The sequence below is a fragment of the uncultured Chloroflexus sp. genome (assembly GCF_937129525.1).
In the GTDB taxonomy this organism is placed as follows: Bacteria; Chloroflexota; Chloroflexia; order Chloroflexales; family Chloroflexaceae; genus Chloroflexus.
This window is the reverse complement of record NZ_CAKZNK010000015.1, coordinates 1-57,671: the sequence shown is the minus strand read 5'-3', so window position 1 is coordinate 57,671 and position 57,671 is coordinate 1. Positions and strand designations below refer to the sequence as shown.

Sequence of the window (57,671 nt, the reverse complement as noted above, 5' to 3'; positions counted from 1 at the left end):
GCAATACCTCGGCCAGGCGGGCAAAGGCTGCTTCTCCGCCCAATTCGGGATTGAGTTGAGAATGATCGGTAATATCGTAACCATGCCGGCTACCGGCGCGAGGGGTCAGGATCGGCGAGAAGTAGAGATCGCTGATCCCGAGATCGGCGAAGTAGGGAACCAGGGTGGCTACATCGGTGAAGGTCAGGTCGGCATTTAATTGCAACCGATAGGTTGCGCGAGGAATGCGAGGTTCAGGGTCAATCATGGCTCTCCTGCTGGCAGACGAAAGCGCAATTTCGCGCCGAGCGCGCGGAAGAGCCGCATCCAGGCATAGGCGTCGGCGAATCCCGCATCGGCTTCGGCTTTCATCTGCGGATAAACCGTCTGCAACAACTCGTAGTAGACGTTTTGGGCGTGCCAGACATCAACTTCAAACGGCAGATTGCGCGCTAAACCCACTGCTGCATCAAGCTGGGTTAGCAGCGCGCGATCCTCCGGCGTGAGATGAAAAGTTTGGCTAATGCGCCGAATGGTGCCGCTCAACGCATAACTCAGCCCGTCAGCATCGAGCGTTACCCCTGAACGCTGCGCTTCGCGCAAGAGACTGTTGATCCGGTCGAAATCGAGCGGCTCGTGTTCGAACAGGCGACGCAATTCGGTATTGATGGCAAATTCAGCAGCGATCTGAAACTCGCGCGGAACCGGCATACCCATACTAGCCAGGAACCGCATCAGTGGAGCATGATTCTCATAGATCTGACGGTACGCCGCTTCAGCATCGGCAAGACTGGAGGTAAGAATACGGTTGAGGATCTGGCGTTGCTCATCACCAAAGAGGAGTTTGAGCGAATACTGCTCCTGACCGAAGTTGCGGTCAACCATGCGAATAACACCGGGAATATCGGCGCGCAGGAAGAGTTCACTCAGCTCGTCGATCAATTTTTGATACGGTTGCTCACCTTGATATTCACGAACACCACCGGAAATATTGTGATCACCGAGATGCAGCACTCCGAAACTCAGCCGGGTTGATTCGCCGGTGATGTTCGACTGAATCCGAATTCGCCCCAACGCTAGCCGCGCTTTACCGGCCAGCAACAGATGATAATCCTCTCGATCAACCGTGTAGGCATAGATCTGCTCACGCTCGCCGACGCCGTTGAAGAGCGAGGTCATGGCGTAATGCGCGCCAACCTTGCGCAGATCAACCATCGCCGGACGAACGTGGCGCTCATATAGATCACGCCCATTACCCCGAATCGGTACATTGCTGCGCGCCTGCGCAAGCCGGTCGAGGAATTCACTCTCAAAATCGTCACCAAACAGATCATGCGCCAGTTGAATGGCTCGTCCGGCATACATCATCACCTGGATGGTCTCGATTCCACCCAGATCGTCAAAAAACCAGCCGCACGAGGTATACATCAGCATCAGATGGCGCTGCAACTCCATGAGCTTCAGCACCGCGATGCGTTGACCATCATCGAGGCGGCTGCGACCATGCCGCCCGATGAACGCAGCAACGTTTTCCGGTGAGCGATCAAGGATCACACTGATGTAGTCGTTGCGCGCCGCCCATGGATCAACCAGTAAACGGCGGGCATACCCTTCAAAGCGTGGGGCAATCGTATCGCGCAGCCAGTCAAGCGCCGCGCGCAAGGGTGCCCGCCAGGTCTGGTTCCAGCCGGGGTTACCGCCGGTGTTGCAGCCACAGTCCATTGACCAGCGCCCGACTCCGTGCGCGCAGCTCCACGAGGTGCGCTCGATAATCTGCACTTCGTGAGTTGGACGGTATCGCTGCAAATATGCTGCATAGTTCGTCAATCGGGCCAGGCCGGTCTCTTCGATGTAGTGCAAAGCATACGCCAGTGCCATATCGCCGTAACGATGATGATGACCGTAGGTTTCGCCATCGGTCGCAATATGGGCCAGTTGTGGCCAGGGACGCTGATCGTTAAAAATGCTGGCCAGGCGGTTGGCAAAACCGATGCCACTACTCAAGAGACGTTCAAACGCTACCGCTCGCGAGACCGGGCCATCGTAAAAGAAAACAGTGATCGATCTCCCACCCGGTAATTTCACCAGATACGGCTGAGTTGGATCAATCCGACCACCACTTACATCATGCCAGATCATTTCACCGATCTTGCGCGTGTGGCTGGCCTGAGTTGGCGCAAGAACAGTGAAGAGAATTCCGTGCTCAGCCATTATGTCGAGCGTTTCGAGATCGACCGCCGTTTCGGGTAGCCACATTCCTTCAGGTTTGCGACCGAAGCGATGGACGAAATCCTGGATACCCCAGATCACCTGCGTCTCTTTGTCGCGTCGCGCCGCCAGCGGCATAATGATATGGTTGTAACACTGCGCCATCGCCGAACCGGCGCCAAAATAGCGCTGGCTCTCCTGATCGGCGGTGAGAATGGCCTGATAGACCTGTGGCGCATGAGCAGCCAGCCAGGTCAACAGGGTGGGGCCAAAGTTAAAGCTGATCCGACTATAGTTATTGACAATGCGGACAATCTGATTCTTGCTGTCGAGGATGCGCGAGGCAGCATTCGCTTCGTAACATTCGGCAGTGATGCGTTCATTCCAGTCGTGATATGGATAAGCCGAGTCTTGTTGTTCAACTGCCTCCAGCCACGGATTTTCGCGCGGCGGTTGGTAAAAGTGGCCGTGAATACAGATCAGCCGCTCGGCCATAATGACAACTCCAATTACAGTTCAAGCCGGTCGCAAGCGACGCATAGGTCATCGCCAGAGCGTGCATCGTTATCTCGCGCCGCATGATGTTAACCTGGCTGGTCTACCGTCAGTAGCACGGCACTATGTCCGCCACACGTCAGACTGGCGCCGCGCACCATCGCCATTGGCGGATCAGCGCTATCCAGTTGTATCTGCCATGGCTTCTCAGGTAGCGTAACCTGAGCCGGATCGGCGCCAAAGTTGAGCACTAACCGAATTGCCGGCCATTCGACAATGATCGTTTTCCCCTGCACCCGTGTGCGCGGTCGTTGTCGCAACCCGGGCAATTCGCGCCGTAGCCGTAACAAATCCTGGTAGAAAGCCTGATGCGCCGCGTGCCGCCCCACCGCGCGCAACGAGTGATTGAGCTTCGAGCGCTGGAAAGTCGCCGGGTCTTGCGGGTCGGGCACCTCTTGACCGGGTTGGAGGAAGTAAGCAAATTCGCGCTTTCGCCCCTCGCGCACACCGGTAATCAATGCCGGATCGCTGTGATCGGTAAAGTACTGAAACGGCGCCGGCTCATTGTACTCTTCACCCATAAAGATCAACGGTGTATACGGACTGAGTAGCACGGTTGCGGCGGCCAGGCGCAATTGAGCCTCGATCAGCGTGGCACCCAGCCGATCACCAACTGCGCGGTTGCCAACCTGATCGTGATTTTGGGCGAAGACAACAAACTGCTCAACCGCCAGATCAGCCGGATCGCGGCCAAACCGGCGGCGGGCGTGGGGCGAATACTCCCCGGCGAAGACAAAACTTCGCTCAATCGCCGTCGCCATCTGTTCGATGCTGCCAAACCCTTCGTAATACCCATTGCGCTCACCGGTCAGCAACGAGTGCAGCGCGTGGTGAAAGTCATCCGACCAGATCCCGCTTAGGCCGTATCCACCCAATGCTTTCACACGGGCAAAGCGCGGGTCATTGAGCGGATGCTCGGCGAAGAGGTAAGCGGGTCGGCCCAAACGCACTGCCTGCTCTCGCACCCGGTCGGCCAGTTCTTCCAGGACATGGTACGGCGACGCGTCAAAAATCGCTTGGGTGGCATCGAGACGCAGTCCGTCGATGTGATATTCGCGCAACCATTCGAGGGCATTTTCGATGATTAGCCAGCGCACCAGGTCGCTCTCAGGACCATCGTAATTGATCGCTGCGCCCCAAGGCGTCCGATAGCGATCGGTAAACGCTGGCGGCGCGATCTCCCACAGATAGTTTCCTTCGGGGCCGAAATGGTTGTAGACGACATCGAGCAATACCGCCAGACCGTGGGCATGGGCTGCATCAACCAGGCGCTTCAACCCATTCACACCGCCATAAGCAGAATGTGGCGCATAGAGGTAGACTCCATCGTAACCCCAGTTGCGCGTGCCAGGAAAATGCGCTACCGGCATCAATTCGATAGCGGTAATGCCCAGCTCACAGAGCATGGGCAGATAGGGGATGATCGCTTCGAAAGTGCCTTGCGGGGTGAATGTGCCAACGTGCAGCTCGTAAATCACCAGATCAGAAAGAGGTATTCCACGCCAGGATGCATCACTCCAGTCAAAGCGATGATCGATGACGGCTGACGGGCCGTGAACACCGGCAGGCTGACAACGCGACGCCGGATCGGGTCGTTCGCGAGTGCCGTCAAGCCGATAACGATAGCGAGCGCCGGGAGGGGCAGTAGTCACCGCGTGCCAGCAACCGTAACCAATCGGCTTCATTGCTACCGCATGCGGCGTCGGATCGAGCACAATTAACTCGACTGTCATTGCTGCCGGCGCCCACAGGGTAAACTCTGTCATTCCATCTGTGCGATACACTGCGCCAGGTCGAGGAAGATTGAACATAAGCTTTTCAGGTTGGTAGGGAGGGCAAGACAGCGAGCCGGTTCCCCTGGGCTCCTCCCTATCCGCTATGCTTGAAGTACAATGCACCCAGTGGTGGCAATCGCAACCGCAATGAGAACGGACGGCCATGCAATGGCATCTCTTCGGCCATCACCCCACCAGCATTGCCTTGTCCGCTCCCCCAATAGTATTCCGAGTCGCTGTTGAGCAACTCGCGCCACCACCCGCCCGCCGGCACACCGATCCGGTAATCCTCCCGCACGACCGGCGTGGCATTCAGCACCACCAAAATCGTCTCACCATTCCGGCTCTTGCGCAGGAAGCTATACACGCTTGCATCGGCATCATTTGCATCTACCCACTCAAACCCGCGCGGGTCGCAATCGGAGTCGTGCAAGGCCGGTTCGTCACGATACAGTCGATTAAGATCGCCGATCAAACGCATTACTCCCTGATGCGATGGGAACATGAGCAAATGCCAGTCGAGACTGGTATCGTGCGACCATTCACGCCACTGACCAAACTCGCCTCCCATGAAGAGCAACTTCTTGCCGGGTTGCGCGAACATGTAACTGTAAAGCAGGCGCAGATTGGCAAACTTCTGCCAGACATCACCGGCCATCTTGTCGAGCAATGAACCTTTACCGTGTACCACTTCATCGTGGGAAAGCGGTAACACGTAGTTCTCGGTGAACATGTATAGACCGCGAAAGGTTAGCTCGTTGTGATGGAAGCGGCGATAGATGGGATCGCGGCGGAAATATTGCAACGTATCGTGCATCCAGCCCATATCCCACTTGAAACCGAACCCCAACCCGCCGACGTAAACCGGACGCGAGACCATTGGCCAGGCCGTGCTCTCTTCAGCGATAGTCTGCACATCGGGATAGTACTTATAGATCTGCGTATTCAACTCGCGCAAGAAGCTAATCGCCTCCAGATTCTCGTTACCGCCATACTGATTGGGGATCCACTCACCGGGCCGGCGCGAGTAGTCGAGGTAGAGCATGCTCGCCACCGCATCAACGCGCAGCCCATCGATATGGAACTTGTCGAGCCAGCAGAGCGCCGAGCTGATTAGGAAACTGCGCACTTCATTGCGACCGTAATTGTAGATGTAGCTTCCCCAATCGGGATGGTAGCCCTTGCGCGGATCAGCATGTTCATAGAGATGTGTGCCATCGAAATATGCCAGCCCATGACCGTCGGTCGGGAAGTGGCTCGGCACCCAATCGAGAATGACGCCGATGTTGTGCTGATGCAGATAATCAACGAAGTACATGAAATCTTGCGGCGTGCCGTAACGGCTGGTCGGCGCAAACATACCGGTTGATTGATAGCCCCAAGAACCATAGAAGGGGTGTTCGGTCACCGGCAGTAGCTCAACGTGGGTGAAGCCGCACTCTTTCACATGCTCAACCAGCTCGTGAGCCAGCTCGCGATAATTCAGGGGCCGGTTATCTTCCTCCGGCTTGCGTCGCCACGAACCGAGATGAACTTCATAAATTGAGATTGGCGCATCAACCCGATGACGCTGCCCCCGCTCGGCCATCCACTGCTGATCTGACCAGGTATATTCGCGATCCCACACAATGGCTGCCGTTTGCGGTGCGACTTCAAAGTAGCTGCCGAAGGGATCGGTCTTATCTTCACGATAGCCGTAGTAGCGCGAGGCGATATGAAACTTGTAGCGCATACCCTTGCCGACGTGGGGGATGAAACCCTCCCACACCCCGGAAAAACCGCGCTGACGCAACGGGTTGGCGCCGGCATCCCAGTTATTCCAGTCGCCGATCACAGCCACATATTCAGCATTTGGCGCCCAGACGGCAAAATAGGTACCGGGAACTCCTTCAATCGTCACCGGTTGCGCGCCAAATTTGTCGTATAGGCGATAGTGGGTGCCCTGATTGAAGAGATAAATATCATCTTCGCTCAAGATGCTGGTCATCATCGCTTTGGTTGCGGCTGAAGGCTCCTCTGTCACCGCCGTTGGCGTCTCGGTAGCAGGTGTAATCATCGGCGCAGTCGGCTCTTCGACCGCGGTCTCCTTCTTGCGCCGGGTACGGCGTGGTTTGTCGGTATCACTCATAGCGATTTCCTCTAAATAGGCGGCTGCGGCAACCACGCGCCACAGCGATGTCGATCACAACTGGCCCTAAGCACGGCGGCCATGTCAGCGAGCATGCCTGTCTGACCTCGATCATTTGCCCGCTTCCGAATCGAGCTGGCGCAAAATACCATTGATCGGTATCGGCAACCAGTCGGGACGATTATTCATCTCGTAGTTTAGCTCATATACCGCCTTCTCGATGAAAAATGTTTCGAGCAACGACTCGAGATCGGCGCGATTGACCGGCACAAATGGTTCATTGCGCGCCGTGTTCAGATAGCCGTGCAGGAATGAAACACTGACCCAGAAGTTCCAAAAGTCGGCCCACTGCCGGAGACGTTCGAATTCATCGGAACTGCTGGCGGTATTATCACGAGTAAAGAGCGCAGCATAGGCCGCATACTGATATGAGCGTAACATGCCGGCCACATCGCGCAACGGTGAACGTTTGATCCGTCGTTCGCTGATCGGGCGTAACGGTTCGCCCTCGAAGTCAATGATCATGTAGTCTTTGCCGGTGAAGAGCACCTGCTCAAGGTGGTAGTCGCCGTGAATGCGGATGCGCACCGTCTCAATTTTATCGCCGGTAATACGGCGTAGCCGATCCAGCAATGTCGTCTCGCTCTGAGCTACCCTTTCCGCGAGCGGACGCACTGTCGCAGGCAGCGAAGGCAACAACTTCCGTAAATCCTGCATGGTCTGCCCGATCAGGCTGCGAATGCTCTGGTAAATCGAGCGCTGATACAGCGTCGAGAAGGGTTCTGGCGCCAGCGCCGGCCCACTACCCTTCGCCAGGGCTTGATGCATCTCAGCAGTGCGCTGGCCAAGCAAACGCGCCGCTTCAAGGTAGCCACCGATCAACTCTTCGGCCAGCGCCAGCGGCGGCTGATCAACAGCATCCAATAGCTCGCGAATGCTACCATTCGCCTGCGGCGGAGTCAGGTCAACCCGCGTCAACACCGTATCGTAATACCGGCGCGCCACATCCAGCGCATAATCGAACGCATCACCCTCATTCTGAACATACCCCTGCACAATTGCCAGCGTCAACGGCTCTTCCTTGCCCCGAGCGTATTCCAGATACCCGGCTACCGGCGGAGTATGGGGAAAACCAACCTCTTCCGTCAAGTACCGTCCCAACTCGAGATCGGGGTTGCGGCCCGCATCGATCTTGCGGAACAGCTTCATAATCAATCGACTGCCGAAATTGATTGACGAGTTGCTCTGTTCGCCGCGCATCAAACTCGGCTCAAGTCCATCGCTACCGCCGAGTAGCCGGCGCAAAGCGCGCGTGGTGCCGCCGAGCAATTCGCCGCCAGCTTCACCACGCAGCCGCCGGCGACCGATAATCATTTCGAGCAAGACCGATGCAAATCGACGTTCTCCGATCGGATCGTAGAGAATGCCCGCTTCAGGCCGGCGACCGACCCGCAGACGGGCAATGACTACATGACGCTGATCGGCCAGAATCTGATCGGCCCGTTCACCCTCAGCATACGCCATTGGGAGCAGATACGTTTCTGGACTGCCTTCGACATACTGCACATTGAGCAGCGTCAGGTATGCCGGCCCACCCCCGTAATCGAGACGGGCAAAATCGCCGATTGTGACCTGCTTGATCTTGCGCGTCTTGGCGCCAAACCAGCGTCGGTAGCGTAGATATTCGGGCAACACTCGTTCGAGGCGAGCCTGGCGTCCATCGTAAAAGATGGCATCCCACTCGATGGCATCAACCGGAATCTCCTCGAGTTCAGCGCCGGGTTGCGGCAACAATACACGCACCCCTTCCACCCGCTGTGGCACCAGCGTAAACCAGTAGAAACTGTGTGGCCCCAGAGTCAGGAAATAGGGATGATCACCGATGGGCGGAAACTCAACCTGACCAAACAACTCAACCGGCATCAGACCGCGGTAAGGAGAGAGATCTAATTCAACACCCTGCACAAACCGCGAGAGATTGAAGACGGCGAGCAGAATCTGATCTTCGGTCTTGCGCAAGAAACAGAGCACCTTACGGTTTTCAGGGTAGAGAAACTCGAGCGTGCCACGACCAAATGCTGTATAGCGCTTGCGCAAGGCAATCAGGCGCTTCGTCCACCAAAGCAGCGAATGCTGATTGGCGCTCTGCGTCTCAACGTTCACCGTCTCGTAGTGGTATTCGGGATCGGTAATCACCGGTAGATAGAGCTGCTGCGGATTAGCCCGCGAAAAACCGGCGTTGCGGTCACCGCTCCACTGCATCGGTGTGCGCACGCCATTGCGGTCGCCGAGATAGATATTGTCACCCATGCCGATCTCGTCGCCATAATAGATGACCGGCGTGCCCGGCAACGAAAAGAGCAGGCCGTTCATCAGCTCGATCTTGCGTCGGTGATTACCGAGCAAGGGCGCGAGGCGACGGCGAATGCCAAGGTTGATGCGGGCTTGCGGATCGCGAGCGTACACCCGGTACATATAATCCCGCTCTTCATCGGTCACCATCTCGAGCGTCAGCTCGTCATGATTGCGTAAAAAGATCGCCCACTGACAGTTATCGGGAATGGGAGGGGTTTGGCGCATAATATCGATGATCGGATAGCGATCTTCCAGATGCACCGACATGAAGAGGCGCGGCATCACCGGAAAGTGGAAGGCCATGTGACATTCGTCACCATCACCAAAGTAGGCTACGGCGTCTTCCGGCCACTGATTGGCCTCGGCAAGAAACATCCGACCATGATACTTCTCATCCATATGCCGGCGCAAGCGTTTGAGAAAAGCATGGGTTTCGGGCAGATTCTCGCAATTGGTACCCTCAGCTTCGTAGAGATACGGAATGGCGTCTAATCGCATGCCATCAACACCAAGGTCAAGCCAGAATTCCATTGCCTTGAACACTGCCCGCTGCACGGCAGGATTCTCAAAGTTGAGATCAGGCTGATGGCTGTAGAAACGATGCCAGTAATAGGCTTGCGCCACCGGATCCCACGTCCAGTTACTGGTCTCAAAATCTTTGAAGATGATGCGAGCATCTTTATAGCGGTCAGGCGTATCCGACCAGACGTAAAAATTGCGCGCTGATGAGCCAGGTTTGGCGCGCCGGGCACGCTGAAACCATGGATGCTGATCGGATGTATGATTACAAACCAGCTCGGTGATCACGCGCAAGCCGCGCCGATGCGCTTCCCGAATGAAGACTTTGAAATCGGTCAGTGTGCCGTAGTTCGGGTGAATGTTGGTGTAGTCAGCAATGTCGTAGCCATCATCCCGCAGCGGCGAGGGATAGAAGGGAAGCAGCCAGATCGCCGTTACTCCCAGATCCTGCAAATAATCAAGCTTGCTGGTCAAACCGGGAAAATCCCCTATCCCGTCACCATTGCTATCACAGAAGGCTCGCACGTGCAGCTCGTAGATGACCGCATCTTTGTACCAGAGCGGATCATCGGCCAGAATCGTCGGCGACTTGGCCGGGCGGGTACGGATCATGGCGCTTCCTCATCGTTCGTTTCAGTCGATCACCAGAGGCGACGTTGTCGGCAAGACTGAGTGGCTGCCAGATACTGCGATCCCGGCAACACCGCCCCTTTTGCTCCACAGCCTCTTTGCGCAATCATTACGCGAAATACTCAAATCCGCGCTCGTCACGCCGCAGGCGACGAATGCAAAAGATGTGAACCGGCGCCTGCGGGTGAAGTTCGACATAATTAAACTCTCCCGACCAGGTATAGCGGGCATCGGTCAACAGATCATGGGCCTGGTAGACACCATTGAGTTGCCAATCTGCTACCGGCACCTGAACCCAACCGCTATGTGACCGATCGGGATCGAGATTCACCACCACCAGGATAATATCCTGCCCATCAAGCGAAGTTTTGCTATAGGCCAGCAACCACTCGTGCTCGCGGAAATCGATATCAACCCGATGGAAACGCAGAGTATCGTTGCGATGCAGCGCTGGATGCGCGCGCCGGATGCGGTTAAGTTGGGCAATAAAGTTGCGCAGACTATGCGGCGCGTCGAGGTTCCAGCACCGAATCTCGTATTTCTCGTTGTCGATATATTCTTCTCGCCCCGGCACCGGCGTATGTTCCATCAACTCGTAAGCCGGCCCGTACATTCCCCAGCTTGCCGTCAGCGTCGCTGCCATAGCGGCTCGCGTAATAAAGACCGAACGCTGCCCGCCGTAAAACTGCGGAGTAAGAATGTCTGGTGTATTGGGCCAGAAGTTAGGAATAAAGAGATCACTCACCGGCGGCGTGGTTAGCTCGCGCAGATATTGCGTCAGCTCATGCTTTGTCGTGCGCCACGTGTAGTAGGTGTAGCTCTGAGTGAAGCCGATCTTGGCCAGATGATACATCACCTTTGGCCGAGTAAAAGCTTCAGAGAGAAAGATCAGATCAGGATACGTCGCTTTCAGCGAATTAAGGCACCAATCCCAAAACCGAAAGCTCTTGGTATGGGGATTATCGACCCGAAATACACGCACTCCCTGCTCAATCCAGAACAAGAAGATCTGGCGCAATTCACGCCATAACCCCTGCCAATCCTCCGACTCAAAGTCGAATGGATAGATATCCTGATACTTCTTCGGCGGATTTTCGGCATACTGGATCGTCCCATCTGGACGCGCACGAAACCATTGCGGATGCTCGCGCACATACGGATGATCGGGCGAGCATTGGAACGCAATATCAAGCGCAACCTCGATCCCATAGTTCCGCGCTTCGGCAACCAGCGCGCGAAAATCGTCGAGCGTGCCCAGTTCGGGATGAATGCTCATGTGGCCGCCATCGGCATTGCCAATGGCCCAGGGGCTACCAGGATCATTCGGGCCGGCAGTCAGACTGTTGTTTTTCCCTTTGCGGAATGTATAGCCGATAGGATGGATCGGCGGCAGGTAGAGAATATCAAATCCCAGTTCGGCCACATATGGCAACCGCTTTATCACATCACGGAAAGTGCCGTGGCGTCCCGGCTCATCGGCGGTCGAACGGGGAAAGAGTTCGTACCATGCCGAAAAGCGCGCTCGCTCACGCTCGACCGTCACCGGGTAGATCTCAGATTCGGTCGCAAAACGGCGTGGCAAATGAGCTACCATCAGCGTGTAAATTTCGCTGGCGAAGGCCGTATCAACATCGCCGGCGATCAAAGCGGCCTCAGCCACGTGCAACACCGCCGCATCCGCGCCACTGGCATTGCGCGCCGCTTCACCGACCAGCGCCGCGCCGATCTGTAAATCAACCCGCACGTCTTGCCCGGCAGCCAGCCGCTTCTCGAGCTGATGAACCCAGGTGGCAAAGCGATCGATCCAGGCCACGATCTGAAACTCGTGGCGACCAATACTGTTGAGGGTAAACTGCCCTTCCCACCGATCGTTGACGAGTGGACGCAACGGCGCTTCGTGCCATTGTCGCGCCCCTACCGGACGATGTCGCACCACTGCGGCTATTTCGTCGTGACCATCGGCAAACAGATCGCAGCGAACAATGAGTGGATCGCCGACAATCCGCTTGACCGGATACCGCCCGCCATCAATAATCGGTTCAACCGCCTCGATAATAACCCGCCGCCGCCCCTCACCAACTGCTGCCAGATCGGGAGCGACTGCCGCTGCGCGGCGAGAGCGTGGCGCCTTGACGGTCATGGAGCCTCCTCAACACAACAATGGCTGGTCTTTGATCTTGAAATGTTGACACACTCAATCTCGTCCATTGCGCTACTCGCCCGGTTGGGGTTAACACGGATGAGATTGAACGTCACAGGCGATGCGAGCTACATCTTGGGGAGACGAAAGCATCACCCCTACGATTGTACGTTGCCAATCAGGATGTGTCAAACTGGTTGCATGCGGTACCGATTACACGGCTATTGCCAGAACGACAAGGTTAGACCTGCGCTCTCTAGCGCAGGTTTGCCGGGTAATGGCAGCTATACCCCGCATGGTCTGGCATTTCAGATACAGATCACCGGATCCTGTTTGAACACCACTTACAATCTCGTTACCGACGTATCTGGTGACCAATCGAACAGCATCCCGACTACGATGTATGACGCACCAGCGTATAATATCCGTAGAATCGATCAACCCGGGCAAAATCGACCGCAACGTAGCCAGCAGCAAACGCCGCTTCGGCACAGGCGCGGAAATGGTAACGCCATTCCTTGGCAGTGGCAGGATCCTGTTGCTGCATAGCCTCAAAATCAAGCGGAATACGCAGGCGCGCGACCGGTTCGGCGGGGATCACCGGCGGCACGTCGAGCGCCGGATTGATAAGCGGAGCCTCGGTCACCTGATCGGCTGGTGGACGAGCCACCGGTGATTGCACCAGCCACCACTCGACCTGAAAGCGATCGGTCGGTAACTTACCATCGCGCAGCTCCGGTTCTGGGCCGTACACATTTCGCATATAAGTGCGACAGATCGCACCTAGCTTGCGCAGATTGAGATGCGCATTGCGGGCCAACAAGGGGTCATACGTCCAGGTCATCAATTCAAGGTCTTGCGCCAGCGCAAATTCGCGTTGCGCCCGCTTCAGCCGCTCACCAATACGCGCATCGCGCAAATCAGGTCGCACTGCCGCCATATGCGAGGCATGTTTCAACCGTCCATCAGAAGTACGGGCCAGAAACCCGAAGACGAAGCCAACCAGTTCGTCACCGTCAAACGCGCCGAGCACGAGGCCGCCATTACGTTGCGCGGTCACAAGCAAGTTGACCGGCACTGCAAACTCCGCGCCCCATACCAATTGCTGAAGCTGATAGCATGCCTGATATTCGGCATACGTAGCGACTGGTCGGATGGTGATCTGCATGGTATCCTCATGTGTGCGTAAACTGGAAATCAATTGCGGTGAATAAGTGCTGCTAGAGGTCTATTATACGTGGTAGCGCCTCGCTCTGCGACAACGCTGGCCGATCTGATTGACGATTTTCTGGCCGAATATACCGCAGCGCATCCGGCGCAAGCGGCTGCCCTGGGATTGCCACCGCCAGCATCAATTGGCGAACACAGCCCGGCGGCGCTGATTGCGCGCCTGGCGCGTTATCGGGCACTTGCTGCAGCATTACACCATATCACGCCCCAGACAATCGACGAGCAACTCGACTGTGAATTGTTGCGCTGGCAGCTTGAATGGGCAATCTGGCAACTAGGCCAATGGCAGCCACAACGACACGATCCTCGTTATTACGTCGGACTGGTATTTCTCGATCCACGCCGCGCGCGGAGTACTGACGCTGTTGAACAGGAGGCAGTGCTGGCCGAGTTACGCGCTATTCCCGGCCTGTTGGAAACGGCTCGCGCCAATTTACGCCGACCATTGAGCCGGCTGGACATTGAAGAAGCCCTGATCGCATTACAGCTTAATGCAACAACCCTCAGCCACGAACACCTGCCCACGCGCGAACTCCGATCTGCCGCGCGCGCAGCGTTGACCAGTCTCGCGGCATTCAGTCACTTTTTGCAGGTCGAACATCTGCCTGCCGCAGTTGACGAAGTTGGTCTCGGTCGCGAACACTTCATCGGCTGGTTACGTTTCGCCGAGCAGATCAACCTCGCGCCGGAACGGCTGCGCGCATTGGGTGAAGCCGAGATTCGCCGGCAACAAGACCTCCTCACTGCGCTGGCGCCAAACCGTGATTATCGTCACCTCCTCCGCGCGCTGGCAGCCGATCATCCACCGTCAGAACAGATCCTTGATGAATTACGCGCAGCAATTGCGCATGCGCGCAACCTTGTCGCCCGCCATGCCTTGGTGAGTCTGATCGATGCCGAATTACCGCTGGCTACGGTCGCGCCACCATTTGCGCGCTGGGCGACTTTGAGCCTGATTCCGCCCGGTCGAACCGGTCGAGCAGAAATAGCGGTGAGCCTGCCCGATCCGACCTGGCCAACCGGTGAGCAGGCAGCCTGGTTACGCGGATTTGGACGGACAGCCTTGACTATCGCTGCCTTCCACGAAGCCTACCCCGGACACTACCTTCATCTGACCTATATCGCCCACGCGCCGGGGCGATTAGCCCGTCACTTCTGGAGCAGTTGCCACCTGGAAGGATGGGCGCACTACAGTGAGCAGATTGCGCTCGCTGCCGAATTCGGTGAACGCAATCCACACCTGCTGGCAGCAGTTGCCGGCGAAGCACTATTACGCGCATGCCGGCTGGTTGTAGGGGTTGAGCTGCATACCGGCGCAATCGATCTTGCTACCGCCACCGAACGATTTCGCGATGAAGCCGGTCTTGATCCGCTGCTGGCACAACGGGAAGCGCGGCGATCGGCGCTCGATCCGGCGGTGATCTGCTATACGTTGGGCCGACTGACTATCGAACGACTGGGTGAGCGGATGCGGCAACGATGGAAAGAAACTTTTTCGTTACAACGCTTCCACGATACCTTGTTATCGTTTGGTGCGCCGCCGCTGCCTGTGCTTAACCGTCTGTTAAAGACAGTCGATATGCTATAATGCGGAGCTACAATCGCGTCTGCGGGACAGGTACGTCTAGCGTGCCTGCCGGGGGGTTGTGTGTGCCTGCGCGTCCGTTTCTAAAGTGGGCTGGCGGCAAAAGTCAGCTTTTGCCAGAGCTATCACAGCGAATTCCCGAGCGCTTTGGTCGCTATCACGAACCATTTGTCGGCGGCGGCGCGCTCTTTTTCTATTTATGGAATCAAGATCGCTTGCGGCATGGCGCCATCTTGAGCGATCTCAATCCTGAATTGATCGATTGTTATCGCGCTGTACGCGATCATGTTGCCGAACTGATCGATCTTCTCCAGAATTTGCGCCCATACGCGACCGACCGTGACTTTTTCTACGAGATTCGGGCCTGGGATCGCCAGCCCGACTTTGCCCAACGATCACTGGTAGAACGGGCAGCGCGCACTATCTTTCTCAATCGCACTTGCTATAACGGCCTCTATCGTCTCAACAACAAAGGGCAATTTAATGCCCCGTTCGGCTATTACAAAAATCCCCAGATTGTGGATAGCGACAATCTGCGTGAAGTGAGCCGGGCTTTAAGCAGCGCCGAACTGTGTGTTGCCGACTTCGCCACCGTACTTGAGCGCGCATTACCGGGTGATTTCATCTACTTCGACCCGCCATACGTGCCGGTCAGCCCGACAGCATCGTTTACCAGCTACACGCGACGCGGCTTTGATGAAACCGAACAGCGTCGGTTAGCGACAGTCTTTCATCAACTGGCCGCGCGAAATTGTTATGTCATGTTGTCAAACTCATCAACGACACTGGCCCATCAACTGTATGCCAACGCCTGCGAAGTCGATGTCGTGCTGGCCAGTCGGAAAATCAACTGCGACGGCAAACGGCGTGGGCTGGTCAAGGAACTCATTGCATGCAGTTTCCCGGTCGATGCCCTGAATCGCTACCAGATGGCCAGCGACTGAACATCGCCACGCCACCCTGATTGCGCTGAACACGGGTTACTGCTGTAACGTGAACACCATCTGGTCTCGATCAAGTGCCATGATTGCTGAACGGGCAATCGACCGGCGTGATGTTACCGGGCAGAGCTGACCACGTCACCAGAGCCAGCTATCGCCAACCGGCAATTCCGTCGCTTGAACTGTCAAACGTTTCGTCGCAGCCTTTGACAGATCAACAAAGCATGAAATCAAGCAAAGATCAATACCATGTACAGCTTTTGCACAGACAAAATGTTTGACAGTTCACCGATCATTATGCTACTATGCCCAAAGTTATTACGTCCAGATCTCATCAGGTATAGCTGTATCTGAACGACACACAAAGCCTGCAACGGGCAGCGGAGAACTGGCATGAAGTTGCATGAATATCAGGCTCGTGATCTCCTGGCACGCTACGGTATTCCGGTCACGGGCGGCGGAGTAGCGGTAACTTCGGCGGAGGCGCGCGCAATTGCTGAGCAGATCGGTGGGCCTGTGGTGATCAAAGCGCAGGTGCATGTAGGCGGGCGCGGCAAGGCGGGCGGTGTTAAACTGGCCCAAAACCCGGCTGAAGCCAAACAGGTTGCCGGCCAGATTTTGGGCATGGATATCAAAGGTTTGACCGTCGAAAAGGTACTGGTTGCCGAAGCTGTCAGCTACGAGCGCGAGTTCTATTTGTCGGCCATTCTTGATCGGGGCAGCAAGCGGATTACAATGATTGCCTCGGCTGAAGGTGGCGTCGAGATCGAAGAAGTTGCCAAAACCAAGCCAGAAGCGATTATTAAGATTTCAGCTCACCCCACCATGGGTTTGCTCGATTTTCAGGCTCGAGAACTGGCATTTCGCATCGGATTGCGCGACGGCAAGCAGGCGCGGCAGTTTGCCCAGATTGCCAGCGCACTCTATCGAGCATTTGTTGAGAATGACGCATCGCTAGCCGAGATCAACCCGCTGGTTGTGAAGGCCGATGGCAGTCTGCTCGCGCTCGACTCGAAGATACTGCTTGATGAGAGTGCGCTCTTTCGCCACCCCGATCTGGCGGCGCTACACGATCCCTCTGCCGAGCCAGAGGCCGAACGGCGCGCGCGCGAGGCCGGCATCACCTACATCAAGCTGGATGGCAACATCGGCTGCATGGTCAACGGCGCTGGCCTGGCCATGGCAACGATGGATGTCATCAAGCTATCGGGTGGCGAACCGGCCAACTTCCTTGACATCGGCGGTGGCGCCGGCAAAGAGAAGGTCAAGACAGCATTACAGATTATCCTCTCGGATCCGAACGTCAAGGCAGTGCTGTTTAATATCTTCGGCGGTATTACCCGCGTCGATGAGGTAGCGCGTGGCATTATCGCCGCGCTCGAAGAGGTGCCAACCAATGTGCCAATGGTGGCGCGCCTTGTGGGCACCAACGAAGAGGCAGGACGGGCTTTGCTGGCCGAGTCGAAACTGATTCCGGCTGCCACCCTGGCTGAAGGCGCGCAAAAAGCGGTCGCCGCTGCCCACGGTGAATTGTAGTTATCCATCAATTTCACGGCGAGCAGCGGCGATCAACGCCAGTTCGCGACGGTCGAACGTTTCGCGTTCGAGACGTTCGAGCCGCAAACGCCACTCGTCAAGCACGACGGCTGCTCGCTCCGTAGCAACGGCACCCATCTGTTCGATCCACGCTCGATCGCGCGCTAACAATGCCAGTTGCAGCTCGACTTCGGTATAGCGACAGGCTACAGATGGCAAGCGCTCGGCGCGCGCAGGTGGATAATCGGTGCCGGCCACAAGCTGCCACGGCTCACATTTGAATAAACCGGCCAGCAGCGTAATGGTGCGCTCACCCGGCACTGATAGCCCCAACTCTATGTGCGAGACTGCAACTCGCGAAATAGCCAGCCGCTCAGCCAGTTCCTGTTGCGTCCAGCCACGCTCGTTACGCAGGCGCGCAATTCGGTGCCCAATGGGTTCGTTCATAGTGACAAGATACGCAGTAACAATGGTAACTCGCTTAGCAGACACGGATCGCCACTCATTGTATAGTAGCATTGTTTTAGTTTAGTGCGCCGGGGCATAGTGCGCCCACTGGCGTTTCGCGCTGCTAAAGTGAGAGGATAATGAATCATGGCTTCCAGACGCGCGTTGATCACCGGTATTACCGGGCAGGATGGCAGTTATCTCGCCGAATTCCTGCTCGCCAAAGGATATGAGGTGATCGGTATGGTGCGCCGCTCGAGCACCGTTAACTTCGAGCGAATTAAACATATTCAAGACAAGATTACCCTGGTTAGCGGCGATCTGCTCGATGAAGTATCGCTGATCCACATCTTGCGCGAGCATCGCCCGCATGAGGTGTACAATCTGGCCGCCCAGTCGTTTGTGCAAACGTCGTGGCCGCAACCGGTCTTCACCGGCGAAACAACTGCCTTAGGCGTCACCCGCTTGCTGGATGCGGTGCGGATTGTTGACCCCGATATCCGGTTTTATCAGGCGTCGAGCAGTGAAATGTTCGGCAAAGTGGTGGAGGTGCCGCAGAAGGAGACAACGCCCTTCTATCCACGCAGCCCGTATGGGGTCGCCAAGGTCTATGGGCACTGGATTACAGTAAATTATCGCGAAAGTTACGGGATGCACGCCACTTCCGGCATCCTGTTTAACCACGAGAGTCCGCGGCGCGGGCTTGAGTTTGTCACTCGCAAGATTTCGCACGGTGTGGCGCGGATCAAGCTAGGCCTCGACGAGGAGCTGCGGTTGGGTAATCTTGAAGCCCGTCGTGATTGGGGCTTTGCCGGTGATTACGTCGAAGCAATGTGGCTGATGCTGCAACAAGATCAGCCCGAAGATTATGTCGTTGCCACCGGTGAAACTCATTCAGTTCGAGAGTTTTGCGAGCTGGCGTTTAGTTATGTCGGTCTTGACTATCGCGATTATGTGGTGATTGATCAGCGCTTTATGCGTCCGGCTGAGGTTGATCTGCTGATCGGCGATTCGACCAAGGCCCGCCAGAAGCTCGGCTGGCAACCACGCACCACGTTCCCCGAACTGGTGCGGATGATGGTCGAGGCTGACCTCCAGTTAGTGAAGGAGCAGATGCGATGAATCAGTCTGAGACCCGGTTGATCGAGGAAGGATGGATGGCATTGGTTGAGCGTTTGGGAGTGGTGAACGCGAGTCGCTTTGTGATGTTACTCGACCGACGCACCGGCGGCGCGCTCCAGCATCTTCAGTCATTGTGGGGCACGCGCTCGTTACCCGGGCGACGCCCGCAACCTCCAGCCGCCAATCAGCCTGACGCTTAGCGCCTCGCGTCCGGTCTCACGATACCGCCCTGCACGGATGGCGTGCAGGGCGGCGTTTTGCATAACGGCGCGTTCTCATCCACCGATCTCACATCTTTGCCGCGCGACGAAAATCGCGCACCAGCAAACGCATGCGCCGCTGGCCGTTCCATTCGTCTACTGCAAGCTGATAGGCCAGGTCGATAGTTGAGTGGCGCTGGAGCGCCTCGGCAAAACGACCAAAATGAAAACCAATCGCTTCGAATACAGATTTGCCAACCTGCGCGCGCATACGGAGATGCGCGCCATTGCCGGTTGGTTGCGGATCGAGCACCTTGACATTCGGCGCCATGAATACCGGTTGTGGGTTACCCTGCCCAAACGGTTCAAGCTGCTGGATACCGGCATATAGCTCCCACGATAGCTCATCGAGCGGCACAATCGCATCAAGCATCAGTCGCGGCACAAGTTGCTCTTCGCTCAGATGCTGGTGACCTAACATCAGCAACCGTTGTTCGAGCGCCGCCAGTTGCGGCGTGGCAATCGTAAAGCCGGCGGCAGCGGCATGACCACCGTAACGCACAAAGAGGTCGGCGCACTGATCGAAGAGATCGATGATGCTGAAGCCGGGGATCGAACGGGCCGATCCGCGTGAAGTTTCCGTACCCTGCTCGATCACAACGACAGGGCGGTGATACGTTTCAACCAGGCGCGCGGCAACCAGACCGATCACTCCGGCGTTGAAATGCGGACTGGAAAGCACTATCAATGGCTGTTCGGCTTTCCCGCTCTGCGCTACCTGCTCTTCGGCCATCGTCTGCAATTGACGGGTCAGCGCCTGCCGCTCGCGGTTAGTCGTGTTTAATCCAATAGCCAGCTCTTCAGCCTTGCTGCGATCATTTGTAAGCAGTAGTTCGTAAGCGCGCCGCGCTTCATCCAGCCGACCAGCCGCATTCAGGCGCGGCGCCAGCGCAAACGCAATGGAACCACTATCGATTAACCCCGGTGTCAGTCCGGCTGCCGCAATTAATGCGCGCGCGCCGGGGCGAGAGGTTTCGTTGAGCGCTATCAGGCCGGCGCGCACCAGCACCCGATTCTCGCCCTGCAATGGCCCCATGTCGGCCACGGTTCCTAACGCCACCAGATCGAGCAGATCGCGTCCGCGCAAGTGAGCCGGACGCTTGCCATAGCGGGCCAACGCCTGCACCAGCTTGAAGGCGATCCCAACCCCGACCAGTTCTTTGAAGGGGTAGGCGCAATCAGGTTGTTTGGGATTGACTACCGCCAGCGCCGGTGGCAATTTTGCTGGTGGATGGTGGTGATCGGTAACAACGACATCCATCCCCAACTGATTCGCTTCCGCAACTTCGGTATAGTTAGAGATACCGCAATCAACGGTAATCAGCACGCGCACCCCATCGGCAGCTAGCTGGTTGATGGCGAGATTGTTAAGACCATAGCCTTCCCGGGCACGATGAGGAATGTAGGGTCGAATCTTTCCACCCATAGCGCCAATCGCCTGGGTTAATAACGCAACTGCCGTCACGCCATCAACATCGAAATCGCCATACACTGCCATCACTTCGCCGCGATCGATGGCGGTTGCGATCCGCGCTGCGGCTGCCGCCATCCCGCGCATTTGCAAGGGATCGTGCAGGCCAGTACTGTAGTCGGCAGTGAGAAAGGCGCTGGCTACCGCAGGTTCACGCAGGCCGCGTTGATAGAGTAGTGTAGCCAGCAATGGCGGTAAGCCAAGCTGTTCGATAAAGGGAGCAGGCGCCGATGGACGAAACTCCCAGCGCTGACGGCGAGCAGACATATTCCTCTCTCTCCTTTGCCGGGTCGGACAGGCGACTTTCATTATACTCTGCTTTTGGGCGATACCGATGCATCGCTACGACAAAAACTGGTAATACAACTATGCTATGATCTAAACCGCGTGAGATTATCTGGCGTTACACGAAAATTTTATACCTTCTCATGATGCTGCTTCCTGCACAACATCTCCGCCTGCACTTCATCATGATCGGATGGAGGCCCTCTCTGTCGCGCGCTTCCAACCATCAGCAAACGACGCTGCGTGTTTTCGCCAGCGCTGACATAAAATCTGCTGGCCTGTCGATTGTCGCGCTACTACTGTATACCCAGGTTCTTATCAATCACAAAGGCACTCAGTGTGATGACGCACAACCATTAGTTACACGCTGTCTGCTTGCTTCTGCAATCAGCCATTATTCGCTCGATCTGACCGGACAGCGTTCACAGAGGCGCCAGCGAGACCGTTTCGGCGCGGGATATCGTCAGCCCGCGCCGGATTATTTCAGGCGCAGGTGGAACAAGCTGCTCGATGTCTCAAGAAACCGCCCGAAGACGAGGCCAGATCAAGCTTCCAGAGCGCAGATCGCGCGTATCGACGAAGCACTCTGCGCAATTCATAGCACGTTGACTGCGTGTGATTGCCATCACGGCCCGGTTTCGACAGAGGTGCAGCAATGACACCAGCTACGCCAAAACTTCGTCGTCGCCTGGCAGCCGGCCTTATCAGCGTCATTGCATGCGTTCTGTTAGTTTCGATTGTGATCTTTTGGCGTTATGCTACGCTCAACCAACAGGCCAATCACCGCCTGCAACAGGTAGCGCAAGCGCTTGAAGCGACACAACAATTGAACATCGCTCTGCTAACTGCGCAGCTTCATGACCACCTTCTCATTGAGGCAGCAGCTCATCATCGGTCAGTTGATCCACAAACGATCGTTAACTACACCACATCAATCCTCAACGCACTCCAGGCGCAAGCAAAACTCAGCGCGCTCAGCGCTGACATTCCCTCGCTAGCGGCGTTAGAGCAACAAATTGCCCACCTGATCTGGCAGTATCAAACTACTTTCTACCAGATAGCGTTTCAGCTTGAACAACGCCGGCCCGATCAACTGATCGAGCGCCTGCAAGCGGCGCGACAACAGCTTGCGGCGATCCTGTCTCATAACGAACCTGACCTGCGAGAACTGGAGCGCAAGCTTGGATTGGCGGAGTTTGCATACCTGACTGGCAGACAGCCGGAACACATCGACGATGTGCTCGACCTGCTCAATCAGTTAGAGGCTGCTGCCACCAACGCGCTTGCTGCTGAAAGCTTTACTGCGCAGCAGAGCATTGCCGATTACCGCAACACCCTTTTACAACTGATCGAGTTTGAGCGCGAGCTAGCGATCTCTTCTGGCAATCTGCACAAACACCTTGATACGTTGTTACACACCATCGAGGAGGCGGCTCTGATAGCAGCCACAGAGCAGGCACAGATAACGGTGCTGCTTGAACAAGCAACATTCATTGCATACGGCCTGATCTTTTGGATGATCGGCAGCAGCGCGGCTATCTTTATCGCGTTGGGCTGGTTGATTCACCGCTACTTTACCCGCCCATTGATAACCCTCACCGCCGCAGCCCGCCGGGTATCCAGCGGTTGGCGCGATACACCAATTCCTCTTATCGGCACCGATGAGATCGGTGAACTGGCGCGCGCCCTGGCGCGACTAACTGCCGACCTGAATGATACGATTGCCCATCTTGAAGAGCGGGTTAATCAGCGCACCGCCCAGTTGCAGCGCACGCTGGCCAACAATGAAGCACTACTGGCGCGCGAGCGCCGTCGTAGTCGCGGCGAGCAGGTTTTGATCGATTTGAGTCTGGTCTTGAGTGGACTGAATGATGAAGGCACCATTTACCGCAGACTGGTTGAAACCCTGGCAACCGGCAAAGAGCCAGATGATCGAATTGGAGTTTACGTCCGTGATTCAGATGGTTTCTGGTCGCCGCGCGCGACCGATGGCTATCGGCACAATCCGCTGTTGAAACTGTCAGCGCCACCGCTTCTGATGACCGGGTCGGGTAGCCCATTCTACATCGACGATCTCAGCCAGCATCAGATCAAATCCCTGCCCTACGCGCAAGGATCAGCTATTGTTGCTATCATTCACTGCCACGAGCAACCGCATGCCCTGCTGGTGATCTACCGTCCGCAGCCTAACGCTTTTACGAACGATGAAATTGCCAATCTGAATATTGCTGCGCAACTGGCCGGACATGCCATCACGCGCGGACATTTGATGGCATCGTTGCAGCAGGCTAAAGAGATTGCCGAGTCTGTCAACCGTGAACGGATGGCTTTCCTGGCGCGATTTGATCAGGTTGTTCGCCATCGTCTCAATATTATCGTGTCGATAGGAGAAGTGCTGCATGAAGCGCTCGCCGGTCAACCGGCAGCGGCAGAAGATGCAGCAAAGATTATGCGCGCCGGTCGGCAGTTGTTGGCGCAGTTGAACATTCTGCTTGATAGCGCCAAGATCGAGGCCGGAACGCTTGCGTTACAACCAGAGCCTTTCGCAATTGATTCGCTGCTTGATGATGTGCTGAATGAAATCAAGCCTCTGATCGACAGCAATTACAACCGGCTGGTCATCAATCGTTCTCCGCATTCAGGCATGATTGTTGCTGACCTGCAACGATTGCGCCAGATATTGATCCATCCGTTACGGTTTGCGGCTGCTACCACTCATCGTGGAGTCGTAACTGTGCAGGCCCGGCGGTTCACTGTCGCCGACCAGGGTACGTTCTTTGAACTGGTCATCAGCGATACCGGTCCGGCGCTGAGCGAATCACATCTACGCGCTCTGCTCACTCCCTTTGCCCTGTCGCCTGCCGAACCACGTCGCTCAGACGAAAGCACAGGAGTGGCTCTGAGTTGCCGATTGTGTGAGTTGATGGGTGGAACGTTGTCGGCGCGATCAGAGCATCCGGGCGGTCTCACCTTCACAATTCGCATTCCAATCACCTTTCCACAAACATCAGAAGATGGTCCCATATCGACGAGCGCCTTGCCGCAACCTGATCTGGTGCTGATAACTGCAACTGAGGCACATACGTTGCAATCCGCGCTCGAGCAGGTTGGCTGGCACGCGCGACAGACTGCCAGTCTTGAGGAGGCAATTGCCCATCTGCACCGTCCACCGGTTGCGCTCCTGATCGATCTCCCGCCGGATCGCGCGTCAACCGAGGCGATGTTGCACGCAGCCGGCTGGTTGCAGGTGCCGATTGTCTGGCTTGCGCCGACTGATGAAGGTGAACCTGGAACAGGACGGGCAGTCTGGCCCGGCGAAGCGACCGCTGTCGTCGAGACATTGCATAGCTTGATTGCCCGATCACAATCGACAGCCTCGTCAATTCTGGTCATTGAAGACGAAGTATCAACTCGATTGATGATCCGGCGTGTTCTGGAAAGGGAAGGATGGAATGTGATCGAGGCTGGTAGTGTGGCGGTGGGGGCTATGTTGTGGCGCAACGCCCGGCCTAAGCTGGTCATCCTCGACCTGATGCTGCCCGACGGCGATGGGATCGATTTACTCCGCGAGCTGCGGTCGGAATTATCAACACCGGTGATTGTTGTCACGGCCAGGTCATTACAAGCCGATGAATTAAGTGTGCTGGCCAGATGTGGAGCGGTTGTGTTGTATAAGGGTCGGTATCGACGCGACGAATTGCTGGCGTATGTGCGCAAGCTGGCGCAGTGAACGGCAGGAACTGTTCTGACCAGCGTATTCCCATTTCCTCTCACGGTGACACCTGACCTGCATCCGTTTGCCGCTGCCAGCCCGGTAGGAATGCGCATTCCTACCGGGTCGAAAACGGTCTCACAGCGCGAAGCATACTACCCTTTGGCTGGCAGAACTATTGTCGTCGCGCGATCAGGCTCTGGCCAGTCATGTCGGCTGCTGGCGGCAATTCCAGTAGCTCAAGCAATGTCGGCGCGACATCGGCCAGGCGACCGCCACTCCGCAGACTGATCTCGTCTTTGCTGTAGCCAGGACCACCGATCAAGAAGCATGGCACCGGATTGGTCGTGTGGGCAGTATGCGGCCCACCCGTTTCCGGGTCGATCATCTGCTCGGCATTGCCGTGATCGGCGATGACCAGCGCTACGCCACCTCGTTCCAGAATCGCCGGAACCACTCTCGCCAGCCCGGCATCGACCGCTTCACAGGCTTTGATCACGGCAGGAATACTGCCGGTATGACCAACCATATCGGGATTGGCGTAATTGACGACAATGAAATCGTACTGATCACGTTCAATCGCCTGTAAGAGCGCGTCGGTCACTTCTGGCGCACTCATTTCCGGCTTGAGATCATACGTGGCGACTTTCGGCGAGGGAATAAGCTGGCGATCCTCGCCAGGGAATGGTTCCTCACGCCCGCCATTGAGGAAGAAGGTCACGTGAGGATACTTCTCGGTTTCGGCAATATGGAACTGACGCATTCCTGCCTGACTAATCACTGCTGCCAGTGGGTCTGTAACATACCGCGGCGGGAAAGCCACCAATACCGGCAGACCCTCTTCATACTGGGTCATGGTTACAAAGCAGAGATCGCGCAACTGACGTGGACGCTGCCAGATCTGCGCCGGCAGTGGCTGACCTTCGGCGCGCTGACGCTCATAGTGCTGGGTAATTCGCTGATTGAGTTCGGGATCGACGAAAGCACGGGTCAACTGGCGACCGCGATCCGGGCGAAAGTTGGTGAAGATCACCGCATCGCCATCGCGCACTGTTGCCACCGGCGCGCCCTCGGCATCAACAATAACTGTTGGCAACACGAACTCATCGCTGACATCAGCAGCGTAAGAGGCCTCGATAGCTGCGCGCGCCGAAGTCGCTTTTTCCCCCACTCCATCAACCAGCGCGGCATACGCGCGACCGGTGCGCTCCCAACGCTTATCTCGATCCATGGCGTAATACCGACCCGACACCGAGGCAATCTCACCCGTGCCCAGCCGAGCGATAACTCCTTCCAGGGTGTCAAGGAAACCGAGCGCGCTACGCGGTAACACATCACGCCCATCAAGGAACAGATGGAGATAGACACGGCGAAGATGATGGCGATGGGCTAATTCGAGAAGCGCGTGCAGATGATCTTCGTGAGCGTGAACACCCCCTGGCCCAAACAACCCCATCAAATGGAGAGCCGAGTTGTGCTGCCTGACATGCTCGATAGCCTGGAGCAAGGCCGGGTTGTGGAAAAAGTCGCCATCGGCAATAGCTTTACTAATCCGCGTGAGTTCCTGATACACCACAAATCCGGCGCCGATATTGAGATGGCCGACCTCAGAATTGCCGATCTGCCCTTCTGGCAGACCTACATCTAAACCGGATGCTCCCAGCGTGGTAAAAGGACAAGTCGCCATCCAGGCATCAACGCGCGGTGTATCGGCCAGATCGGCTGCATTGCCGGGGCCGGGTGGGGCAATCCCCCATCCGTCCATAATAATCAACACCACCGGACGTGGACGAGTCATACACATTTCTCCTTTATCCAAGACCGAGGGCCACCTGGAAAATGCGCCATGCCGCCAGCAAGCCGAGCAGCACAGCACCCAACAACGGCACCACGGTTAAGAAGAGGCTCCAGAGTCGTTCGACAGTTGAAGGATTGGCACTTACAAACCCGCGCACTAATTCCCGTCGCACTGCCTGCCAGCCACCCCAGAGCGTTGCAACCGCGAGCGCGGCGAAGACCAGGGCCGCGCCTAACGCAATCAGAGAACCGAGCAGCGCCATCATTTTCTCCTTCAGTCAATATTCCAACGCAGATGCCGAAGTCTCCTCCAGCTACAGGTGTCGGTATTGTCCTGGTCAGGCTACCATCCAGCGACCCGGATTGAGAATACCTGCCGGATCCCAGCGCTGCCGCAGCGAGCGCATCAGATCGATGTTTGGCGGCGGCGGACCCCACCGATCGATTCCGACCGGGCTATGTTCAACAACGACATATCCACCCGCGATAGCCAGGGTTTGACGTAATGTCGCCAGATTGTCTACTACCGTGACTGGCCATCGCGCTATCAGCAAGCCCAGGCCGGGAAAGATGGCCAGATCGGGCGGCGCGGCAAGCCGCACCGCTTCCACCGCAGCAGCCAGTTTATCATCAGGCACGCCAATGCGTAGCAAAAGATCGTCAACCGCCGGTATGAGATAGAGCGACTCCCATAGGTGTTGATCATCTGCGCAGTTCGTTACCTCACCCGTTTGGGAACATATCGCTATCGCCTGCGCTAATTGACGTTCCACTGCAGTCGCCACACCGGCAAATCGAGCGATCAGCTTCACCGCATCGGTGAGCCGGATGGTGAGCGCCACCGGTTGCAATGGTGGTTGCCGGATGGCTGCTGCGGCCTGGAAAGCGGCGGCCAGCGTAGGAAAGGTTGCCTGCAACGAAGCTTTGTATTCCGGCAGTGGGGCCACTTTGAAGGTTGCCGCCACGATCACGCCTAGCGTGCCGCAGGCCCCCAGGTGCAATTTATGAGTGTCATAACCGGCGACATTCTTGACCACTCGTCCACCGCTATGCACGATCCGGCCATCACCAAGCACAACTTGCATGCCGAGCAACCACTCACGCGGCCCACCGTAGCCGAGCCGCAACGGCCCCCATGCCGCTGTGGCCAGCAGACCACCGATAGTGGCCGTTGCCGAAACTGGCGGATCCCAGGGCAACCACTGCCCGTGTTCGGCCAGAACTGCCTGCGCAGCTTCAAGCGGGCACCCGGCTTCGAACGTGACCACCAGATCGGCAGGCTGGTATTCAACGACCCGAGTAAGACAGCGCAGATCGAGCGCCAGATCGTAGCGTTGCGGCGGATTGACGACAAACTGCCGGGTACCAGCTCCCCAGATCGCCACTGCGGTTTGAGTGCGAGCCGCTTCGGTCACGATAGTGGCGACATCAGCAATTGTTGCCGGTTGGGCAACTCGCTGTGGCGCCTTCCCACCCAGCATGTAAGCAGTTGGCGACAGCATTGACGGCGTCTTCATCTGCGCGTCATATCTCTGCATCAGATCCAGGCTCCTCGATCCACTGCCCGCAACGCGCCACGGGCGTAACGAATATCGGCACAACTACTACCGTGAGGCAACAACTTACAGGGATTCATCACGCCAGAGGGATCAAATACGGCTCGCAGATCGGCAAAAGCGGCCAGATCGGCTGAGTTGAAGATCCATCCCAGATAATCACGCTTCTCGATCCCGATACCGTGCTCACCGCTGATGGTACCGCCAGCAGCAACACAGGCCTGCAAAATCTCTTCACCGGCGGCAATGGCTCGTTCTAGCGCACCGGGATGGCGCAGGTCGAAGAGAAGGAGCGGGTGAAGATTACCATCACCGGCGTGGAAGATGTTAACAATGGTAATCTGGTGACGATTGGCAACCGCTTCGGTCAGGCGCAGCAGTTCAGGCAAGCGCGAGCGAGGCACAACTCCATCCTGGATGTGATAGTGTGGTGCGATCCGGGCACAAGCGGCCAGGGCGCCTTTCCGCCCGGCCCACAATTTTGCCCGCTGCGCTTCATCGCGGGCCGCGCGTAATTCACGCGCGCCGTACTGACGGCAAAGGGCATCGATCTGGACTGCCTGCGCTGCGACCTCTTCCCGCAGACCATCGATCTCGATCAACAACACTGCCCGCGCATCAGCCGGGTAACCGGCGTGAACTGCCGCCTCAACTGCTGCAATCCCCTGACCGACCAGCATTTCAAGCGCAGCGGGAATAATTCCACGCGCAATAATCGCCGAGACTGTCGCGCTAGCGGCGTCAAGATCGTCGTAGATGGCCAGAAAGGTTTGAATTGCTTCCGGGTTGGGGGTAAGCCTGACTAAAGCCTCGGTGACGATCCCCAGGGTCCCTTCACTTCCGACAATCACACCAAGCAAATCATAGCCAGGCGTATCGAGAGCAGCGCTGCCCACCTCGATCACGCGGCCATCACTCAACACGACTGTAGCGGCCAGAACATGATTGGTTGTTACGCCATATTTGAGGCAATGTGGCCCGCCGGCATTCGTCGCAATGTTGCCGCCAATCGTACTGGCGCGTTGACTGCTTGGATCAGGGGCGAAGTGAAGGCCGTAAGGCGCCGCTGCCATGCTCAGATCGGCATTGATCACACCGGGTTGAACGCGAGCTGTGCGGGCAAGGGGATCGATGGCGAGAATGCGGTTAAGCCGGGTGAGAGAAATGACCAATCCCCCTTGTTCGGGAACTGAACCACCGGCCAGGCCGGTACCGGCGCCGCGCGCCACAATCGGCGCGCCAAGCTGCGCTGCTACCCGCACACATGCAGCAACTTCAGCCGTAGTGCGCGGCACGACTACGACCTCTGGCATGCCCTGATCGAGTGCTGAACCATCGTATTCGTAAAGGATTAACTCTTCGCGACGTCGCAGTACGATGACGGGATCGACGACGCGCAATAGTGCAGCGATCAATTCATCTCTCATTATCGGTTATTATCCTGCCAGACAGGTGAGCGAACACGCGATTGGGCATTTTTTGCCTGAGCGGGCATCATCAGGCATGCCGTGGCGGCAGCGCAATAGCAGCTACTTGGTGCGCACGCGACGTTTCAAATCGAACACGGGCCGCCGAAACGCCAGCAGATCGAGGGTGCCACGCGGGTACGAACGCAGCACCAGAGCCAGACCGCGCGGATGTCGTCGCCAGATCCCGGCCAGCGCCAGACCGATCAGCAACGGCGCCATCACCCATAACAGCACCGGCGTACCGTTGGTGATAATGATCGAACCAAGGCCGATCCCAACCAGCAACCACTGCGCCACCGGCAAAAACAACATCCGTTCGCGTAGATAGTAAAACGCGACCAGATATGCCACTACATACCAGATCGAAAGCAGGATCATCATGAGCAACAGCCATGAGAGAATGGTTTCCATAAACGTCCTCGCTCCGCCACGCGCCTGTTACAGGCATGATAACATACTCACGCCAGCGCTACCACGGACAGTTCTGTGCATCGTTACCACATTGCGTTACTGCGCATTGCGGATACGACATCTCGACGTGGCAGTCCTGACGCTACCGGCACAACAGCAGCCACACAACAACCTTGTGCCGGCTTATCTAGCAGGCAACAGTGTGCTATAATCAGCCGGCAATCAACTCAATGGTGCAGGGAGTTTCACGGTATGAATAACCGGCCCAGTATTAGCGTCTTTTTCCCCGCCTGCAACGATGCCGGCACAATTGGCAGCATGGTTGTTGCAGCGATTGAAACGCTCGAAGAGATTACCGACGATTATGAAGTAATCGTCGTTGAGAATGGGAGCACTGACTATACTGTTGAGGTGCTTGAGTCGTTAGCGAAGCGCTACGACAAACTGCGGGTCTACACTCATCGGCAAGCGCTCGGCTATGGGGGAGCACTCAGGGTAGGCTTTGCGAAAGCGACCAAAGACCTGATTTTTTACACCGACGGCGATGCGCAATACGACCCGCGTGAACTAAAGTTGCTTTTGCCGGCATTGCGTGAAGACATCGATATTGTCAACGGCTGGAAGATTGATCGCGGCGATCCGCTGCATCGGATCATTATTGGCCGAATCTACCATCACACGGTCAAATTCCTCTTTGGGTTTAAACTACGCGACGTTGATTGTGATTTTCGCCTGATTCGACGCCACGTCTTTGACAATATTGAGCTAGAGTCGGATAGTGGCACGATCTGTCTCGAACTGGTGAAAAAACTGCAAGATTCCGGCTATCGCTTTGCCGAAGTTCCGGTACATCACTATCATCGCACCTACGGCAAGAGCCAATTTTTCAACTTTCCTCGCCTCTGGCGCACCTTCGTACAATTAATCGGGTTATGGTGGAAACTGGTTGTGCGACGCGAGCACCTGCGTCAACGCAAAGCGCGCGCTCAGACCGAGCAGACAATGCGCTGATCAGGATCGAACAGGCGCATTGTAAGTAATTTAATTTTCGGATCGTGTTATCCGGTAAGAAACAACCTGGTTAGCTTTGCGCCAGCTCGCGCAAGCGCGACGGATTAAGCAGAGTGATACCTGAGCTATCAACATCAAGCAGGCGAGCATCGCGAAACTGATTGATCACCTTGGTAACCGTCTCGCGATACGCATTGATCATGTCAGCCAGTTGTTGATGAGTGCGACGCGGTAAGCGAGCCGGCTGCGGCGCGGCAAGTGGTTGCGTTTCCGACATTTCCAGCAATACGGAAGCCAGCCGGGCTGGCACCGACTTAAACGCCACTTCTTCGATCCGGCGGCTGACGAGCAAACGCTGCTGACCGAGTAGTTCGAGCATTGCAGCAACCAGATCGCCATCGGTAGCCATCACTCGCAGCGCCTCAGCGCGTGGCACGGCCAGCGCCCGCACTGGCGTCAATGCTTCAGCAAAGGTATCATACGCTACATCGCGCTCGATGGCACTCAAACCAAACGTCTGCCCCTGCTCAACCACGCGCACCGTTAACAGCCGGCCTTCACGTGACGCAAGGTGTAAACCAACCTGACCACTCGCCAGCAAATAGATCGTCTGCGCCGGTTGGGCCGGGGTGTAGATCGAGCTATGACGGCGGAATGATTGGGATTGGCCCAATGGGGCCAATCGGTGCCAGACTAACGCTTCCGCTTCTTGCAACCGTGAGGTCATAACCTTATCCCTTCCACGCCATTGCAACCGGCCATCATTGTGTTTTATTGCCGCTATGGTATTGTACCACAAGCTTGTGCCAATTCGCCGTTTTGTCTATCGAGCATTGGTATAATAATTGTATGAAACATCACAACCCGCTCCGGCAATACCGATTGTATCTCATCTGGCTTATGCTGGTTAGTAGCTGGCTGATTGCCTGTGGAATGCCGGCACTTCCCACTCCTACTGTTACCCTGCCGCCGACCGCCACGCTGCCACCGACCGCTACCCCTTTACCACGCGGCGGCACCCTGACTCTGCGAATCGCTGCTGATATTAGCTCCCTCCGCCCATGGCAACCGCGCTCGCGCGACGAAGAATCCCTGATCGGGCTACTTTACAGCGGTCTGATGCGACTTGATGCCGATTTGTGGCCGACACCAGATCTGGCCGAGCGGCTCGACATCGACGAGTCCGGACGGATACTGACCTTTACGCTGCGCCCCGATCTGCGCTGGCACGACAACCAGCCCCTGACAGCCACCGACGTGCTCTTTACCCTTGAAGCATTGCGGAGCCTGCCTGAAACCAGTACTGCCCTGCTCGCCGACCTGCGTTATATCAGTACCGCGTCTGCTCCTGATGAACGCACGGTGGTGATCGAACTGCGCAGTCGTTACGCGCCGATCTTGAGCTTGCTGGCAGTGCCGATTTTGCCGAGTCACCTCTTAAGCGGGCGCGATCTGAGCCAGATCAACTTTCTCGAACAACCAATTGGCAGTGGGCCATTTCGCCTGGTTGAGCGACAGCCCGGCATCGGTCTCATCCTTGAGCGTTTCGAGCAGTATCATCATGGGGCGCCTCTGCTTGATAAAGTAGCGCTGACGGTCATCCCCGAAACCGATGTTGCTCAAAGCGCGTTGCGCGATGGCCGCCTGCTGGCGGCAGAACTAGACTGGAGTGAGCAGGCAGTTCTGGCCGATGTTCCCACGCTGCGGACTGGAAGTATCCCGGAAAATGGCGTGTACTTTCTCGCCTTCAACCTGCGACCCGGTCGTCCTTTCGCCGATGTACGCTTGCGCCAGGCGCTTGCCACTGCTATCGATTTGCCGCGCCTGGTTGAAGCAGCCACCAAGGGAGCAGGCATCCCGGTTGGCAATGGCGCGCTACCGGGGAGTTGGGCCGATCTGACGGCGCCGGTAACCGCCGGCGATCTACCGGCGGCGCGTGAAATGCTTGATGCGGCTGGATGGACGCTGCCGCCGGGAGCGACCATCCGCCAACGCGAGGGAGTGCCGTTGATTGCCCATCTCTACGCGCGCAACGATGACGAACGGCGATTGGTGGCTGCGCGACGTATCGCTGAAATTGCCGCCAGCATCGGCATTCAGATTGTTGTCGAACCGGCTGATTTTGCCACCGTCATCCTCGCCCGCTATGTCGCGCCTTACGATTTCGACCTCTTGCTCGGCAGTTGGATCAACGGCGCCGGCGATCCTGCGTTTGCCGATACCATGTTCTACGATCCCGATGATTTCGCCCTTTTCCATTCCAGCCAACTTGCCCAGGGGCCAGAAGATACCCGGGCCACACGCAATTTTGTTGGCTTTAACGATCCGGTCTATGATGAGCAGTCCCTGATCGCGCGCCAGTTGTATGGTCGCGAGGAACGACGTAGCGCGATAGCCCAATTGCAGGCTCGCCTCGCCAGTGAATTGCCTTATCTGTATCTGTGGGTGGATCGTTCGGCAGTGGTGATCAACACCCGTCTGCATACACTTGACGGGCCGATTGACCTGAGCACACCGCGTTATTTGTGGAATATCGAGCGCTGGTACCTGCAACCGTAGACTTTCGTTGGTCGCCTGCGCGCTTGCGCCTGGTAGAGAAAGGGCGTCACGATGAGCAATCCTTTTGGCGAGCGCGGTCGCATTACCGATCCGAGTCGGTTTGTCGGACGTTGGCGAGAACTGGGCGCTGCTTGTGAACAACTCGAACGACGGCGGCCATTGTTGCTCTACGGGCCGAGCGGCAGTGGACGTTCGTCGCTCCTTACCCATCTGGCGCAGGCGGCAGGAGCAGTGCTTGAAATTCCCAACCTCAATGCCTTCTACCTCGATTTAGCTCTGCTACCCGACGCTGTCACCACCTACAGCCTGATCGTGCGCGCGCTCGGCGGCACCGAACCGACCATCACTGCGCTCGAACAGCGCCTGGCGGCTAGTGGTCGTCCGGTGCTGATCTGTCTTGATGGCGTTGAGGCAGCGATTGCAGCCGGCTGGGGGGAAGACCTGCTTGAACGGTTGGGCCGATTGGCCCGGCGAAGTGCGCCGGGCTACCACGGTGTTGCCGGCCCAACCGGCCAAAGCCTGGCCTACGATCTGATGGTCGTCGGCGCGGTGCGAGGGACGCCGCCGCTGCTCAGTGAACCGTTTGCTACCGTGCGGCTCGGCCCGCTCAGCTTTGCCGAAGCGCGTCTGCTGCTCGACAGCTACCTTGATGAAGGTGAGGCATTGTTTAGCGCCGACGAGGTGCGCGAGCTGATGAGGCTCAGCGCTGGTCAGCCCGCTTTTCTGCAACGAGCCGCATACCATCTCTACGAAACCCGTCGTCGGCCAACGTACCGTTGGCGCAAGGCCTATCGAGCCGAACTGCGGGAAAACCCGCCGGTTGAGAACCCGCTGCCGCCGGCAATTTTTGAGGCTGAAGACGATGAGGATGATGAAGACGAAACCGGGCAACCAGAGCTACCTGAGGCTGAGCCTATCAATCGCCGGCGACGCCGGCGAGCACACCTGCCGCCCGGCGATGATCTGCGCCCGCTGCTGGCAGCGGTAGGACCGCTACTGGCCGGACTCGTTGGCATGCAAGCCAGTAATTCATGGCCGGTAGGTGTTGCCATTGGCGCGGCAGGCTACCTCTCGGTGATTATCTGGAACTGGCGCCAGGGAGACGGGTAACGTCGCGAAGTGACCTTCCTGCAATAGCCCCGCTCACCATCCGGGTGTCAAGACAGTGGGAAGCGTATGGCAAGACAGACACGCTTGCGTAACGCTCCCCGGCAGCGATCCAACTCTCGAGATACCCATTGGCTGACGCTTACCGACACTTCTCACCCGGATCATTGTCTTGCGCCGGTAACAAGCCTCAGGTTAGCAAACACGGACTGAAGAGCCTGTTACAAATCAGGCCGCCATTGCTACCACCAGCGCCAGGGTGACGAAGATAATCAGCGCAAACCCCAAATCACCGTTCCCCGAATCAGATGGCGCTTCGGCGCGCAAATAGACCACCGGCGGCAACGAAGGCCGCGGTAAGGCCGATCCGATTGCCGTCGCGCCAAGCAGCACCGTCAGGCCGAGCAGCAACATGGTCATCATAGCGCGCCTCCTGTGTAAAAAGTGTCTAATTAACACTAAACTATAGCGATTGAAAAACGGGGTTATACCCGCTTGGTGTTAATTTTACACTATTTACCAGACGTTGTCAAGGAGAAGGCGCGAGATGTTTCCCGTGAAACATCTTTCCTGTCACAGGATGGTTAATCAGCGCTAACGACATTGATGAAACCGCATGGCTGTACCCGCCGCCAGAACACGAACGGGAACGCGCGATCCGTTGTGACAGCTCTATTACATCAGGCGCAGATCGGATATGAAAAGCGCCTTCGCAGCCATTCCGGCTGTGAGCGCGCCCATCTCATCAATTTCACTCCGGCTTAGACCAGGCAGATCGCGAGATAGTTGGAACAGTGCCACTACACTTTTCCTGCCAAGACACTGTTATGCAGAGGTATTCCCGGCTGCTACCAGGCGATAGCAGGTTATGTTACAGTTACCTTGCTTTGCTATAATACAGACACTCAATCCCCGGCATTAAGTTTCGGAGAACAAGATGCCATCACTGTTGCCCCTGACCTGGCGAGCAATCGCGCGCGCGCTACGCTCACTGCTGACTACCCGCTCCAAAACTCCGGTTCCGATCGCTGCGCCACCTCCCACGCAACGAGTTGCACTGCTGATTGACGGCGAAAATACATCGGCGAGCTTTGCCGAGCAGGTGGTGAAAATCGCTCGTCAGCAAGGCATTCTGTGCGAGCGACGGGTCTTTGCCAACTGGGCCTTACCCTCGTATCAGAACTGGATCGAACCGATCGCCCGCTATGATTTGCGTCCGATCCACCACGAACGGGTTTCGACCGGCAAGAATGCGATTGACATTCTGATAACCGTGGAAGCGATGGATCTGCTGTTTCAAGGCCGGATTGACTGCTTCTGTATCGCCGCGAGTGATAGCGACTATACGCCGCTGATTAAGCGGTTGCGGGCAGCGGGTATCAAAGTTGTCGTGATTGGGAACGGGAACACACCGGGCGCGTTGAAAGCGGCAGCCAGTCACTTTGTGTTACTGGAGAAGGTCGGCCCAGGACAGAGTGAGTCATCGCCACAGGAGTCGCCGCTGGCTCGTAGTGACGCATCAGAACCAAAGTTAACTCAGCCACACCAGGATGGGTCAATGATGCAGCCGCTAACCCACGCGCAGACCGCCTCAATCATCGCGCGATCGCCAGCGTCTACCATGCCTGAAGCTTTACCGACGAACGACCAGCTATTGCAGGTAGCCGCCTGCTGGCTGGTCAGAGCTATCGATGCAGCGCCGAAACGGGATGGCGATTGGGTGAGCGCCGGTTTGCTCGGCCAGTCGCTGCGCCAGATCGATCCTGCCTTCAAGCCGGGTCAGTTCGGTTACGGCAGTCTGGCGAAGCTTGTTAGAGCTTGCTGTGCGCAGTATCCAGAGGTGTTTGCCCTACGTGAGCAGACCAACGGACAAGTCGATGTTCGGCTGGTACGCACCTTCCCCCCAGACACATTGGCCGGTCATCGCCGGGATGACGCTGCCCAACCGCAATAACGTCGGTTGCAACTGCGGAATCGCTACTCCTCAAACACGGCGCGAACCCGGAACATCCCATCTTGCTGATCGGGCGCGTTGGCCAGCGCCTGTTCCTGGGTGAGCATCTCGCCAACCACATCTGGACGCCAGACGGTGGTCAGGCCGGTCACCTGTGCCGTAGGCGGAACGTCGCTGACATCGACTTCCTGCAGCATCGCGATGTAATCGAGGATAGCCGAGAGCTGCGCGCGCATGACGGCCACTTCGTCATCCGTGAGGGCAAGGCGGGCAAGGCGAGCCACGTGGCGAACCTGAGCTTCGGAGAGAGACATAGCCACCTCACTAAAAATTATGCAACACCTGATTCTTTGCGCAACTTTTGATCACGCCCTGAGACTACTAATACCTGGCGAGTGTATAGCAAGCGTTGCACCGCAGTAATATGCGAAGCGACACCAACAGCGATTACCGCCCACTCTAGCACAGGCAAATTGGGGATTAGAGGCATCAACAGCAGGCCGAGTAGCAACAAACCGAGCTTCTCTTGCCGACCGGCAAATCCGACATTGCACGACGCCAGCTTGCCGGTAGCCTCGGCCCGCGCCCGCACATAGCTGGCCATCACCATGCCAAAGATAGCGAAGAGTGTCCACACCGGCGCTACCACGCCAGAGAGCATCAACCCGCCCATGACAAACGCCTCAGCGTAGCGATCGGTCACGTGATCAAGCACCGTGCCATACTCACTGGCTTTGCCGCTGGCTCGCGCCGTGGCGCCATCAAGGACATCGGCTAGACCCATCAACAAGATAGCTGCTACTCCCCACAAAAAAGCGCGCTGTGAGAGAAGGTAGCCGGCCACTACACTGAAGAGGAGACTCAGGTAGGTAAGCGCGTTGGGATGGATTCCCAAGCGAGTGCAGAAATGACCGAGCGGCAACGAGGCCTGCTCATAAAATTGGCGAAAGCGGGCAAGCAATGGCATCATTGACATTCATCCTCTAGCTAGAGCGCTGCTCAAGCGCATACCCCCATCCATTGCCAGATTAGCGATACTGCTGCACCAGTGACGCTGTCCGCCGCTCCACTTCGGCGGATGTGATCGGCGCGTCAGGACCGGTATACTCAATCCAGATTGAGGCGGTAGCTGCGCCAGTGCAACCGGCGCGGAACAGATCGAAGGGATCAGACAGGTAGGCATGGAGAAAACCGGCCAGATAGGTGTCACCGGCCCCGGTTGGATCGCGGGCTTCGGTCGCGTAAGCAGGAATGGCGATCGACCGCTCACCGTCATCGATGTGCGAGCCGGCTTCAGCCAGAGTCACAATGGCAATTGCGCATCCGGTTTCGCGTAGACGCCGCGCGGCCAGTGCCGGATCATGGCGAGGGTCGATACCGGTAATCACCTTTGTCTCGACCTCGTTGGCCTTGATGACGTGACAGAGGGGAGCAATCGCGGCGAAGGTCTCGGGGAGAAAATGCTCGATCCGGCCATCCGGGCCAAACCGTCGTAGGAGACCTTGCGGATCGAGAAAGATCGGCGCATCGGTACAAGCGCGAATCGCCTGGATCAAGTCGAGCGGTGTCTCTTGCAAAATGGGGCCAACGATCACCGCTGCCGCGCTGACGATTGCTGCCGGTACCGTCTGAATCGGTTCGGCAACGCCAAGCACATCGAGCGTGCGATCGCCACGCGCATCGTAAACGAGTTTAAACCCTCCCGTTTGCGGCGACAATTCAACGAATGGCTCTATTCCATAGCGGACAAGTTCCGATTGAAACCGGTTGATGTAATCCGGACCCACTCGTCCAACCAGTCCGGTCGCGCGACCGAGGCGACTCAGGGCAAGGCAGGCATTGGTAGAACACCCAGAGAGCACGCGACCGTCGGTGTGCGCGACCGGCGTGATAATCTCATCATACACAGGATTGCCAAAAGCAATAATTGTCGTCATATGGGCATCCACTCGCTAACTTCCGGCTAAACGATCGTACAACCCTTGCAACTGTTCATCACCATACAGCGTAATCGTTACTCTGATGGTTTTTCCACTCCGGGCAATCTGCACCGGTGTTTGCAACAACTCTTCAAACATTTGCTGAGCCATGCGGTCTTCAGGTGAAGCACCCATTGGTGAACGTATGCGATCGGGAGGCTCTCGCGTTGATAACGTGGGCGGTATGGGACTACTCCGGCTACGTATCTCGGCCAGCGCTGCACCGATCTCGGTTCCCGCGGCCAGGGCGGCGCAGAATCGCTCGGTTTCAGCGCGGTTTAGACGATGGGTCATGACCGCTTCGCAGGCTGTCGCCTGAAGCTGCGGGTCGGCCAGTTGTTGCAATGCCAGCGCCTGTGCCGGTTCGATCTGACCAGCGCACAGGGCATTGCGCGTGGCAGCCACCAATCCAGGTTGAGTAACCAGTTCGGCGAGCCGTTCTACATCGCGCACCGAGAGTTCGCGCGCCTTAATCAATTCCAGCGCAGCCTGTTGGTCTGCCGGATCCTCGAGGCGCAGCAGAGCGCGACCGTGCCCGGCGCTGATCACACCGTCAAGGAGGGCCTGTCGCGCGGTTGGAGTAAGGCGGAGCAGGCGACGGCTGTTGACAATCGCCACCCGACTCTTGCCAACCCGACGGGCAATCTCTTCATCACTCAGACCAAACTCTCGCCGCAGTGTCTCATAAGCTTGCGCTTCTTCTAGCGGGTTGAGATCGGCACGCTGGACATTTTCGACCAGAGCCAGTTCCAGGAATTGCTGCGGGGTAGCATTTTTGACGATAGCCGGCACTGTCGTCAAACCGGCCATGCGGGCGGCGCGCCAGCGCCGTTCGCCGGCGATCAGTTCGTAGCCGCCTGCCGGATCTTCGCTCACGATCAGGGGCTGCAAGACACCGTGGGCTTGAACAGACGCCGCTAATTCGGCGAGTGCCGTTTCATCGAAGGAGGTACGAGGTTGAGCGCGATTGGCCCGGATGGCGGTTACTGGCAATTCGCGCACCATGGTTTGATCGGTGGTGGTTGATGGAATAAGCGCATCCAGGCCGCTGCCTAAACCACGTTTCCGGCTCATACTCGCTCCTCTCGCCCAATCAATTCGTCGGTGAGCAGCGCATAGGCTTGCGCGCCGCGCCCATGGGGATCATACTCATAAGCCATACGTCCATGGCTTGGCGCTTCACTCAGACGCACGCTGCGTGGGATGAGGGTGCGACAGATAAGCTGTGGAAAGTAACGTTGCACTTCGTCCACAACCTGCTGCGCCAGATTGGTGCGGCCATCGTACATGGTCATCACGACTCCCAGGATGCGCAGGAGTGGGTTCAGATGCTCGCGCACCCGCTCTAGAGTTGTTTTGAGTTGCGCCAGGCCTTCGAGGGCCAGATATTCACATTGCAACGGAATCAGCACCGACTGAGCGGCGCAGAGTGCGTTGAGGGTTAACAATCCCAGCGAGGGAGGGCAGTCGATCACGATCCAGTCGTAGCGGTGTAGCAGTGGCGCTATGCCATCACGCAGGCGCCATTCGCGCCGTTCCAATGTGACCAGTTCCACGGCAGCGCCGGCCAGTTCTTGATCGGCGGGAATAATATCGAGTCGCTCACGCCCACTGGCGAGCGGTATCGTTTCCGGCGGCGCGCCACCGAGGAGGAGATCGTAGGTCGTGACAGTCAATGCTGCTTTGGCAATGCCCAGGCTCGTTGTTGCATTGCCTTGTGGATCGATATCAATCAAGAGCACCCGCCGGCCACGACGGGCCAGTTCACCGGCAAGATTGACGGCAGTCGTGGTTTTGCCAACGCCGCCTTTCTGATTTGCAATTGCCAGTACGCGCGGTTGCGAGCCTGTCGCTTGCTGTTTCACGTGAAACACCCACACTAAGCAGCTACCCTGGCTGCTATTGTACCATAGGCAGCAGACAGAACGAACCTGAGCCCCGGTTACAGGGCCAGTTCCTTTGCGAATGCCCGCCGGTTATCGAGGAAACAGCCTGGCAAGATTTCAAAGGAGAGCAACCGGATAGATAGTGCCCCGCCTTCCGGTGAAATTGGCAACGCAAGCTTCATCAGCAAGCTGCATCCACGCAATGCGCGCGCCGGCTGCACACATCCACCGTGTGATACTTGAGGAAATGGCTGTGCAGAGGATGGTAAACAAGACGTTCAGATCAGTCCAAAGGGCCAGGCATCAGCCGCTGCCTCCAGGTTCAAACCCTATCACGGCAAATACCGTAGTGGATTGACCGCCCGTCCGTTCACGAGAATGGTAAAGTGGAGATGAACACCGGTTGAGTAACCGCCTCCGGCGCGATCGTAAGTGCTCCCCATGTGGCCGATCAATTGCCCGGCACTCACCTCCTGCCCAACCCGTACCACCGGTCGCGCAATCAGATGGCCATAGATGGTCTCAATTCCACCGGGATGCCGAATCTTGACGCAATATCCGTAGCCGCTACACCAGCCGGCTTCGTAGACCCATCCCCGACTGGCGGCAACAATCGGCGTCCAGGCCACATTGGCAATGTCAATCCCGTTGTGAAACCCTCCCCAACGTGGCCCAAACCCCGATGTTAACACCCCGCGCGCTGGCCATACCCATCGCGGTGGTGGCGGCGGGAAGTCTCGAACCTCTGGCAGCGTAACGACCTCAGCCGGATCGACCTCTAGCAGATCGCTCCGGATCCAACCGGTAACGTCACCAATCTCTATCTTGAGCCAGTCATTATAACGACCACGTAACGCTACCTGCCGCCCCGCTGCCAGTTGCGTCTGCCGCGGATAATCGGTGCCGGGGCCAGACCGAACATTTGTTTCATCAGCTAAAATGACGCCAACCAGTTCGGCCTTGCGCTGCGCAAATGACTCCTCCTGCGTCACCGTCCAGGTCAAGCGACCGCCAGGAATGAAGATCTCGCGCCCGACAATTAGTTGCCCGTCTTGCAGTCGGTTTGGGGCAAACGTGATAATCGCTTCCGGCGCGACACCGTATCGCCCGGCAATTACCGCCAGCGTCTCGCCCGCGGCCACCGTATGGGTAGCGCCCGCAAGACGGGCAATCCGCAACGGTTGACCTACCCGTAAAGCATCACCACGATCAAGCTGATTAGTCCAAACCAGTGTGCTTAATGGGATTTGGTAGCGTGCTGCTACTTCGGCCAGCGTCTCACCCTCACTCAACAGGTGCGTAGTCTGGAACGCTGTTACAACCGGTATAGGAGCGCTAAGCGCCGGAGCTACAGGCTCCGGTTCATCTGCTTTGACCGATGATCGTCGCACCGCCGGCGCAATTTTCACTGCCTGCTCCGCCGGTGTCGTCACAACGAGAGTGGCAACTTTAGTGACGGGATGAGGCTCCATCAAAGCCTGCCAGGGAAGCAACTGATCGATGGAAAGAATCAACGCAATCACAACGATCAGCAGGAGATGTCCTGTTCGGCGTGATGGTTGAAACCGCCAGCGAATCGCGCGTCTCTCCAACGACACTGCCGCCACACCAGATGAGTGATAGTATTGACCTTCGCGTAAACGCCGCGCAAGTTGACGGGCCGCAGCCAGCCGGCGCTGACTTCGGTTCCATCGCTCAAACCAGGGAGGTCGATCAAAGATAACCTGCATGCTCGTACTCGCTCTTCTTACCGGGAGAGCATACACCGGGCAGATTGGTTTGTCAATCTTGACGGCATCTTTCGTCGCATGATAAGATATAACTGCTGATTCTTCCGCTGCCCGATCCGGATCCCACTTAAGCGCCGGAGATGGGCGTTTCATGAAAGGCCGGCCGATGATACGAGTCGTCGTCGATAGTATCCGTGTCAGCCTGTTGACGCAGAGCCGGGTCGTCGTCCTCCGTGAAACTGAAGGAAATCGTTACTTGCCCATCTGGATCGGTCAGTTTGAGGCCGATGCCATTGCGATGGCAATTCAGGGTCACGAGCCGCAACGACCAATGACGCACGACCTGCTCAAGGCTGCCATCGGCGAACTGGACGGTTTGGTCCGTCACATTTATATCAATGACATCCGCGATAACACCTTCTTCGCGCGGATTCTGATTGACCAGGCCGGGCGCGCGATTGAGCTTGATGCCCGTCCTAGTGATGCCATCGCGCTTGCCGAACGAGTTCAGGCGCCGATCTTTGTGGCTGACCACGTGCTCGAGCAGGCTGGGGTGCTGTTTGATGAAGAAGAACAGTCCGAAGATGTCACGCCTCCTGCGCCGAGCCGCAGCGCAGAACCAGCCGCTGAGACCTCTTCGGAAAATGAGCCTGAACTCAACGAAGATTCACTGTCGATTTTCCGTAACTTCATTAATACGCTCGATCTTGACGACCGCGATCGTCCAGGGGAAAAATCGTAAGGCGTATTCAGAGTGCCTCGGCAACAGGGCGGGTGAACCGCCCTGTTCCTGTTTTTACCCCTTGTGGATAACTGGCAATATTATGTGGAAAACTCGTCACCTTTGTGGATAACCTGCGGAATATCGCGTGTATAGTTCGTGGACGCTTTGCGGAAGCTGCCGCTTATGGTGTCATGCACTCTTCCCATGTGGAAACATGTTCCCATGATTTCCACATGCCGAATCTAGCCTCAATATGCTGTATCTACCGGTTCTTCCACATCTTCCACAGCCCTATCACCACGGCGATTTCCAAATCACTTGTTTATTATCATGAAACTTATGGTACCGAATTACAGCTAGAGGTGTAAATTGTTCTATGGCCCCACAGCAAGATACGTTGTGTGCTCCCTTCCCGCCACTTGTTAGCCGGATTGCTCAGGAAGCAGTCGTAGTTGATGATCAGATTCTGAAAATCGACCATTTCCTTAACCACCGCATTGACCCGAGCTTGATGCAAGCGATCGGGGCGGAGCTGGCAACTCGCCTGGATCGGTTTTGTCCCGATCTGATCGTAACCGCCGAAGCGAGCGGGATTCCACCGGCATTGGCCGCGGCGCTGTCCGCCCAGCTCCCGCTGGTCTACGCTAAAAAGTATGATCCCGACGTGCCGACGCCGGCGTTGACCCGCCGGGTTCCCTCTCCAACTAGAGGGCGCGAAACCCAACTGGTCATTACTGCTCGCTTTCTCCCTGCCGGCGCGCGGGTAGCCATCGTTGACGATTTTCTTGCAAATGGACGCACCGCTCTGGCACTGGCCGAAATGATTCGGGAAGCCCGCGCCACAGTGGTTGTTGCTGCATTTGTGGTTGAGAAATTGTTTCAAAAGGGGCGCGAACCGTTGCTTGAGTTGGGTATTCCTGTGGTCGCGCTGGCGCAGATCGAGCGGTTTGTCGCCGGTCAACCGATATTGGCCGGTTGGCCGCTGGGTAGTTGAAGGACTGTAAGCTGATTAATGCAATGCTAACCGTGTCGCAGTTTGGGATAGGCTGGCCTTCCTTTTCCAGGTCAATGCATTCATCCGTGCCGATGCCATTCCTCCGTTCGCAGAGGAGAACCGGTTCGTCTTGACCGATGTCCTGGCGATTGAAGCTTGCGGTGAAGCTGCATTTTCTCCGTCACGCGCTGCCAAAATAGCGCAACGCCAGGCGTAACCGCTCTTCCAGCGCCGCAGGCGCATCAGGCGGCAAGGCGGCAATCGCCGCCGCCGCCTCAGCGGCACTGTAACCTAAACTGACCAGGATGTCACTCAGTTCACGATCAATGCTAGCCACACTGGAGCTGACTGCGCTGGTCGGCTGGCGTAAATCGATCTTGCCACGCAGCTCGAGCACGATGCGCTCAGCTGTTTTCTTCCCGATACCCGGTACCCGGGACAAGCGGGTAATGTCGCCGCCGGCGATCATCGCGCGCACTTCATCTGGTGAACCACTCGAGAGCAGGCTGAGCGCCAGCTTTGGACCAACTCCACTGACGCCGATCAGTTGCTCAAACAGGCTGCGCTGAGCGAGATCACTAAATCCGTACAGCGTGAGCGCATCTTCCCGCGCGATCAACGTTGTATGCAAGAACGCTTCACTCCCCACTGCGCCGGCGGCAGCCAGTGTCGTTCGAGGCGCGTAGATAAGGAATCCGACTCCACCGGTTTCGACGACCAGGTGATCACTGCCTATGCTTTGAATAATGCCGCGAATTGATGCAATCATGAGAAGAGAACCTTGTTCATTATTGTTGGGAGGTCACCGGTTATGATCCGTTCGCCGTTTCGTTCGTTTGGTCTGGTGTTTGCTCAGTTTTCCTGCCTGGGTGCAATTGCCTTGACTGGACCATTGCTTCCTTCCTCGCCGATTTCGTTCGGTCTGCTGATCGGTGGCGTTGCGCTCGGGTTGTGGGCTTTGCTCACAATGCGTTTGCGTCGTCTATCAGTCTTGCCTGATCCGTTGCCGCAGACCGAACTGGTGTGCGTTGGACCGTATCGCCTGATTCGCCACCCGATGTACGCCAGCCTTCTGCTCATCACACTTGGCTGGATTTTGGCGGCGCCAGAAATCTGGCGTTGGACGTTATGGTTGCTTTTGCTGGTCGTATTGGTGGCCAAGCTGCAATACGAAGAACGCCTCCTCCTCGCGCAACTTCCCGGCTATCGCGAGTATCAGCAGCGTTCCTGGCGGTTGGTGCCACTGCTTTGGTAACCTGCCCGATCTTACCATGTCCCAACCAGCGTGGCGATCATTGCGCCACTGATCAGCAGTAGCGCCGGCGCGATTGCGTGTCGCAGTTTTCGGTGACCACCGAATAGCGCAATGGCGCCTTTCACCAGCGTATTGGTTAATGCGGCAATGCCGATGGCGTTGGCGGCGGTAGTGCTATCTATACCTTCTGTGGCAATTGCCAGCTCGCTGAGCGATAGCGTGATCGCATCAACATCAACTAGCCCACCAAACAGACTGCTGACAAGGATTCCGGTATTGCCAAATTGCGCGCGGGCGACATTGGCGCCAACCAGGATGATAGTGTAGAGCAGGCTAAAGCCAATCGCTGAACGCAACTCCAGCGGATTGCCCAACAGTAGTGGCGTTTCCTCATGCTGACGAGACTGGCGGGCCAGCCACCCTCCCCACAACAGGCAACAACCTCCCCCAACAATCAGGGTTGGCCATAATGCCTGCAAAACCGCCGGCGCGACAGTACCGGTTAGTAGCCCTATCCGCGCAAACATAACGCACCATGCCAGCATAATGGCCAGCGCATACTCACGGCTCAGTTCTGGCGCTTGTCGGCTGCGTTGGGTGTTACTGAGCGTCACAGCAGTTGATGAGACGATCCCGCCGATTAGACCGGTCAGCGCAATGCCGTGAGTTGTGCCAATAATCTTATGTAAAACATAGCCGCTAAAACTCAACGTTGAGATCAGGACTACCAGCAACCAGATCTTCTGTGGATTCACTACCTCAAACGGCGCCGGGCCGATCGAGGTGTTTGGCAAGACGGGTAAGACGACGAGACTGATCGCAGCCAGCGTCAGGGCTGCCTGCATATCCTGCGCGCTGAGCTGACGCGCCAGTCCATGTAAACGCGCTTTGAGGGCCAGGAGCACTGTGACAGCTACCCCAACCGCTGTAGCCACAGTTCCGTATCCCCACGCTACCAGACCGCCGCAGAGCATCGTGATCAGTACCGCCATCTCGCTGGTCAATCCGACCCCTTCGCGCTGGCTGCTCAAGATATACGCTGCGATCAGCAATCCACCGACAACCAGCGTTAACGCAGCAAAGATCTCCGGTGCCTGCAATGTCAGTGCTGCCAGTCCGGCGGCGCATCCGATCACGCCAACGATAGCGTAAGTGCGCACACCCGCAAAGAGATCCTCGCTTGCGCCATACGCATGTTCGCGCTGCAAGCCGATCAAGGCGCCAATCAGCAATGCCAGGCCAAACTGGTAAAACAATTCGGTTTGCGCAGTATTGTCGAGCATGATTCGCCTGCCAAACAATCAGGTCGCCTGAGCATCGCGTTGGGTCGTGTCAGCGTTACGGCGACACTGGATGACAGCCATTGACAGGCATCATCTTCTCCTGTACCGGTATCGGCGACACTGCCGCCACGCGCGCCAGGGCGAAGGCTTTTGTCTAGCATACTGTGCCGGTGGCGGCGCTGCAAGCGTCCAATCGGTTAACGTCACGCTCGCATTCATAGGCGACAAGATCAGTCACCGGTTCTGGCTCGCGATACCGGACGAAAGTCAGCGTTGCCGCCCAATGACTGCCGACAAGCGGGGCCGCGCGCGCGATTCGTTTGCTGTTGATGTGTTCCAGAAGTCAGGCTGATGTCAGGTGGTCCGCTTCTCGCCAGTAGGGGGTGAAAATCGCTCCACCCGTTGCGCTGCCAAAGCTCCGGCAGCGCGTGGCGCCCCAGCGGTGACCGTAAAGCGCAATGTAAGCGCAAAGTAACGCATCTGCCTCGTCTTCGATGGCTTTAAGGTTTCTGCTCTCTATTCGGTCGGGTGATTGAACGGGCCAGAGCTGATCGACTCCAATCAGGGGTGGATCGCCGGTTGTCAGGCTGGCCAGCAGGTTAAGGTAGCGTGCCAGCTCGCGACGGCGCTCAATCGGCGACCGCCCAGGTCGCGCTTTGTATTTGAGAATGCGAGGTAATCGAAACAAGACCACGGTCGCCGGGTGGGGAAAAACCTCAATGACAAACCTGCCGCTTGCCGCCGCTTCAATCGCCGGTGTGTAGACAAATCCATCCGCTGCCAGCTCATCCAGCAGCTTTTCACCACGCGCGCCGCCGTAACGCGCCAGCAAACGCCGGTTAGCCGGGTGTGGGCCGGCGTCATACTTGCGGAAAGCCGCAGCCAGTTCGGCCTCAGCGGAGCGACGGCCAGTCTCATTGGGCACCAGCAACGGCGCATCAACTGCCAGAATCGCCGGCGCGTCACCGATCAACCGGCGAATTGTTTGCACAATCTCGGCGGTCGTTTGTAGCCGACATGGCGGCTGGACAACCTGCGCTCCTGCCGGTGTGCCGGCGCAGACCGCAAAGCCGCTCGGGTTGCGCTCTGACCAGGCCAGATCAAGGCCGAGATAGAGCGTTTGGCGCGAAGGTGTAACGTTCATTGCCGGTTGCTCGATTATAACTCTGTCACCTCGGTCAATGCGCTACAGTATGAGCAAATATATACGACAGGGAGGTCTCTATGAGCCTGCTCAAACCACCCCCCACGACGATGGTTGTGGTCTGCCGTATCGGCAGTCAATACGTGGCGTTACCGATGCAGAACGTCGCTCACACGGCCCGTCTCAGTGAGCTGATGCCCTTCAGTGATGCGCCGCCAGTTGTCTGTGGTATTGTGACACTCCATGGCGCGACAGTTCCGGTCATCGATGGTCGTTCGCTTCTCGGTGAGCCACCCGGTTACGAACTTGACAGCCACATCCTGCTTGCAGCTCCTGAGTTCGATCAGCCTCCTGAAATCGGTTTGCTGGTTGACGAAGTGATAAGCCTGCATCGAGTCGGTGCAGACGGGATCACCCCACTCGAACACATTGATGGTATCTCGTGTGGCGTCGTGCGCGATCTGCCCCAGCCTGCGCTCTTGCTTGATGTCGATGAATTGTTTGCGCTCGCTCACGGCGGTGCGCGTGATTGATGATCGCGAAGGGCGAGACGCCAACTTCGGTGTCTCGCCCGCAACGTTGTGTGCCGTTACAGGCGAACCGGGCGCGCAACCGGCGCCGGTTGCGTGAGCGGCAGGTCTTCACTGATGAACTGGACTGCGCTCTTTGCCGCTTCCAGGATGGTCATCAACCCGCTTCCCGGATGCACTGCGCCGCCGATCCAGTAGAGCTGACGGGCGCCGTTGTGTCGAATATGCGGGCGGAACGGCCCAAGCTGACTCCAACTGTGAATCAGATTGAAGACTGCGCCGAGATAGGTATGGTGCTCATCGCGCCACGTCTCGGCGGTGTAGCGTCGTTCAACCACGATGTGCCGCTCGACATCCTCAAATCCTAATTTCACCATCTGGCGAATGATCAGATCACGGTAGCGTTGCTCGACTGCCGGCCAGTCAACCGGGTAGCGCAGATTGGGAACGGGCACAAGCACAAACAGTGTGCTATGGCCAGGCGGAGCATTGCCCGGGTCAACAATTGTCGGGTTGCAAACGTAGAATGACGGATCTTCTTCATCAAGCACTGCGCTCTTCGCCCATAGCGGATCGTTGCGCCGAATGCTCGCCGAGAGGTAGAGCTGATGATGCGGCAGATCATCCCACCGTCGATTCACCCCCAGGTAGAGCATAAACGTCGAGCACGAAAACTCCATCGAGTTGAGTTTCTGATCGGTATACGTGCCGCGCGCGTGAGGCGGAATGATGTGACTGAGGGCATAGCCAAAGTCGGCGTTAACCACCACGGCGTCAGCAGGTACCCGTTCTCCGCTAACCAGTTCGACTCCACAGGCCCGGCCATTTTCGACCAGTACCTGCTTGACCGGCTGATTGTAGTGAATGACCACGCCTAGATCAGTCGCCGCTCTGGCAAGTCCCGCTGCCAGAGCGCGAAACCCACCGATCGGATGCCAGATCCCTTCGGCAAATTCCAGGAAGGTCACCAGGCTGAAGACGCTCGAGCATGCCGTCGGATGCATTCCCAGATATTTTGCCTGATACGAGAGCGCATACACAACCCGCTCATCGCGGAAGAAGCGCTTGAAGTGATCGTACAGACTTTCCCATGGCCGGAATGCCAGCGCCGCTGCCACTTCGCGCGGCTTCAGATAGCCGAGAGGCGTTCGCACCGGCGTGCCAAGGTATGGTTCGTAGCCGACTACATACTTGCGAATATGCTCGATGTACCAGCGTTCAAACGCTGCCGGTAGCTCCGGGTCGAAGCGGGCCAGTTGCGCTTTGAAGGCGGAAACATTTGAGGTCAGATCGAGATGTTCGCCATCCCAGAAACGAATCCGGGTATTGGGATCCAGTCGTGTCAGCAAGACATAATCACTGAAACGCAACCCGGCGCTCTCGAACAACTCATCATAGACCCGCGGTACCTGCAAGATGGTTGGCCCGGTATCAAAATGATAGTCGCCGAGGGAGAATCCCCGCATGCGTCCCCCTGGCCTGTCAACCGCTTCAAAGATCTCGACCTGATACCCGCGTCCGGCCAGCCGAATGGCCGTGGCCAAACCTCCAGGTCCCGCGCCAACAATCACAATCCGTTGTGACACAAACTACTCCTCTGCCGTGTAGCAAACTCTTGTTGCACTATCTCCTGTTTGAGTATACACCGCTTTTCGGTGCCGGTCACGCCCTGGTTCGATTCGGTTCCCGGCAGACAATGGAGATCCGCTATTGGATTGTGGATAACTGGTGGAATTGTGGATAACATGGGGAATGTTCATAACCTGATCAGCGTTAACGTTCGTCTAATCTTCGATTAATCAAGATCTAATACAAGACTGTTACACTTACCATCGTCAAGCGGAGTGATTTGCGGTGGTTGCCGCGCGACAGATAAGTTTTCAATCTGCCCACCGCCCTCATCCCCTCTCTCCGGCTACCCGCGAAGGGTGGCCGTTGTTGATTCTTGCACTTCTTGCCTTCCGCTAATAGCACTGAATCTGTAATACTGTCAATTTGTCCTGTGAATCCGGTGTGCATGTTTTCTGCAGGCCGTAATGACAGACAGTCGGGGCTGGCGGTTGTTTCTCGCTCAGGTTCGATTGCTGGTGTTACCTGAAAACGCGCCACGACTACGCGAGCGATCTTGGTGATTCTGATCGTGCCATTACTGCGGTAGGCACTATGTTCTGCTCAAGCGCCGGATCAATGCCGGCGTGAATGACACCTGCGCCAGGCAGACCGGTTTGCCTGGCGCAGATGGCGCGTGATCGTGCGACATGCGTTGACACCTGTAGGCAAGAATGGTATACTGCCGCCACATGCAAATAGCCGACGTTGATCAGGAAGAGTAGCAAGCGCGGCGACAGTCCAGCGAGCCGGTGATGGTGCGAGATCGGCGAGTTCGGCGCTTGTGAATGGGCCTGTGAGTCGCGCGGCAAACCGGGAATCTTTCCCGCAGTAGTCGTTGCCGGAGACGCCACCGTTATCAGGGCGCTGGGTGTGAAGCGGCAGAGCCGACAGCACCCGCAGAGTGCGCCGTTTGCGCGAGCAGCGGCGAACGAGAGTGGCACCGCGGTTTACCCGTCTCTCGACCAATCTGGTCGAGAGCTTTTTTGTTGGTTGATTGCAGTGCATGAAGGAGAGGTGTCCGTGGAAACCATCAAGTATCTGCTCAGCGAAGATCGCCTGCCCGAGACGTGGTACAACATCGCTGCCGATCTGCCATCGTTGCCACCGCCGCCGTTGCATCCAGGAACCGGCCAGCCGATTGGCCCGGCTGACCTTGCGCCACTCTTCCCAATGGAGTTAATCAAACAAGAGGTCAGTACCGAGCGCGCCATCCCCATCCCCGACGAGGTGCGGGCAATCTACCGGCAGTGGCGGCCTACCCCTCTTTTCCGCGCGCGTCGTCTTGAACGGGCGCTCGATACGCCGGCGAAGATTTACTACAAGTACGAAGGAGTCAGCCCGGCGGGCAGCCACAAGCCTAATACCGCCGTCGCCCAGGCCTACTATAACAAGCAAGAGGGTGTTCGCCGGCTCGTCACAGAGACCGGCGCCGGTCAGTGGGGGTCATCGCTGGCCTTCGCTGGCGCGCTCTTTGGTCTTGAAGTTGAAGTCTTCATGGTCAAAATAAGCTACAATCAGAAGCCCTATCGGCGGGCGCTGATGGAGACCTACGGCGCGCGCGTGATCGCCAGTCCCAGCGCCGAGACGGCTGCCGGTCGCGCAATTCTGGCCGAGCATCCCGATAGCACTGGCAGTCTCGGTATTGCAATCTCTGAGGCAGTTGAGGTGGCGGCTCAACGCGACGATACCCGCTATGCGCTTGGCAGCGTGCTCAATCATGTGCTGCTCCACCAGACGGTCATTGGTCAGGAAGCGCTGCTCCAGCTCGAGATGGCCGGCGATTATCCAGATGTGGTGGTTGGTTGTACCGGCGGCGGTTCTAACTTCGCCGGTATCGCATTCCCCTTCATCGGAGCAAAACTGCGCGGCGAGCGCCCGCTGCGCGTCGTTGCGGTAGAGCCGGCAGCTTGCCCGTCACTCACCAGGGGCAAGTATGCCTATGACTTTGGCGATACCGCCCATCTGACCCCACTGATCAAGATGCATACCCTCGGTAGCACGTTTGTGCCGCCCGGCATTCACGCCGGTGGCTTGCGCTACCACGGGATGGCGCCGCTGGTCAGTCACCTGCTCGAGCTGGGCGTTATCGAAGCCATCGCGATCCAGCAGCTCGAAACCTTTGCCGCCGGGGTGCAGTTTGCCCGGGTCGAGGGTATTTTGCCGGCGCCCGAAGCCAATCATGCCATTGCCGGCGTCATCCGCGAGGCGCTCCGCTGCAAGGAGGAGGGCAAGAGCGAGGTTATCCTGTTTAATCTCTGTGGCCACGGCCATTTCGATTTGCAGGCCTATATGGATTATCAGGCCGGCAAGCTGCGCGACTACGAATATTCCGATGCCGAAGTCGCGATGGCTCTGGCCGGTTTGCCGTCGGTCGGCTAGGAACAACTTGAACGGGCCGTGAGGAATGCCACGGCCCGTTACCAAACCGTTAACGCGAGGTGGTGAACATAACCTGTACCGTATTCAGTGGCCCGGCTGCATCGATAATCAGGTAGCGACTCGCGCCGATCTGCTCGATCTGGAGCGATGCTGACGCGCCATTCAAGATAACTGCTTGCGGATTGGCTCCGGCAGGGAGCAGCAGTCGCAACCGAAATGTTTCGCCGCTCCCGGTGACAGCCAGCTCAATGCGCCCTGGCTGACCGACAATGGCAGGAGTAAAGCGCCAGTGGTAGGCAACGTATCCATCGCCGGCAGCGTATCGCGCAACAGCGTAGACATCACGAATCTCGTGAACGGGATCGGCCAGCCAGCGCGGCGAAATAACGACTGCGTTGAAGTTTACCTGTCGATCTTCGATGCCGGCGGCGCCTTCGATCAACGCGCCGAGCATAGCGCTGGCTCCCCAGCCGTCAGTGGGGAGAAATTCACGCACTGGCGCGATCCCGCCGGTCGGGTAATACCAGAGGTAGGTTGCGCCGGTGCGCTCGATCAGATCAATGTAACGTTGCAGAATGTTGAAGCCGTAGGCTTCGTACCCGAAGCGAAATGCGCCGCGCGCCAGCTCGCCGCCAACGAGCGGCATGACACCGCCGTTAACGTATTCGCCGGGTCGTTCACCCAGCCGGTTGTTCATACCGAAAGCGCTGGCGGGAAAGGGTGGATCGATACTGTACCATTCGGCAAAAGCAACGCGGTTGGGATCGTTCAGTCGGCGCAGATATTCACCAACAATCGCCTGCCCTTGCGATTCACTCAGCACACCGCGATTGAGCGCAATGGCATTTGAGAGGCTCAATTGCTCGGCTTCATTCACGCCGGGCACATCGTAGGGGATGAGTTTGACGTGATGGGTGTAAAAACGGCCATTCCAGCTCAGCGCATTGAGGCGCGTCATGATGTCGGCAGCAATGATTCGGCGCACCGCGGCCAGATCGGCCTGACCTGCCGCCTCTTCCATCAGGGCCAGCGCATTGAGTGCCGCTGCCAGGCCAGTATTGTCGCCGTGGAAAATGCCCCATTTGGTCTGCTCATCGATCCAGTGACGCGGCCCCAATTCACCCGTGTTCGGATTTACTACCGCCGGGCCATATTCGTAGTCCCAGGTGTCAATGGTGAACGGACGCTTCACCAGGCCAAGCGTTGGTTCCCAACGCAACGGATCGCGCAGCGTATAGTCGAGTGCCCGCTGAGCCGCAGGCAGCATCTTCAGCATCCAGTCGGTATTGCCGGTGACCTGCCACGTTTCAAAGATCAACTGGACAAAGAGATATTCAACATCGGCTTCGACCGGAGTGCGGAACGCTGGAATGCCCCATTCTGGCCGGGCCAGAAAGTCTGGCAGACTGCCATCGGGCGCTTGCGCGCGGGCGAAGGCCTCCGGCAGCGAGTAGAGATCGGTCTCAAAGTAGCGAAAGGCGCGATTCTGGTAGTAGTGATCGCGCAACCAGAGCAATGGGCTATCGGGCGAACGGTAGCCGGCCACCGGTTGCCCGTCAAGCTGATAACTCAGCCGGTCTGCCGCCATAAACTGGCGCACTGTTGGATAGAGGCGGTCGTAGCCGGTCACGCCACTACGCAGCGCGGTTTCGGCAGTAAGCCGATAGATCTGACCACTGGCGACCATCTCCCCGTCAGCGGTGAAGAGCGCAGCCCAGTGCTCACCCAATGCGCCGCGTGGTATCACCTCAATCCAGCCTTCGCCGTTGGCAATAGTCGATGGGAAGGCGCCGGCAAAGCGCCCGCGACTGTCGAAGACAAGCAGCGTGACCGGCCCCTCGTAGCCGGTGATGCGCGCAAAGACCGGCGTGGGTGTCAATGGTTGCACGGTTGGATGAAGACTGGTGAAACTGGCGGAGGTGTTTGCCAGCAGCGGCGTCGCCGGTATGCTCAGGCTACCGAGCAGCCCGATCAACATCAACCAAAGGAACGAACGCTTCATCGCATCCCTGTAACTATCGCGAAAGACAATGATGGCTTTAGTATATCATTAATTTTCTGATGGCTTTGTCATCGCATGTGCCTGCACAAAGGTCATCTGCTTGAGGAGAATAGTATGAATCGCAAACCTCGTGTCTTTTCCGGTATTCAGCCTTCGGGCAATCTGCATATCGGTAACTATCTGGGCGCAATCCAGCAATGGGTAATCGGTCAGGGGCAAAAAACCAATTTCATCTGTATCGTCGATTTGCACGCAATTACCGTTCCGCAGGAACCGACGGCTTTGCGCCAGCAAACTCGTGAACTGGCCGCATTGCTGATCGCCTGTGGAATTGATCCGCAACAGACCACGCTCTTCGTCCAGAGTCACGTGCGCGCGCATGCCGAGTGTTCGTGGATTTTTAGCTGCGTTACGCCGCTTGGCTGGCTCGAACGCATGACCCAATACAAGACAAAAGCCCAAAAACAAGAGAGTGTGATGACTGGCCTCCTCACCTATCCGGTGCTGATGGCCGCCGATATTTTGCTCTACGATGCCGACGAGGTGCCGGTCGGCGAGGATCAGAAGCAGCATATTGAATTGACCCGCGATCTGGCTCAGCGCTTCAATCATCTGTTTGGTGAGACGTTCGTCATTCCTAAACCGGTCATCCGTGAGAGTGGCGCCCGCATTATGGGGCTGAACGATCCATCGGTTAAGATGAGCAAATCGGAAACCACTCGCGGCCACGCCATCCGGATTGTCGATGATCCCGATGAGATTCGGTGGGCGATCAAGCGGGCTGTGACCGATTCGTACAATGAAATTCGGTTCAGTGACGATCCGGCGCGCGCCGGGGTAAATAACCTCTTGCAGATTTACGAGTTGCTGACCGGCAAGAGCCGGCCCGAAATTGAGGCCCATTTCGCCGGTAAAGGCTACGGTACGCTGAAGCGTGAATTGACCGAGGTCGTGATCGAGTCGCTTCGGCCTATTCGCGAGCGCTACTATCAGTTGATGAACGATCCGGCTGAACTCGATCGTATTCTCGCCATCGGCGCTGCCCAGGCTCGCGCTGTCGCCGAACCCAAGATGACCCAGATTCTCGAACGGGTCGGGTTTGTGTTGCCGAACGATCGTGTGTAATGCCGGTTGGGGCAGATCAATCAATGGGGAAATCGAATGTACTATCCAACCCTTGACCAGATGTACGAATTGCGCCATCAGGGCAATCTCTGCCCGATTTACCGCGAGATCATGGCCGATCTCGAAACGCCGGTCTCGGCATATCTTAAAATTGCCCAGGGCGGTCTCGGTTTTCTGCTCGAAAGCGTCACCGGTGGTCAGAATGTCGGGCGCTATTCGTTTATCGGCAGCGATCCGTACATGGTGTTACGAATGCACGATGGCGTGGCGCAGGCCACTCACGGCGGTTATAAGCAGACACTCTCGTATACTGACCCGCTCATCGTGCTTGAGAGCTATCTCAGTGCTTATCGTCCGATTCGGCTCCCTAATCTGCCGATCTTTGTTGGCGGCGCCGTCGGCTACCTCAGCTACGAATCGGCCCGCTATTTCGAGCGGTTGCCGATACCGTCGATACGACCTTACGACATGCCTGATAGCTGGTGGATGTTTGTCGATACACTGCTCGCCTTTGATCACGTCCGCCACAAGATCATCGTCATCTCGCATGTCCATCTCGATGTCGAGGATCTGGCTGCCGAGTATCAGCGCGCCGTCAACCGGATCGAGCTGCTGATTTCCCGCCTGCAAAGACCGTTGCCGCCGAGCGTCGGTTTCAGTCTGCGCAACTACGAGCCGCACAACACGCCATCCCGTTTGTCGCCCAATCCGGTCGCCTCGAATCGCACCGAAGCCGAGTTTAAGGCGGCAGTCTTGCGCGCCAAAGAGTACATCATGGCCGGCGACATCTTTCAAGTACAGATTTCCCAGCGCTTCAGCAAGGCCACGAGCGCCGACAGTTTCACCATCTATCGCGCCTTGCGCACCATCAATCCTTCGCCGTATATGTTCTACATCCGCACCGGTGAGGGCGATCTGGTTGGAGCTTCGCCAGAGATGCTCGTGCAGGTGCGTGATGGCAAAGTCACGACACGCCCGATTGCCGGCACGCGCTGGCGTGGTCGTGATGCCGCCGAAGATGAGCGCCTGGCTGCCGAGCTTCTGGCCGATGAGAAAGAGCGTGCCGAGCATCTGATGCTGGTCGATCTGGGTCGCAACGATCTGGGTCGGATCAGTGAACCTGGCACTGTGGAAGTGCCGGTGTTTATGACCATCGAAAAGTATAGTCACGTGCAACACATCGTCTCAGAGGTCACCGGTCGTCTGCGCGCCGATCTCAAGCCGATTGATGCTTTGCGCGCCTGCTTCCCTGCCGGTACCGTTACCGGCGCGCCTAAGATCCGTTCGATGGAGATTATCGCCGAACTGGAAGGTGAGCAGCGCGGTATCTACGCCGGCGCAGTCGGTCACCTTGGTTTTAACGGTGATCTTGACACGTGCATCGCCTTGCGCACGCTGATTGTCAAGGACGGCATCGCTTACGCTCAGGCTGCCGCCGGCGTGGTTGCCGATAGCACGCCTGAATACGAGTTCAATGAAAGCTGTAATAAAGCGGCGGCGTCACTGCGCTCGATTGATCTGGCTGAAGAATTGCAATCTGGTGTCTCGTAGTATGTCGATCGTTGCGTCATGCTGAGGGGGACGCGCGACGATTATCCGCATGTGACGGGTGAGCTACTCGATGGCGCAGCTCGCCCGTCAGCAAAAGGCACTGTTGTGAAGATCAAAACAATCTCAGTCGCCTTCTCTGACAGCCCGTTGGGGCGGGTGCTGGTGGCGGCTACCACGACCGGCCTGTGCGCCGTCTATCTGGGCGATAATGATTCTCCATTGCTGGATGCGCTACGCGCCGGGTTCCCGTTTGCCTCAATCAATCTCGCCGAAACCCAGGTGACATCGGCGGCAATTGCCGCGATTACAGCCTACCTGCGCAACGAAGCCGATCTCCCGCCATTGCCGCTCGATCCGGTGGGCACTCCTTTTCAGCAGCAAGTCTGGCAGGCATTGCGGGCCATTCCGCGTGGTAGCACTCGCACCTACGGCCAGCTTGCCGGCGCGCTCGGCCTGCCGGTCACTGCGGCGCGAGCAGTGGGTCGCGCGTGCGCTGCCAATCCACTGGCGGTCGTGGTGCCGTGTCATCGCGCGCTTGGCGCCGATGGCAATCTGCGCGGCTTTCGTTGGGGGCTGGGCCGGAAACGCGCGTTGCTGGCGCTCGAAGGCGTGTTATTGCCTGAACTCGATTTGTGAGCTGGCTTGCTACCACGCCTCAAATCGCGCGCTTGGCGCCGATGGCAATCTGCGCGGCTTTCGTTGGGGGCTGGGCCGGAAACGCGCGTTGCTGGCGCTC

General features: G+C 57.2%; 45 protein-coding genes (1 of these 45 running past the window's edge). 18 read left to right on the top strand and 27 right to left on the bottom strand.

Going from position 1 to position 57,671, the window contains the following annotated elements:
• The 7 genes from Q0650_RS01015 to Q0650_RS00985 all read right to left on the bottom strand — a co-directional run.
• On the bottom strand, positions 1–247 hold the 5' portion of the coding sequence (locus Q0650_RS01015; protein ID WP_298814906.1) for a malto-oligosyltrehalose synthase. Its footprint begins 2,711 nt before the window's first position; 247 of the gene's 2,958 nt are visible here — the first part of the coding sequence; its start codon is at positions 245–247; its stop codon lies off the left edge, out of view.
• Positions 244–2,682 carry a DUF3536 domain-containing protein gene (locus Q0650_RS01010; protein WP_298814903.1) on the bottom strand — a complete coding sequence of 813 codons (2,439 nt, stop codon included), beginning with the start codon at positions 2,680–2,682 and terminating at the stop codon, positions 244–246. Before Q0650_RS01010 ends, Q0650_RS01015 begins: the two co-directional genes overlap by 4 nt.
• Before the next feature lie 89 nt (positions 2,683–2,771).
• On the bottom strand, positions 2,772–4,553 hold the full coding sequence (gene treZ / locus Q0650_RS01005) for a malto-oligosyltrehalose trehalohydrolase (RefSeq protein WP_298814900.1): 1,782 nt from the start codon (positions 4,551–4,553) through the stop codon (positions 2,772–2,774).
• Positions 4,554–4,611: 58 nt separating this feature from the next.
• Positions 4,612–6,645 carry a 1,4-alpha-glucan branching protein GlgB gene (gene glgB / locus Q0650_RS01000; protein ID WP_298814897.1) on the bottom strand — a complete coding sequence of 678 codons (2,034 nt, stop codon included), beginning with the start codon at positions 6,643–6,645 and terminating at the stop codon, positions 4,612–4,614.
• 111 nt (positions 6,646–6,756) lie between these two features.
• Positions 6,757–10,131 carry a maltose alpha-D-glucosyltransferase gene (treS, locus tag Q0650_RS00995; RefSeq protein ID WP_298814895.1) on the bottom strand — a complete coding sequence of 1,125 codons (3,375 nt, stop codon included), beginning with the start codon at positions 10,129–10,131 and terminating at the stop codon, positions 6,757–6,759.
• Between the two features lie 127 nt (positions 10,132–10,258).
• Positions 10,259–12,289: an alpha-1,4-glucan--maltose-1-phosphate maltosyltransferase gene (locus tag Q0650_RS00990; protein ID WP_298814892.1), complete on the bottom strand. Its 2,031-nt coding sequence runs from the start codon at positions 12,287–12,289 to the stop codon at positions 10,259–10,261.
• 394 nt (positions 12,290–12,683) lie between these two features.
• Positions 12,684–13,457, bottom strand: coding sequence for a hypothetical protein (locus Q0650_RS00985; RefSeq protein WP_298814891.1), 774 nt, complete (start codon positions 13,455–13,457; stop codon positions 12,684–12,686).
• A 69-nt stretch (positions 13,458–13,526) separates the two neighbouring features.
• Here Q0650_RS00985 and Q0650_RS00980 point away from each other — a divergent pair, with 69 nt between their 5' ends.
• The 3 genes from Q0650_RS00980 to sucC all read left to right on the top strand — a co-directional run bounded on the left by Q0650_RS00980 (position 13,527) and on the right by sucC (position 17,581).
• Positions 13,527–15,107 (top strand): DUF885 family protein, encoded by a 1,581-nt coding sequence (locus Q0650_RS00980; RefSeq protein WP_298814889.1) that lies wholly within the window; start codon positions 13,527–13,529, stop codon positions 15,105–15,107.
• Positions 15,108–15,169: 62 nt separating this feature from the next.
• Positions 15,170–16,048 carry a DNA adenine methylase gene (locus Q0650_RS00975; protein WP_298814886.1) on the top strand — a complete coding sequence of 293 codons (879 nt, stop codon included), beginning with the start codon at positions 15,170–15,172 and terminating at the stop codon, positions 16,046–16,048.
• A gap of 390 nt (positions 16,049–16,438) precedes the next feature.
• Positions 16,439–17,581 (top strand): ADP-forming succinate--CoA ligase subunit beta, encoded by a 1,143-nt coding sequence (gene sucC / locus Q0650_RS00970; protein WP_298814884.1) that lies wholly within the window; start codon positions 16,439–16,441, stop codon positions 17,579–17,581.
• On the opposite strand, the gene Q0650_RS00965 is transcribed toward sucC, so the two are convergent.
• Entirely contained in the window at positions 17,582–18,073 is a 492-nt protein-coding gene (locus Q0650_RS00965; RefSeq protein WP_298814882.1) for a helix-turn-helix domain-containing protein, read from the bottom strand.
• A gap of 102 nt (positions 18,074–18,175) precedes the next feature.
• Here Q0650_RS00965 and gmd point away from each other — a divergent pair, with 102 nt between their 5' ends.
• Together gmd and Q0650_RS00955 are read left to right on the top strand one after the other, a co-directional pair.
• Positions 18,176–19,150, top strand: a complete 975-nt coding sequence (gene gmd / locus Q0650_RS00960) for a GDP-mannose 4,6-dehydratase (protein ID WP_298814880.1) — start codon at positions 18,176–18,178, stop codon at positions 19,148–19,150.
• Complete coding sequence (locus tag Q0650_RS00955; RefSeq protein ID WP_298814877.1) at positions 19,147–19,350, top strand: hypothetical protein; 204 nt, start codon at positions 19,147–19,149, stop codon at positions 19,348–19,350. The genes gmd and Q0650_RS00955 overlap by 4 nt, the downstream gene beginning before the upstream one ends.
• 88 nt (positions 19,351–19,438) lie before the next feature.
• On the opposite strand, the gene recJ is transcribed toward Q0650_RS00955, so the two are convergent.
• A complete protein-coding gene (gene recJ, locus Q0650_RS00950) occupies positions 19,439–21,148 on the bottom strand; it encodes a single-stranded-DNA-specific exonuclease RecJ (RefSeq protein WP_298814874.1) in 1,710 nt (569 codons plus the stop codon).
• 673 nt (positions 21,149–21,821) lie between these two features.
• Here recJ and Q0650_RS00945 point away from each other — a divergent pair.
• A complete protein-coding gene (locus tag Q0650_RS00945; RefSeq protein WP_298814871.1) occupies positions 21,822–24,896 on the top strand; it encodes a response regulator in 3,075 nt (1,024 codons plus the stop codon).
• A gap of 157 nt (positions 24,897–25,053) precedes the next feature.
• On the opposite strand, the gene gpmI is transcribed toward Q0650_RS00945, so the two are convergent.
• From gpmI to Q0650_RS00920, 5 genes are all read right to left on the bottom strand, one after another.
• Complete coding sequence (gene gpmI, locus Q0650_RS00940) at positions 25,054–26,676, bottom strand: 2,3-bisphosphoglycerate-independent phosphoglycerate mutase (RefSeq protein WP_298814869.1); 1,623 nt, start codon at positions 26,674–26,676, stop codon at positions 25,054–25,056.
• A 13-nt stretch (positions 26,677–26,689) separates the two neighbouring features.
• Positions 26,690–26,941 carry a hypothetical protein gene (locus tag Q0650_RS00935; RefSeq protein WP_298814867.1) on the bottom strand — a complete coding sequence of 84 codons (252 nt, stop codon included), beginning with the start codon at positions 26,939–26,941 and terminating at the stop codon, positions 26,690–26,692.
• Between the two features lie 72 nt (positions 26,942–27,013).
• Positions 27,014–28,213 carry an FAD-binding oxidoreductase gene (locus Q0650_RS00930; RefSeq protein WP_298814864.1) on the bottom strand — a complete coding sequence of 400 codons (1,200 nt, stop codon included), beginning with the start codon at positions 28,211–28,213 and terminating at the stop codon, positions 27,014–27,016.
• Entirely contained in the window at positions 28,213–29,658 is a 1,446-nt protein-coding gene (locus Q0650_RS00925) for an FAD-binding oxidoreductase (protein ID WP_298814861.1), read from the bottom strand. Before Q0650_RS00925 ends, Q0650_RS00930 begins: the two co-directional genes overlap by 1 nt.
• A gap of 102 nt (positions 29,659–29,760) precedes the next feature.
• Complete coding sequence (locus Q0650_RS00920; protein ID WP_298814858.1) at positions 29,761–30,111, bottom strand: hypothetical protein; 351 nt, start codon at positions 30,109–30,111, stop codon at positions 29,761–29,763.
• A 252-nt stretch (positions 30,112–30,363) separates the two neighbouring features.
• Here Q0650_RS00920 and Q0650_RS00915 point away from each other — a divergent pair, with 252 nt between their 5' ends.
• Positions 30,364–31,122: a glycosyltransferase family 2 protein gene (locus Q0650_RS00915; protein WP_298814855.1), complete on the top strand. Its 759-nt coding sequence runs from the start codon at positions 30,364–30,366 to the stop codon at positions 31,120–31,122.
• Positions 31,123–31,192: 70 nt separating this feature from the next.
• Here the strand turns inward: Q0650_RS00915 and Q0650_RS00910 are convergent, their stop codons facing one another.
• Positions 31,193–31,849, bottom strand: a complete 657-nt coding sequence (locus Q0650_RS00910) for a Crp/Fnr family transcriptional regulator (RefSeq protein ID WP_298814853.1) — start codon at positions 31,847–31,849, stop codon at positions 31,193–31,195.
• Between the two features lie 122 nt (positions 31,850–31,971).
• Here Q0650_RS00910 and Q0650_RS00905 point away from each other — a divergent pair, with 122 nt between their 5' ends.
• Both Q0650_RS00905 and Q0650_RS00900 read left to right on the top strand, forming a co-directional pair.
• Positions 31,972–33,681, top strand: coding sequence for a peptide ABC transporter substrate-binding protein (locus tag Q0650_RS00905; RefSeq protein WP_298814850.1), 1,710 nt, complete (start codon positions 31,972–31,974; stop codon positions 33,679–33,681).
• A 51-nt stretch (positions 33,682–33,732) separates the two neighbouring features.
• The gene (locus Q0650_RS00900) at positions 33,733–34,791 is read left to right on the top strand and encodes an ATP-binding protein (RefSeq protein WP_298814846.1); all 1,059 of its coding nucleotides are present in this window, start codon (positions 33,733–33,735) and stop codon (positions 34,789–34,791) included.
• Positions 34,792–35,016: 225 nt separating this feature from the next.
• On the opposite strand, the gene Q0650_RS00895 is transcribed toward Q0650_RS00900, so the two are convergent.
• Positions 35,017–35,211, bottom strand: coding sequence for a hypothetical protein (locus Q0650_RS00895; RefSeq protein ID WP_298814843.1), 195 nt, complete (start codon positions 35,209–35,211; stop codon positions 35,017–35,019).
• Between the two features lie 514 nt (positions 35,212–35,725).
• Between Q0650_RS00895 and Q0650_RS00890 the strand changes: the two genes are divergently transcribed.
• A complete protein-coding gene (locus tag Q0650_RS00890; RefSeq protein ID WP_298814840.1) occupies positions 35,726–36,742 on the top strand; it encodes an NYN domain-containing protein in 1,017 nt (338 codons plus the stop codon).
• Between the two features lie 23 nt (positions 36,743–36,765).
• Here Q0650_RS00890 and gatC read toward each other — a convergent pair whose 3' ends face one another.
• From gatC to Q0650_RS00860, 6 genes are all read right to left on the bottom strand, one after another.
• Complete coding sequence (gatC, locus tag Q0650_RS00885; RefSeq protein ID WP_298814837.1) at positions 36,766–37,056, bottom strand: Asp-tRNA(Asn)/Glu-tRNA(Gln) amidotransferase subunit GatC; 291 nt, start codon at positions 37,054–37,056, stop codon at positions 36,766–36,768.
• 17 nt (positions 37,057–37,073) lie between these two features.
• Positions 37,074–37,712 carry a CDP-alcohol phosphatidyltransferase family protein gene (locus Q0650_RS00880; RefSeq protein WP_298814834.1) on the bottom strand — a complete coding sequence of 213 codons (639 nt, stop codon included), beginning with the start codon at positions 37,710–37,712 and terminating at the stop codon, positions 37,074–37,076.
• A gap of 58 nt (positions 37,713–37,770) precedes the next feature.
• Positions 37,771–38,679 (bottom strand): PfkB family carbohydrate kinase, encoded by a 909-nt coding sequence (locus Q0650_RS00875; protein ID WP_298814831.1) that lies wholly within the window; start codon positions 38,677–38,679, stop codon positions 37,771–37,773.
• 15 nt (positions 38,680–38,694) lie between these two features.
• The gene (locus tag Q0650_RS00870; RefSeq protein WP_298814829.1) at positions 38,695–39,795 is read right to left on the bottom strand and encodes a ParB/RepB/Spo0J family partition protein; all 1,101 of its coding nucleotides are present in this window, start codon (positions 39,793–39,795) and stop codon (positions 38,695–38,697) included.
• Positions 39,792–40,586, bottom strand: coding sequence for a ParA family protein (locus Q0650_RS00865; protein ID WP_298814826.1), 795 nt, complete (start codon positions 40,584–40,586; stop codon positions 39,792–39,794). Before Q0650_RS00865 ends, Q0650_RS00870 begins: the two co-directional genes overlap by 4 nt.
• 353 nt (positions 40,587–40,939) lie before the next feature.
• The gene (locus Q0650_RS00860; protein ID WP_298814823.1) at positions 40,940–42,337 is read right to left on the bottom strand and encodes a peptidoglycan DD-metalloendopeptidase family protein; all 1,398 of its coding nucleotides are present in this window, start codon (positions 42,335–42,337) and stop codon (positions 40,940–40,942) included.
• Positions 42,338–42,503: 166 nt separating this feature from the next.
• On the opposite strand from Q0650_RS00860, the gene Q0650_RS00855 reads away from it, so the two are divergent.
• Complete coding sequence (locus Q0650_RS00855; RefSeq protein WP_298814821.1) at positions 42,504–43,079, top strand: bifunctional nuclease family protein; 576 nt, start codon at positions 42,504–42,506, stop codon at positions 43,077–43,079.
• Positions 43,080–43,437: 358 nt separating this feature from the next.
• Positions 43,438–44,055 (top strand): phosphoribosyltransferase family protein, encoded by a 618-nt coding sequence (locus Q0650_RS00850; RefSeq protein WP_298814818.1) that lies wholly within the window; start codon positions 43,438–43,440, stop codon positions 44,053–44,055.
• A gap of 181 nt (positions 44,056–44,236) precedes the next feature.
• Here Q0650_RS00850 and ruvA read toward each other — a convergent pair whose 3' ends face one another.
• On the bottom strand, positions 44,237–44,824 hold the full coding sequence (gene ruvA, locus Q0650_RS00845; RefSeq protein ID WP_298814815.1) for a Holliday junction branch migration protein RuvA: 588 nt from the start codon (positions 44,822–44,824) through the stop codon (positions 44,237–44,239).
• Between the two features lie 42 nt (positions 44,825–44,866).
• Here ruvA and Q0650_RS00840 point away from each other — a divergent pair, with 42 nt between their 5' ends.
• On the top strand, positions 44,867–45,310 hold the full coding sequence (locus tag Q0650_RS00840) for an isoprenylcysteine carboxylmethyltransferase family protein (RefSeq protein ID WP_298814813.1): 444 nt from the start codon (positions 44,867–44,869) through the stop codon (positions 45,308–45,310).
• Positions 45,311–45,321: 11 nt separating this feature from the next.
• Here Q0650_RS00840 and Q0650_RS00835 read toward each other — a convergent pair whose 3' ends face one another.
• Both Q0650_RS00835 and Q0650_RS00830 read right to left on the bottom strand, forming a co-directional pair.
• Positions 45,322–46,593: an MgtC/SapB family protein gene (locus Q0650_RS00835; protein WP_298814810.1), complete on the bottom strand. Its 1,272-nt coding sequence runs from the start codon at positions 46,591–46,593 to the stop codon at positions 45,322–45,324.
• A 343-nt stretch (positions 46,594–46,936) separates the two neighbouring features.
• The gene (locus Q0650_RS00830) at positions 46,937–47,737 is read right to left on the bottom strand and encodes a DUF429 domain-containing protein (RefSeq protein WP_298814807.1); all 801 of its coding nucleotides are present in this window, start codon (positions 47,735–47,737) and stop codon (positions 46,937–46,939) included.
• Positions 47,738–47,817: 80 nt separating this feature from the next.
• On the opposite strand from Q0650_RS00830, the gene Q0650_RS00825 reads away from it, so the two are divergent.
• A complete protein-coding gene (locus Q0650_RS00825; protein ID WP_298814804.1) occupies positions 47,818–48,270 on the top strand; it encodes a chemotaxis protein CheW in 453 nt (150 codons plus the stop codon).
• A 56-nt stretch (positions 48,271–48,326) separates the two neighbouring features.
• Here Q0650_RS00825 and Q0650_RS00820 read toward each other — a convergent pair whose 3' ends face one another.
• On the bottom strand, positions 48,327–49,853 hold the full coding sequence (locus Q0650_RS00820) for an NAD(P)/FAD-dependent oxidoreductase (RefSeq protein WP_298814801.1): 1,527 nt from the start codon (positions 49,851–49,853) through the stop codon (positions 48,327–48,329).
• Between the two features lie 1,045 nt (positions 49,854–50,898).
• On the opposite strand from Q0650_RS00820, the gene Q0650_RS00815 reads away from it, so the two are divergent.
• The gene (locus tag Q0650_RS00815) at positions 50,899–52,257 is read left to right on the top strand and encodes a TrpB-like pyridoxal phosphate-dependent enzyme (RefSeq protein WP_298814798.1); all 1,359 of its coding nucleotides are present in this window, start codon (positions 50,899–50,901) and stop codon (positions 52,255–52,257) included.
• A 49-nt stretch (positions 52,258–52,306) separates the two neighbouring features.
• Here the strand turns inward: Q0650_RS00815 and Q0650_RS00810 are convergent, their stop codons facing one another.
• Positions 52,307–54,259, bottom strand: coding sequence for a hypothetical protein (locus Q0650_RS00810; protein ID WP_298814795.1), 1,953 nt, complete (start codon positions 54,257–54,259; stop codon positions 52,307–52,309).
• Between the two features lie 114 nt (positions 54,260–54,373).
• Between Q0650_RS00810 and trpS the strand changes: the two genes are divergently transcribed.
• From trpS to Q0650_RS00795, 3 genes are read left to right on the top strand one after another with little or no spacing between them, the layout of a single operon-like run.
• Positions 54,374–55,384, top strand: coding sequence for a tryptophan--tRNA ligase (trpS, locus tag Q0650_RS00805; protein ID WP_298814793.1), 1,011 nt, complete (start codon positions 54,374–54,376; stop codon positions 55,382–55,384).
• Positions 55,385–55,420: 36 nt separating this feature from the next.
• On the top strand, positions 55,421–56,935 hold the full coding sequence (trpE, locus tag Q0650_RS00800; RefSeq protein WP_298814791.1) for an anthranilate synthase component I: 1,515 nt from the start codon (positions 55,421–55,423) through the stop codon (positions 56,933–56,935).
• An 18-nt stretch (positions 56,936–56,953) separates the two neighbouring features.
• Entirely contained in the window at positions 56,954–57,571 is a 618-nt protein-coding gene (locus Q0650_RS00795) for a methylated-DNA--[protein]-cysteine S-methyltransferase (protein ID WP_298814789.1), read from the top strand.
• The last annotated feature ends 100 nt before the right edge of the window (positions 57,572–57,671 follow it).

Excerpts from the sequence above, each read along its gene's own strand:
- Q0650_RS00880 (WP_298814834.1), bottom strand. The coding sequence starts at position 37,712 with ATGATGCCATTGCTTGCCCGCTTTCGCCAATTTTATGAGCAGGCCTCG.
- Q0650_RS00840 (WP_298814813.1), top strand. The coding sequence starts at position 44,867 with ATGATCCGTTCGCCGTTTCGTTCGTTTGGTCTGGTGTTTGCTCAGTTT.
- Q0650_RS00810 (WP_298814795.1), bottom strand. The coding sequence starts at position 54,259 with ATGAAGCGTTCGTTCCTTTGGTTGATGTTGATCGGGCTGCTCGGTAGC.
- Q0650_RS00860 (WP_298814823.1), bottom strand. The coding sequence starts at position 42,337 with ATGCAGGTTATCTTTGATCGACCTCCCTGGTTTGAGCGATGGAACCGA.
- ruvA (WP_298814815.1), bottom strand. The coding sequence starts at position 44,824 with ATGATTGCATCAATTCGCGGCATTATTCAAAGCATAGGCAGTGATCAC.
- sucC (WP_298814884.1), top strand. The coding sequence starts at position 16,439 with ATGAAGTTGCATGAATATCAGGCTCGTGATCTCCTGGCACGCTACGGT.
- treZ (WP_298814900.1), bottom strand. The coding sequence starts at position 4,553 with ATGTTCAATCTTCCTCGACCTGGCGCAGTGTATCGCACAGATGGAATG.
- recJ (WP_298814874.1), bottom strand. The coding sequence starts at position 21,148 with ATGTCTGCTCGCCGTCAGCGCTGGGAGTTTCGTCCATCGGCGCCTGCT.
- gpmI (WP_298814869.1), bottom strand. The coding sequence starts at position 26,676 with ATGACTCGTCCACGTCCGGTGGTGTTGATTATTATGGACGGATGGGGG.
- Q0650_RS00835 (WP_298814810.1), bottom strand. The coding sequence starts at position 46,593 with ATGCTCGACAATACTGCGCAAACCGAATTGTTTTACCAGTTTGGCCTG.
- Q0650_RS00850 (WP_298814818.1), top strand. The coding sequence starts at position 43,438 with ATGGCCCCACAGCAAGATACGTTGTGTGCTCCCTTCCCGCCACTTGTT.
- Q0650_RS00875 (WP_298814831.1), bottom strand. The coding sequence starts at position 38,679 with ATGACGACAATTATTGCTTTTGGCAATCCTGTGTATGATGAGATTATC.
- glgB (WP_298814897.1), bottom strand. The coding sequence starts at position 6,645 with ATGAGTGATACCGACAAACCACGCCGTACCCGGCGCAAGAAGGAGACC.
- Q0650_RS00890 (WP_298814840.1), top strand. The coding sequence starts at position 35,726 with ATGCCATCACTGTTGCCCCTGACCTGGCGAGCAATCGCGCGCGCGCTA.
- Q0650_RS00930 (WP_298814864.1), bottom strand. The coding sequence starts at position 28,213 with ATGCAGAGATATGACGCGCAGATGAAGACGCCGTCAATGCTGTCGCCA.
- Q0650_RS00910 (WP_298814853.1), bottom strand. The coding sequence starts at position 31,849 with ATGACCTCACGGTTGCAAGAAGCGGAAGCGTTAGTCTGGCACCGATTG.
- Q0650_RS00900 (WP_298814846.1), top strand. The coding sequence starts at position 33,733 with ATGAGCAATCCTTTTGGCGAGCGCGGTCGCATTACCGATCCGAGTCGG.
- Q0650_RS00925 (WP_298814861.1), bottom strand. The coding sequence starts at position 29,658 with ATGAGAGATGAATTGATCGCTGCACTATTGCGCGTCGTCGATCCCGTC.
- trpE (WP_298814791.1), top strand. The coding sequence starts at position 55,421 with ATGTACTATCCAACCCTTGACCAGATGTACGAATTGCGCCATCAGGGC.
- Q0650_RS00905 (WP_298814850.1), top strand. The coding sequence starts at position 31,972 with ATGAAACATCACAACCCGCTCCGGCAATACCGATTGTATCTCATCTGG.
- Q0650_RS01010 (WP_298814903.1), bottom strand. The coding sequence starts at position 2,682 with ATGGCCGAGCGGCTGATCTGTATTCACGGCCACTTTTACCAACCGCCG.
- Q0650_RS00895 (WP_298814843.1), bottom strand. The coding sequence starts at position 35,211 with ATGATGACCATGTTGCTGCTCGGCCTGACGGTGCTGCTTGGCGCGACG.
- gatC (WP_298814837.1), bottom strand. The coding sequence starts at position 37,056 with ATGTCTCTCTCCGAAGCTCAGGTTCGCCACGTGGCTCGCCTTGCCCGC.
- Q0650_RS00990 (WP_298814892.1), bottom strand. The coding sequence starts at position 12,289 with ATGACCGTCAAGGCGCCACGCTCTCGCCGCGCAGCGGCAGTCGCTCCC.
- trpS (WP_298814793.1), top strand. The coding sequence starts at position 54,374 with ATGAATCGCAAACCTCGTGTCTTTTCCGGTATTCAGCCTTCGGGCAAT.
- Q0650_RS00830 (WP_298814807.1), bottom strand. The coding sequence starts at position 47,737 with ATGAACGTTACACCTTCGCGCCAAACGCTCTATCTCGGCCTTGATCTG.
- Q0650_RS00920 (WP_298814858.1), bottom strand. The coding sequence starts at position 30,111 with ATGGAAACCATTCTCTCATGGCTGTTGCTCATGATGATCCTGCTTTCG.
- Q0650_RS00870 (WP_298814829.1), bottom strand. The coding sequence starts at position 39,795 with ATGAGCCGGAAACGTGGTTTAGGCAGCGGCCTGGATGCGCTTATTCCA.
- gmd (WP_298814880.1), top strand. The coding sequence starts at position 18,176 with ATGGCTTCCAGACGCGCGTTGATCACCGGTATTACCGGGCAGGATGGC.
- Q0650_RS00985 (WP_298814891.1), bottom strand. The coding sequence starts at position 13,457 with ATGCAGATCACCATCCGACCAGTCGCTACGTATGCCGAATATCAGGCA.
- treS (WP_298814895.1), bottom strand. The coding sequence starts at position 10,131 with ATGATCCGTACCCGCCCGGCCAAGTCGCCGACGATTCTGGCCGATGAT.
- Q0650_RS00795 (WP_298814789.1), top strand. The coding sequence starts at position 56,954 with ATGCTGAGGGGGACGCGCGACGATTATCCGCATGTGACGGGTGAGCTA.
- Q0650_RS00945 (WP_298814871.1), top strand. The coding sequence starts at position 21,822 with ATGACACCAGCTACGCCAAAACTTCGTCGTCGCCTGGCAGCCGGCCTT.
- Q0650_RS00825 (WP_298814804.1), top strand. The coding sequence starts at position 47,818 with ATGAGCCTGCTCAAACCACCCCCCACGACGATGGTTGTGGTCTGCCGT.
- Q0650_RS00955 (WP_298814877.1), top strand. The coding sequence starts at position 19,147 with ATGAATCAGTCTGAGACCCGGTTGATCGAGGAAGGATGGATGGCATTG.
- Q0650_RS00935 (WP_298814867.1), bottom strand. The coding sequence starts at position 26,941 with ATGATGGCGCTGCTCGGTTCTCTGATTGCGTTAGGCGCGGCCCTGGTC.
- Q0650_RS00855 (WP_298814821.1), top strand. The coding sequence starts at position 42,504 with ATGATACGAGTCGTCGTCGATAGTATCCGTGTCAGCCTGTTGACGCAG.
- Q0650_RS00915 (WP_298814855.1), top strand. The coding sequence starts at position 30,364 with ATGAATAACCGGCCCAGTATTAGCGTCTTTTTCCCCGCCTGCAACGAT.